This window comes from Corallococcus aberystwythensis (genome assembly GCF_003612165.1).
GTDB classification, from domain to species: Bacteria; Myxococcota; Myxococcia; order Myxococcales; family Myxococcaceae; genus Corallococcus; species Corallococcus aberystwythensis.
In genome coordinates this window covers 1-56,772 of sequence record NZ_RAWK01000010.1, presented here as the reverse complement: position 1 = coordinate 56,772, position 56,772 = coordinate 1, and the positions used below count along the sequence as shown (strand labels likewise).

At 71.3% G+C, this 56,772-nt stretch carries 48 protein-coding genes; 17 read left to right on the top strand and 31 right to left on the bottom strand.

The window, feature by feature from the left end; all coding sequences use genetic code 11:
- Nucleotides 1-19 precede the first annotated feature (19 nt).
- The gene (locus D7W81_RS02855) at nt 20-202 is read left to right on the top strand and encodes a hypothetical protein (protein ID WP_120553756.1); all 183 of its coding nucleotides are present in this window, start codon (nt 20-22) and stop codon (nt 200-202) included.
- A 28-nt stretch (nt 203-230) separates the two neighbouring features.
- On the opposite strand, the gene D7W81_RS02850 is transcribed toward D7W81_RS02855, so the two are convergent.
- The 3 genes from D7W81_RS02850 to D7W81_RS02840 form a co-directional block, all read right to left on the bottom strand.
- On the bottom strand, nt 231-761 hold the full coding sequence (locus tag D7W81_RS02850; RefSeq protein ID WP_120553755.1) for a TspO/MBR family protein: 531 nt from the start codon (nt 759-761) through the stop codon (nt 231-233).
- A gap of 95 nt (nt 762-856) precedes the next feature.
- The gene (locus D7W81_RS02845; RefSeq protein WP_120553754.1) at nt 857-1,627 is read right to left on the bottom strand and encodes a ferritin-like domain-containing protein; all 771 of its coding nucleotides are present in this window, start codon (nt 1,625-1,627) and stop codon (nt 857-859) included.
- A complete protein-coding gene (locus D7W81_RS02840; protein WP_120553753.1) occupies nt 1,624-2,829 on the bottom strand; it encodes a hypothetical protein in 1,206 nt (401 codons plus the stop codon). Before D7W81_RS02840 ends, D7W81_RS02845 begins: the two co-directional genes overlap by 4 nt.
- A gap of 282 nt (nt 2,830-3,111) precedes the next feature.
- Here D7W81_RS02840 and D7W81_RS02835 point away from each other — a divergent pair, with 282 nt between their 5' ends.
- Genes D7W81_RS02835 through D7W81_RS02825 form a run of 3 tightly spaced genes read left to right on the top strand, consistent with a single transcriptional unit; the run spans nt 3,112 to nt 7,035 of the window.
- Nucleotides 3,112-5,454, top strand: a complete 2,343-nt coding sequence (locus tag D7W81_RS02835; protein WP_120553752.1) for a CHASE2 domain-containing protein — start codon at nt 3,112-3,114, stop codon at nt 5,452-5,454.
- Between the two features lie 28 nt (nt 5,455-5,482).
- Complete coding sequence (locus tag D7W81_RS02830; RefSeq protein ID WP_120553751.1) at nt 5,483-6,046, top strand: SH3 domain-containing protein; 564 nt, start codon at nt 5,483-5,485, stop codon at nt 6,044-6,046.
- Entirely contained in the window at nt 6,046-7,035 is a 990-nt protein-coding gene (locus D7W81_RS02825; protein WP_279637797.1) for a M48 family metallopeptidase, read from the top strand. Before D7W81_RS02830 ends, D7W81_RS02825 begins: the two co-directional genes overlap by 1 nt.
- Before the next feature lie 12 nt (nt 7,036-7,047).
- Here D7W81_RS02825 and D7W81_RS43230 read toward each other — a convergent pair whose 3' ends face one another.
- From D7W81_RS43230 to D7W81_RS02805, 3 genes are read right to left on the bottom strand one after another with little or no spacing between them, the layout of a single operon-like run.
- The gene (locus D7W81_RS43230; protein ID WP_244226929.1) at nt 7,048-8,790 is read right to left on the bottom strand and encodes a hypothetical protein; all 1,743 of its coding nucleotides are present in this window, start codon (nt 8,788-8,790) and stop codon (nt 7,048-7,050) included.
- A gap of 9 nt (nt 8,791-8,799) precedes the next feature.
- Nucleotides 8,800-9,762: a ParA family protein gene (locus D7W81_RS02810; protein WP_120553750.1), complete on the bottom strand. Its 963-nt coding sequence runs from the start codon at nt 9,760-9,762 to the stop codon at nt 8,800-8,802.
- A gap of 49 nt (nt 9,763-9,811) precedes the next feature.
- Nucleotides 9,812-11,800 (bottom strand): HEAT repeat domain-containing protein, encoded by a 1,989-nt coding sequence (locus D7W81_RS02805; RefSeq protein WP_120553749.1) that lies wholly within the window; start codon nt 11,798-11,800, stop codon nt 9,812-9,814.
- Nucleotides 11,801-12,039: 239 nt separating this feature from the next.
- Here D7W81_RS02805 and D7W81_RS02800 point away from each other — a divergent pair, with 239 nt between their 5' ends.
- Together D7W81_RS02800 and D7W81_RS02795 are read left to right on the top strand one after the other, a co-directional pair.
- A complete protein-coding gene (locus D7W81_RS02800; protein WP_244226928.1) occupies nt 12,040-12,921 on the top strand; it encodes an NAD(P)H-dependent flavin oxidoreductase in 882 nt (293 codons plus the stop codon).
- Nucleotides 12,922-13,348: 427 nt separating this feature from the next.
- On the top strand, nt 13,349-13,723 hold the full coding sequence (locus D7W81_RS02795) for a helix-turn-helix transcriptional regulator (RefSeq protein ID WP_120553747.1): 375 nt from the start codon (nt 13,349-13,351) through the stop codon (nt 13,721-13,723).
- Nucleotides 13,724-13,759: 36 nt separating this feature from the next.
- On the opposite strand, the gene D7W81_RS02790 is transcribed toward D7W81_RS02795, so the two are convergent.
- Both D7W81_RS02790 and D7W81_RS02785 read right to left on the bottom strand, forming a co-directional pair.
- Nucleotides 13,760-15,151 (bottom strand): sensor histidine kinase, encoded by a 1,392-nt coding sequence (locus D7W81_RS02790; protein ID WP_120553746.1) that lies wholly within the window; start codon nt 15,149-15,151, stop codon nt 13,760-13,762.
- A gap of 46 nt (nt 15,152-15,197) precedes the next feature.
- Complete coding sequence (locus D7W81_RS02785) at nt 15,198-15,824, bottom strand: phospholipase D-like domain-containing protein (protein WP_120553766.1); 627 nt, start codon at nt 15,822-15,824, stop codon at nt 15,198-15,200.
- A 126-nt stretch (nt 15,825-15,950) separates the two neighbouring features.
- Between D7W81_RS02785 and D7W81_RS02780 the strand changes: the two genes are divergently transcribed.
- From D7W81_RS02780 to D7W81_RS02760, 5 genes are read left to right on the top strand one after another with little or no spacing between them, the layout of a single operon-like run.
- Nucleotides 15,951-16,622, top strand: a complete 672-nt coding sequence (locus D7W81_RS02780; protein ID WP_120553745.1) for a TetR/AcrR family transcriptional regulator — start codon at nt 15,951-15,953, stop codon at nt 16,620-16,622.
- A 40-nt stretch (nt 16,623-16,662) separates the two neighbouring features.
- Nucleotides 16,663-18,114 carry an aldehyde dehydrogenase family protein gene (locus D7W81_RS02775; RefSeq protein ID WP_120553744.1) on the top strand — a complete coding sequence of 484 codons (1,452 nt, stop codon included), beginning with the start codon at nt 16,663-16,665 and terminating at the stop codon, nt 18,112-18,114.
- Nucleotides 18,115-18,142: 28 nt separating this feature from the next.
- The gene (locus D7W81_RS02770) at nt 18,143-19,582 is read left to right on the top strand and encodes an aldehyde dehydrogenase family protein (RefSeq protein WP_120553743.1); all 1,440 of its coding nucleotides are present in this window, start codon (nt 18,143-18,145) and stop codon (nt 19,580-19,582) included.
- A gap of 13 nt (nt 19,583-19,595) precedes the next feature.
- Nucleotides 19,596-19,802 (top strand): hypothetical protein, encoded by a 207-nt coding sequence (locus tag D7W81_RS02765; protein WP_120553742.1) that lies wholly within the window; start codon nt 19,596-19,598, stop codon nt 19,800-19,802.
- On the top strand, nt 19,799-20,404 hold the full coding sequence (locus D7W81_RS02760; protein ID WP_147445330.1) for a hypothetical protein: 606 nt from the start codon (nt 19,799-19,801) through the stop codon (nt 20,402-20,404). Before D7W81_RS02765 ends, D7W81_RS02760 begins: the two co-directional genes overlap by 4 nt.
- On the opposite strand, the gene D7W81_RS02755 is transcribed toward D7W81_RS02760, so the two are convergent.
- Both D7W81_RS02755 and D7W81_RS02750 read right to left on the bottom strand, forming a co-directional pair.
- The gene (locus D7W81_RS02755; RefSeq protein ID WP_120553740.1) at nt 20,401-22,023 is read right to left on the bottom strand and encodes an ABC-F family ATP-binding cassette domain-containing protein; all 1,623 of its coding nucleotides are present in this window, start codon (nt 22,021-22,023) and stop codon (nt 20,401-20,403) included. The two genes, D7W81_RS02760 and D7W81_RS02755, sit on opposite strands and share 4 nt — an antisense overlap.
- A gap of 166 nt (nt 22,024-22,189) precedes the next feature.
- Nucleotides 22,190-22,552, bottom strand: coding sequence for a cupin domain-containing protein (locus D7W81_RS02750; protein ID WP_120547286.1), 363 nt, complete (start codon nt 22,550-22,552; stop codon nt 22,190-22,192).
- A 76-nt stretch (nt 22,553-22,628) separates the two neighbouring features.
- Between D7W81_RS02750 and D7W81_RS02745 the strand changes: the two genes are divergently transcribed.
- Entirely contained in the window at nt 22,629-23,255 is a 627-nt protein-coding gene (locus D7W81_RS02745) for a phenylalanine--tRNA ligase beta subunit-related protein (RefSeq protein ID WP_120553739.1), read from the top strand.
- Between the two features lie 29 nt (nt 23,256-23,284).
- Here the strand turns inward: D7W81_RS02745 and D7W81_RS02740 are convergent, their stop codons facing one another.
- Nucleotides 23,285-23,779: a gluconokinase gene (locus D7W81_RS02740; protein WP_120553765.1), complete on the bottom strand. Its 495-nt coding sequence runs from the start codon at nt 23,777-23,779 to the stop codon at nt 23,285-23,287.
- A gap of 209 nt (nt 23,780-23,988) precedes the next feature.
- Between D7W81_RS02740 and D7W81_RS02735 the strand changes: the two genes are divergently transcribed.
- Nucleotides 23,989-24,846 carry a hypothetical protein gene (locus tag D7W81_RS02735; protein WP_244226927.1) on the top strand — a complete coding sequence of 286 codons (858 nt, stop codon included), beginning with the start codon at nt 23,989-23,991 and terminating at the stop codon, nt 24,844-24,846.
- A 13-nt stretch (nt 24,847-24,859) separates the two neighbouring features.
- On the opposite strand, the gene D7W81_RS02730 is transcribed toward D7W81_RS02735, so the two are convergent.
- Nucleotides 24,860-25,765 (bottom strand): LysR family transcriptional regulator, encoded by a 906-nt coding sequence (locus D7W81_RS02730; protein WP_120553737.1) that lies wholly within the window; start codon nt 25,763-25,765, stop codon nt 24,860-24,862.
- A 182-nt stretch (nt 25,766-25,947) separates the two neighbouring features.
- On the opposite strand from D7W81_RS02730, the gene D7W81_RS02725 reads away from it, so the two are divergent.
- Both D7W81_RS02725 and D7W81_RS02720 read left to right on the top strand, forming a co-directional pair.
- Nucleotides 25,948-26,784, top strand: coding sequence for an SDR family NAD(P)-dependent oxidoreductase (locus D7W81_RS02725; RefSeq protein ID WP_120553736.1), 837 nt, complete (start codon nt 25,948-25,950; stop codon nt 26,782-26,784).
- Nucleotides 26,785-26,987: 203 nt separating this feature from the next.
- Nucleotides 26,988-27,974 (top strand): aldo/keto reductase, encoded by a 987-nt coding sequence (locus D7W81_RS02720; protein WP_120553735.1) that lies wholly within the window; start codon nt 26,988-26,990, stop codon nt 27,972-27,974.
- A 14-nt stretch (nt 27,975-27,988) separates the two neighbouring features.
- Here D7W81_RS02720 and D7W81_RS02715 read toward each other — a convergent pair whose 3' ends face one another.
- From D7W81_RS02715 to D7W81_RS02680, 8 genes are all read right to left on the bottom strand, one after another.
- The gene (locus D7W81_RS02715) at nt 27,989-30,064 is read right to left on the bottom strand and encodes a neutral/alkaline ceramidase (RefSeq protein ID WP_120553734.1); all 2,076 of its coding nucleotides are present in this window, start codon (nt 30,062-30,064) and stop codon (nt 27,989-27,991) included.
- 207 nt (nt 30,065-30,271) lie between these two features.
- A complete protein-coding gene (locus D7W81_RS02710; protein ID WP_244226926.1) occupies nt 30,272-32,407 on the bottom strand; it encodes an ATP-binding protein in 2,136 nt (711 codons plus the stop codon).
- A 111-nt stretch (nt 32,408-32,518) separates the two neighbouring features.
- Nucleotides 32,519-33,187: an acyltransferase gene (locus D7W81_RS02705; protein ID WP_120553733.1), complete on the bottom strand. Its 669-nt coding sequence runs from the start codon at nt 33,185-33,187 to the stop codon at nt 32,519-32,521.
- 27 nt (nt 33,188-33,214) lie between these two features.
- Nucleotides 33,215-34,993, bottom strand: a complete 1,779-nt coding sequence (locus D7W81_RS02700; protein ID WP_120553732.1) for a histone deacetylase family protein — start codon at nt 34,991-34,993, stop codon at nt 33,215-33,217.
- A 102-nt stretch (nt 34,994-35,095) separates the two neighbouring features.
- Nucleotides 35,096-35,824 (bottom strand): phosphatase PAP2 family protein, encoded by a 729-nt coding sequence (locus tag D7W81_RS02695; protein WP_167508025.1) that lies wholly within the window; start codon nt 35,822-35,824, stop codon nt 35,096-35,098.
- Nucleotides 35,825-35,897: 73 nt separating this feature from the next.
- Nucleotides 35,898-36,326: an ExbD/TolR family protein gene (locus tag D7W81_RS02690; protein ID WP_120553731.1), complete on the bottom strand. Its 429-nt coding sequence runs from the start codon at nt 36,324-36,326 to the stop codon at nt 35,898-35,900.
- An 11-nt stretch (nt 36,327-36,337) separates the two neighbouring features.
- Nucleotides 36,338-36,751 (bottom strand): ExbD/TolR family protein, encoded by a 414-nt coding sequence (locus D7W81_RS02685; protein WP_120553730.1) that lies wholly within the window; start codon nt 36,749-36,751, stop codon nt 36,338-36,340.
- A gap of 106 nt (nt 36,752-36,857) precedes the next feature.
- Complete coding sequence (locus D7W81_RS02680) at nt 36,858-37,262, bottom strand: hypothetical protein (RefSeq protein WP_244226930.1); 405 nt, start codon at nt 37,260-37,262, stop codon at nt 36,858-36,860.
- 248 nt (nt 37,263-37,510) lie between these two features.
- Between D7W81_RS02680 and D7W81_RS02675 the strand changes: the two genes are divergently transcribed.
- Nucleotides 37,511-38,917: an NAD-dependent succinate-semialdehyde dehydrogenase gene (locus D7W81_RS02675; protein WP_120553728.1), complete on the top strand. Its 1,407-nt coding sequence runs from the start codon at nt 37,511-37,513 to the stop codon at nt 38,915-38,917.
- 10 nt (nt 38,918-38,927) lie between these two features.
- Here the strand turns inward: D7W81_RS02675 and D7W81_RS02670 are convergent, their stop codons facing one another.
- Complete coding sequence (locus D7W81_RS02670) at nt 38,928-40,055, bottom strand: AAA family ATPase (RefSeq protein WP_120553727.1); 1,128 nt, start codon at nt 40,053-40,055, stop codon at nt 38,928-38,930.
- Nucleotides 40,056-40,202: 147 nt separating this feature from the next.
- On the opposite strand from D7W81_RS02670, the gene D7W81_RS02665 reads away from it, so the two are divergent.
- Entirely contained in the window at nt 40,203-41,177 is a 975-nt protein-coding gene (locus D7W81_RS02665) for a COX15/CtaA family protein (protein WP_120553762.1), read from the top strand.
- A gap of 3 nt (nt 41,178-41,180) precedes the next feature.
- On the opposite strand, the gene D7W81_RS02660 is transcribed toward D7W81_RS02665, so the two are convergent.
- From D7W81_RS02660 to D7W81_RS02615, 10 genes are all read right to left on the bottom strand, one after another.
- Nucleotides 41,181-42,668: an ABC transporter permease/substrate-binding protein gene (locus D7W81_RS02660; protein WP_120553726.1), complete on the bottom strand. Its 1,488-nt coding sequence runs from the start codon at nt 42,666-42,668 to the stop codon at nt 41,181-41,183.
- A complete protein-coding gene (locus tag D7W81_RS02655; RefSeq protein ID WP_120553761.1) occupies nt 42,668-43,417 on the bottom strand; it encodes an ATP-binding cassette domain-containing protein in 750 nt (249 codons plus the stop codon). Before D7W81_RS02655 ends, D7W81_RS02660 begins: the two co-directional genes overlap by 1 nt.
- Nucleotides 43,418-43,432: 15 nt before the next feature.
- Nucleotides 43,433-44,407, bottom strand: coding sequence for a hypothetical protein (locus D7W81_RS02650; protein WP_120553725.1), 975 nt, complete (start codon nt 44,405-44,407; stop codon nt 43,433-43,435).
- 79 nt (nt 44,408-44,486) lie between these two features.
- Nucleotides 44,487-45,170: a DUF4142 domain-containing protein gene (locus D7W81_RS02645; RefSeq protein ID WP_120553724.1), complete on the bottom strand. Its 684-nt coding sequence runs from the start codon at nt 45,168-45,170 to the stop codon at nt 44,487-44,489.
- A gap of 133 nt (nt 45,171-45,303) precedes the next feature.
- Entirely contained in the window at nt 45,304-46,326 is a 1,023-nt protein-coding gene (locus D7W81_RS02640) for a hypothetical protein (RefSeq protein ID WP_120553723.1), read from the bottom strand.
- Between the two features lie 197 nt (nt 46,327-46,523).
- Complete coding sequence (locus D7W81_RS02635) at nt 46,524-48,773, bottom strand: hypothetical protein (RefSeq protein ID WP_120553722.1); 2,250 nt, start codon at nt 48,771-48,773, stop codon at nt 46,524-46,526.
- Nucleotides 48,774-48,776: 3 nt separating this feature from the next.
- The gene (locus D7W81_RS02630) at nt 48,777-53,492 is read right to left on the bottom strand and encodes an alpha-2-macroglobulin family protein (RefSeq protein WP_120553721.1); all 4,716 of its coding nucleotides are present in this window, start codon (nt 53,490-53,492) and stop codon (nt 48,777-48,779) included.
- Nucleotides 53,489-55,090: a hypothetical protein gene (locus D7W81_RS02625; protein ID WP_167508024.1), complete on the bottom strand. Its 1,602-nt coding sequence runs from the start codon at nt 55,088-55,090 to the stop codon at nt 53,489-53,491. Before D7W81_RS02625 ends, D7W81_RS02630 begins: the two co-directional genes overlap by 4 nt.
- Nucleotides 55,087-55,728, bottom strand: coding sequence for a DUF1175 family protein (locus tag D7W81_RS02620; RefSeq protein WP_120553719.1), 642 nt, complete (start codon nt 55,726-55,728; stop codon nt 55,087-55,089). The genes D7W81_RS02625 and D7W81_RS02620 overlap by 4 nt, the downstream gene beginning before the upstream one ends.
- A 30-nt stretch (nt 55,729-55,758) precedes the next feature.
- Complete coding sequence (locus D7W81_RS02615) at nt 55,759-56,679, bottom strand: DUF2135 domain-containing protein (RefSeq protein ID WP_120553760.1); 921 nt, start codon at nt 56,677-56,679, stop codon at nt 55,759-55,761.
- Between the last annotated feature and the right edge of the window lie 93 nt (nt 56,680-56,772).

Genomic DNA, 56,772 nt, shown 5'->3' with positions numbered 1-56,772 from the left:
ACGGGAGGGAGAGGCACCCATGGAAAACATGACGATGAAGAGCGAGTCCCCTGTCAGCCGCGACAACGAGGGGTGGATTGTTCGGGTGAAGGTCGGTGGACGCGTCCAGGAGGTGCGCTGCACCTCGGAGAACCAGGCGCGTTACTTCGCGGCCGTGCTGTCCTTCAACAACGCGGTTCCGCCCTCGCGCATCCGCAACTAGGCAGCGCGAGGAGGAGACGCCCGGCGTGTCAGGCATTGCGCCGGGCGATGTCAGTCGACAACACGTTGGCGAAGGACACCCAGCCCAGGTACGGGGCCATGAACCAGGGCGTCTTGCGGTCCACGCGGCTGGCGGCGGCGGTATACGCCGCGATGCTGCCCAAGAGCACCCAGTTCTCCACCGCCGCGGCCTTCAGCCGGCGCTTGCGGAAGAACAGGTGGGACCACGCGGCGTTGAGCCCCAATTGCACGAACCACAGGCCCAGCGCGCGTGACCGCTGCGCGCCGGCCGGTGAGCCCCAGATGCGCCAGCCAGAGACGGCGATGAGCCCGTAGAGCGTCGTCCACACCGGCGCGAACGCCTGCCGTGGCGGCTGGTAGGACGGCTTCTTCAGGTGCTTGTACCAGCGCCCCTCCACGGCCTCGCGGGTGCTGCTCGCGTTGAGGAGGACCGCGCCCGCGGTGAGCGCGCTGAAGGCGCCCAGCGCCACCATCGACTCCCGGTTGAGCGTGGGGTTGTGTTCCAAACCCTCGGAGCCTCCCAGCTGGCTGAGCTGCATGTCGTTCCTCCCTGACGTGAGAAAGCCGTGTGCGAAGCCACAAGCTGTGGCTTCGCACAACGGCCCGCCACATGCGCCTGCCTGCCCGGTTGTCCTCAGGGCTGCGCGGGGACGGACGCGGAGTCCATGGGGGCCCGCGCCTCCGTGGCCAGCCCTGCCGCGAGCCACCCCTTCACCAGCGCCAGGTGCTCGGCCTCCGCGTCCAGCGCCAGCTGGAAGCGGTCCGCCAGCGAGTCATGGCCCAGGCCGCGCGCCAGGTCGATGAGCAGCTCCCAGCTCGCGTTGTCCGTCAGCTCCGCCACCAGCAGCGCCTGCACGGCCTGACGCAGGTTGGTGCGCGCGTCGGAGATGGCCGCGGGCACGCCCATGGAGATGACCGAGGTCAGGTCCGCGGACGGCGTCATCGCCGTGGGGTCCGCGCCCATCTTCTCCATGGCCTCCACCAGCAGGGCGAAGTGGCCCAGCTCGTCTTCCATGATCTTCGTCAGCAGCTCCCGCGACGGCCCCCCCTCCCAGCTGCCGAAGACCTCCAGCTTGGAGAGCGCGCCCTCGTAGAGCCGGACGCCGGAGCGCTCGAAGGCGAGCCGTTCCCCCAGCTTGTCGATGAACACGGTGGGCTTGCTGCCCTTCATCATGTCCACCGCGGTCTTGGCCATGCCCTTGAGGCTGGAGGGCGGCGGCACGCGGCCCAGGCCGTCCCCGGCTTCGCGCATGTACTGCTTGCGCACCTCCGCGATGGCCCGCGCGTCGCCCGGGCTGCTGGGCTCGGAGCGTTCCGCCTGCGCGATGATGTCCTTGCTGTCCACGGGGGACGTCTTGATGCCGGTGCGGTTCATGCCCACGTCGGCGATGGTGTCCTTGCTCATTGCAGCCTCCTCCCCTCGAGCACCGAGCCCATGCGCTCCGCCTTCGCGGCCAGCTCCGTGCCCGGCCTCCATTTGTACCCAGCCGCCGCCGTCTCCGAGGGCGACCCTTCCGAGTTCATCTGCGCCTGGTACATCAGCGTGCGGTGGTCCGGCGGCAGCTGCGACTTGTCCACGTACTCGGTGCCGTCGGAGCGCATGTCCACCTCCTGCGACAGGACCTTGCGCACGAATTCACGGTGCTCCTTGAACGCGATGGGCTCCGGCAGCTCGCGGGGCAGCACCTCCGCGGGGTCGCGCCGCTCCAGGTTCTTGAACAGCTCCATCACGTAGTGGAGGTGCCCCAGCTCGTAGTCCACGAACCGCTGCCACACCTCCTTGATGCGCGGGTTCGACTCGTACGCGAGGCACGAGTAGTAGTTGTAGACCTCCATGGCCTCGTGGAGCATCCACTGCTCCAGCATGGATTCGTCGGGGTCGATGAGCGAACCGTACTGGGTGACGTGCTGCTCCTCGATGGAGGCGATCTCCGCGTAGAGCTGCCGCGCGACGGGGTCCGTGAACGTGGGGCCCACGGTCATGTAGTAGTCGTGCGTCTGGAACTCGGACGCGGTGATGGTCAGCGCGTGCAGCTTGGACAGCGGCGCCGCCGTCTTGGCGTCATATGGGCGGCGCAGGTCATCCAGCGGATGGCGGTGCTCCACGGAGGTGGGGCGGCCCGGAATGATGTCCGTATAGGACTGGGTGATGTTGTTGGGGTCCTGCCCCTCCAGCCGGTCGTAGAGCGCGGAGTAGCGGTACAGGTGGTCGAAGTCCTCCAGCATCCCGAACCGGTACGTCTGGGCCAGATAGGGGTCGGGCTCGTGGATGGCCACGCTGGCGGTCACCTCGATGGCCAGCTGCTCGAAGCCGAGCGTGGTCTCGATGACCTTCTGATCCGGCGGGGTGAGCCAGTTGACCAGTGTCTGCTGGTGGTGCTCGGCGCGGCGCACCAGCGCCAGGTGCGGGCGCAGTTCCAGGCTGCGGCGCGCGAAGATGTGCTTCATGCGCAGCGCGTCCGCTTCAATGCCGTTCATCAGGATGACGCGCGTCCGGGTGAACGCGTCGTCATCCATCTTGCTGTAGGGCCGCCGCACCATGTCCTTCCAGGTGAAGGACTGGCGCTCGACGGGAGTGCCTTTTTCTTTGAACAGGTCCAAAGCCACGAGGGGACTCCTTCTGGGCAGGGACGGGCGTTGAAGCGCGGGCGATGGACACCACCGCCTCGGGTCCCGATGTCCACAAGGTCCGGTGGCACTCCATGAACGGCAACAGACGTGCAGGCGTCGCCCGGCGGACGCGAGGGGCTGCGATGGCTCGCCGGGCCCCCTGCTTCCCGGGCCTTTCGCGGAGTCATCTGGATGAAGGTCCAATTCCGCGGGCGCAAGGGCGTGCCCGGGGCGGTGTCCCGGGGTAGCGTGCCGTCACCGACCAGACGGGGAGGGGCCGTGGCGGGCGAGACGTGGAAGACCATCCAGGAGCGCTGGCGCCTTCACGGGCTCCAGATGATCAGCATCGCGCTGGTGGCCACACTCATCGCGTGGGCATGCGAGCAGGCCAGGGGCCTCGAGAGCACGGAGCACATCGCCTACGACGACGCGCTGGTCCGGTTCACCGGTGGCCGGGGGAAGTCCCAGCAGGTGGTCGTGGTGGCCATCGACCAGACCACCATCGATAGAATCAGCCAGGACACGCAGCTCCAGATCAACTTCGGCAACTGGCCGTACACGCGCACGCTGTGGGCGCGCATCGCGCAGGAGCTGAAGGCCGCGGGAGCCCGGGCCGTGCTGTTCGACGCGGTCATGGACGAGCGGACGGCCGACGAGTCCGCCGACCTGGGCTTCGCGCAGGTGCTGCGTGAGACAGGCCTCCCCTTCTACGTGGGCATGGCGAGCAGCGGAACCGCGAAGCCGCTCGCTCGCGCGAACCTCCAGGCCCCGGTGCCGCTGACCGCTCCGGAAGCCGCTCCCGCCGCCAGCCCTCCAGGGGACGACTCCTTCCCCGAGGAGTTCGAGGACGCGCCAGCCCCGGCCACACCCGTGCTGACAGCGGAAGCCCTGGCACGGGCGCTCGCCTTCCCCGCGAGCCGGACGGATGGGAAGCCGCTGCTCATGCTCGGGGGCACGCCCTCGAAGCCGCCCCCGTTTCCCCACCACCCGGTGCCTCCAACCCCCGCGCTGCTGGGCGCGGTGAACGGGGTCGGGCTGGTGGATACGGAGGCGGACGCGGACGGCTCCATCCGCCGCACGTCCTTCGCGTACACGGACGGCACCAACACCTATGTGACGCTGCCGGTGCGCATGATGGCGGACCTGCTGGGCGCGAAGGAGGTCTCGTTCTCCGGCCGCACCCTCCGCATGGGAGCGCGCACGTGGCACGTCAACGCGGAAGGCGACGCCGAGCTGGACTACGGCGGACCGCTGGGCGAGCGCTTCGAACAGGTGCCCCTCTTCGCCGTGCTGAACGACTGGATCCACCGCAACCAGGGCCAGCCCCCGGACCTGGCCCCGGCCACGTTCCAGGACAAGGTCGTCGTCATCGGCGGCACGGCCGTGGGTCTCAACGACATCAAGGCCACGCCCTTCTCCCCCACGCAGCCCGGACTGGTGAAGCAGGCCACGGTGGTGGACACGCTCCTGTCGGGAACGTTCATCACCCGTGCGCCCCCGGGCGTGGACCTGGGCCTGACGTTCCTCGTGGCGCTGGTGTCCGCGGTGCTGCTGATGACGGCGCGCTGGACGCCGCTGGAGGTGGCCTGGCCGGTGGCGCTGGTGCTGGGGCTGCACGTGCTCACGGGCCTGCTGCTCAAGACGGCGCACACGCACGTGCTGATGGCGATGCCGGCGCTGGCGGGCGTGGGCGCGAGCGTCGCGGCGCTGGCGTTCAACCACCTGGTGGCCAACCGCGAGACGCAGTTCATCCGGCAGGCATTCCACCGCTTCATGGAGCCGAAGCTGGTGGAGCAGATGATCCGCTCGCGGCAGCTTCCGCGCCTGGATGGAGAGAACAAGGAGATCACCGCGTTCTTCAGCGACATCCGCGGCTTCTCCACCTTCAGCGAGCGCTTCAAGGAGGACCCGCGCCAGCTGGTGCGCATCCTCAACACGTACCTCACGACGGTGAGCGGGGCCCTGCTGCGCGAGGGCGGATGCCTGGACAAGTACATCGGAGACGCGGTGGTGTGCCTCTTCGGCGCGCCCATGGCCCAGGAGGACCACGCCGTGCGCGCGTGCCGGGGAGCGCTGGCGGCCAAGACGGCCGTGGAGGCGCTGCGCGTGGACTTCCGCCAGAAGGGGTTCCCGGACGTGTACACGCGCATCGGCGTGAACAGCGCGGTGAACTTCGTGGGCAACTTCGGCAGCGACCAGCTCTTCAGCTACACGGCCATTGGCGACGGCATGAACCTGGCCGCGCGCCTGGAGGGCGCGAACAAGGCCTACGGGTCGGTCATCATGATTGGCCCGCGCACGTACGAACTGGCGAAGGAGCACATCGAGGTGCGCGAGCTGGACCGGGTCCGGGTGGCGGGCAAGACGGAGGCCGTCACGGTGTATGAGCTGCTCGCGCTCAAGGGCCAGCTGGACGCATCCACGCGGCACACGGTGGCGCGCTACCACGAGGCCCTGGGGCTGTACCGCGAGGCGCGCTTCGCGGAGGCCGCGGCGGTGCTGGAGACGGAGGCCGCGCGGTCGCCGGAGGACGGGCCCACGGGGAAGCTGTTGGAGCGCTGCCGCGAATACCTGGCGGCGCCTCCGGAGAATTTCGATGGCGTCGCGAATCTGGAGAAGTGACGGCGTATCAGGGTTGGGGAGCACGACGATGAGACGATGGACCTGGGGCATCCTGATGCTGGCGGTGGGCGTGCCGGTGACGGCGGCGTGGGCGGTGAAGAAGGACGAGAAGCTCTACGTGAAGGCGCGCAACACGCGCGTCCTCAAGAGCGCGGTGCCCACGGCGGACGTGGTGGCGGTGCTCCAGCCCGGACAGCAGGTGACGTGGAAGGGCGCGGACCCGAAGAACGCGCAGTGGCACCAGGTGACGGAGCCCGGAGGCAAGCCCGGCTACGTGTTCCAGACGAACCTGTCCACCCGGCCGCCCGACATGGAGCTGGTCGCCAAGGACGGCAAGACGCGCTCCATCGACCCGGCGGCCTTCGTGTCCAGCGGCGCGGCGGTGAAGGCGCTGAGCCCGGGCGCGGAGAAGTACGGCAAGGAGAAGGGCGGCGGCTACGCGGACGCGGTGGCGCAAATCAAGAAGCTGGAGGGCCTGGCCCTCAAGGTCACGCCCGTGGAGATCGACGCGCACGTGAAGCAGGCCGGGCTGTTCCCGGTGGTGGCGCCCGACACGAAGCTGGGGCCCCAGGCGAAGAAGGCGGTGAAGTGATGCGCTCGCGCATGGGGATGCTGGTGGCGGCGGGCCTGGGGCTGAGCCTCACGTCCTGTACCCAGGTGGCCAAGGGCCTGAGGGCCGCGAACCTGGGCGAGGACGCGAACCGGGTGGCGGCCGCGGCGGAGAAGGTGCAGTCCTGCGACAAGTTGAAGGTGGAGCCGGCCATCCAGGAGGAGTACGCGCTGGGCAGCGCGCTGGCCATCCACTGGGCGCAGCAGGGCGGCGGGCTGATGCTGTCGGGCGCGCCGGAGGAGAAGCTGAACACCTACGTCAACACGGTGGGCCGCAACCTGGCGATGCAGTCCCCCCGGCCGGAGCTGCGCTGGACGTTCGGTGTGCTCAAGGACGCGAAGCGCTTCAACGCCCTGTCCGCGCCCGCGGGCTATGTGTTCGTCACGCACGGGCTGCTCCAGGGCGTGGAGAACGAGGCGCAGCTCGCGGGCGTGCTGGCGCATGAGATTGCCCACGTCGTGCTCAAGCACGCGCTGCACCAGTACGTCTCCGTGAAGGTGAGCACGTGCAAGGGCGCCGCGGTGACGGGCGCCGTGGTGTCGACGGTGGCCTCGAAGGTGGTGGGCGCCAGCCGGGCGGACGGCCGGCTGGACCTGGACTCGGACACGGGCCTGATGGGGAAGATGGTCGAAGGGACCGTGGACGCCTTCGGCAAGGGCCACCGCAAGGACGAGGAGCTCGCGGCGGACGCGCTCGCGGTGGAACTGCTGCTGTCCGCGGGCTACGACCCGAGGGAGTTCTCGCGGCTGCTCGAGCGGACGTCCGGGGGCGGCGGCTTCTGGGAGAACCACCCGAAGAAGGAGGAGCGCCAGGAGCGGATCGCCGGCCTGCTCCAGGCGCGGCGGGAGAACGCGGATCCGCTGGCGCGGGTGGACGTCGCTTCGCTCCAGCGGCCGGCCCTGCCCGCGTCCTTCACCGCCACCGTGGGGCCCGGGAAGAAGCCCACGGGCGTGGCGAAGGACGCGAAGTAGGCGGCGCGGTTTTTAGCGCACCGTAGCCTGGCTCAGGGCGCGGTGCACGGACTCCAGGGCCTTGCGCGCCTCCAGCAATTCGGCGCGCTCGGCGGTGAGGGACGCGACCTGCTGGGCCAGCACGTCGCGCTCACCCTGGAGCGTCTCCACGGCGCGGCGCAGGGAGGCGGACTCGTCCTTGGCGCCTTCCAGCTCCACGGCGAGGCGCTCCTCCTCCGCGAGGCTGTCGGCCAGGGCCAGCTTGCCCTTGGTCACGACCTGCTCCAGGGACTCGTGCTCCTTCGCGGCGGCCTGGAGGGCCTGGCGGGACTCCTGGAGGGACAGGAGCGCTTCGTCGCGCTCGCCTTCCAGTGCGGCCAGTTCACGCTCCAGGTCGGCGAGCAGCTTCACGCGGCCCTCCATCTCCGCGGACAGGCGGCGGGCCTCGTCCATGCGCAGACGGGCCTCCTCGGTGGCCTTCTCCGCCTGACGGCGGGCGACCTCCAGGTCCTGGGTGAGCGTGAGGTTGAGCGCCTTGACCTTGGTGAGCTCCGCCTGGAGGTGGGTGATGCGCTCCACGGCGCGCTGGCCGGCCTCCGCGACGGTGGCGGGCAGCGGCTCCGGGCGCGGGTTCTCGCGCACGGCCTTGAGGCGGGCCTTGAGGCGCTCGCGGCGGGATTCGGAGTCCAGCTCCTCGCGGGGAGGCGCGGGCGTCTGCACCTCGACGGGGGCGGGCGCGGCTTCCTGTCGGGCCACCGTCTCGGTGGTGGTGACGGTGGAGGCCTGGACGGCAGCGTACGTCGTCATGGGCTCGGCCTCGGAAGGCATGCGGAGGGCCTGAACGCCCATCCGTCCATCGAACTGTACTCCGGGCGGCGGGCCCGCGAAGGTGACCGGAGCCGCCCGGGGCGCTTCCGCCTGCGCCATCGCCGGAGGCGGCGAGGCGAAGGTGACGGGCGCGCTCCGAGGGGCTTCCACCGGCGCGGCCGGAGCCGAGGCATCCATGCGAGCGACTCCGGCGCGCATGGCTTCGGTGTGCGTCACGGAATGGGCAAGAGGCGCCACGCGCGTGGGATCCACATGCGTGGCGGCTTCCGGACGCGCCGTCAGCGCATCCCAGCGCGCGGCGGGCGCGGGCGGCTCCACGTGCGTGGGCGTCGGCTCGGCGCCCAGGGGCTCCTGACCGAAGGCCTCCACCACGGCCTCCCGCTGCTGCGCGACGTGCGCGGCGGACAGGTTCCACGCGGACGCGGCCACCGCCTCCGCCACCTCACGGTGCGAGACGGGCGGCACGGCCTCCGCGTCCCAGACGGACTCCTCGGGCGCGGTCTCCTGCGCCACGTTCCAACCGGGCGCGGTCTCCTGCGAGTCCGGCTCCTGCCACGGCGAGGGCGGCGCGGCTTCCTCTTCGCCGCGAGCCTCCGGGGACACCAGCGCGGACAGCGCGTGGGACACCGGAGAGAAACTCGGCGCCGTCACCGCCGGCAACCCCTGCGCGGCCGGGGGCGGCGCGGCGGTGCGGGCGGGCGGTGCGTTCAGCGCGGCCTCCATCGCCTCGGCGGCGGTGGGACGCGGGCCGGCGCGGCGCTCGATGCGCGAGCGCACCTCGGAGGACAGGTCCGGCGATTCCGCGACGGGCGCGGGCGCTTCCGGCGCGGCGGGCTCCTGGCTGGCGGCGGTCCCCGTGGGGTCTGCCGGGTCGAGGGCACCCGTCAGCGCCCCCAGGCGGAGGCGCGGCTTCGCGCGGGACACGTTCTGTTCGAAGGCTTTCTTCATGGGGGAATCTCAGCCGGCTTTCGTCGCGGTGCCGGCCTTCACCGCCGCGGCGTGCGCGGCCACCAGGCGCGGCAGCACGTTGTCCAGCATGGCCTGGATGTCGCTGGCGCCCTTGGACGTGGGGTCCGCCACGAACACCGGGCGGCCCTCGCTGGAGGCCTGCGCGAACTTGGTGCACTGCCGGATGATGGTGGGCAGCAGGTACTCGGGGTAGTGCGTCTGGAGCGCCTCCAGCGCCTCCTTCGCCAGCTTGAAGGTGGCGTTGAAGGAGTTCACCACGATGAACACGTGGTCCAGCACGTGGTTGAGGTCCTCCTCCAGGCTCTGCACCGTTTCGAACAGCAGCTTGAGGCCGTGGAAGGACAGGAAGTCCGCGAGCACGGGCACGAACAGGTCGTTCGCGGCCATCAGCGCGTTCAGGTTGAGCAGGCCGAAGGACGGAGGCGCGTCGAAGACGATGAAGTCGTACTGCGCCTCCACGTCCTTGAGCGCGTTGCGCAGCTTGAACTCACGGCCGGACATGGGCATCAGCGCCAGGTCCACCGTGGACATGCTCAGGTTGGACGGGATGAAGTCCAGGTTGGGCAGGGTGGACTTCTGCACCACCTGCACGAGCGGCGTCTTGCGCACCAGCACGTCCAGGAGCGTCTTCTCGAAGTCCTCGCCCTCGTAGCCCAGGCACTTGGTGGCGTGGCCCTGGCTGTCCAGGTCGATGAGGAGCACCGCGTAGCCCAGCTCCGCCAGGCGCCAGGCGTAGGACGTGGAGAGGGACGTCTTGCCGGTGCCGCCCTTGAAGTTGAGGAAGAGCTGTCTGCGCAGGCCCGCGGTGGGCGGGAACTTGTTGAGCGTCGTGCGCAGCTCCCACACGTCTTCCGGGCCGTAGGCGTCCTTGCGCAGCGCCGCGGGAATGGACTTCGCGGTCACGCCGAGCATCTCGGCTACCTGCTTCGAGCTGTACGTCGGCGCTTCCATGAACGACCCTTCGGATGACGTGTGAGGCTGGGACCCGCTGCACCTTGCCTCAAGCGGCGAAGTATTTGTGCCCCCTTCGCACGATGGCCCCTCGGGCCACCAGCAGGGCAACAGCCTCCTGGGCCAGCTCCGCCGGAGCGGACAGCCCGGACGTCAGCTCGGCGAGCGAGCGTCCCCGGACGGCGACCCGCACCTCCTGCAACATCGCCCCACACAGCGCTTCCACGGGAGACGGGCCGCGCTTGGGAGGAACCGGCGGCGGGGTGGAAGGCGCGGGTGCCCGGGCCGGAGGCGGCGCGCCCATGGCGACCAGCGCGGCCTGCACGGGCGTCTTCCGCGCGGCGGGCGGAGCGGGCGCGGGAGGAACGGGGGCCATCGGGCGCGACGGCGGCAAGGAAGGACCCGAAGCGAAGGACACCGGCCCACCATTCGCGACCCGCGCGGGCACGGGAGCGGCGGCGTGCATCGCGACCGGTGCGGCGCGGGCCACGCCCACGGTGGCGACCGCGAGCGCGGGGGCGGCCATGGGGGCGGCGGTCCACTGGGAGGTGTTCGCGGCGACGTCCGCGAGCGATACCGGCACCGCGTGCGCGGGAATCGACGGAAGAGGCTGCGCGCTCTGCGCCACCGGCTGCGCGGCATTCACCGCCACGGGCTGCGCCAGCTCCGGGGCCACAGCGACCACGCGCACGGGCTCCACGGGCTTCGGCTCCAGCGTCGCGCGCACGGGCTTCACGGGCAGCGTCGCCAGCCGGCGGATCTCCCGGCGCCGGTGCGCATCATCCAGCGCGACCACCGCGGACACGTCGTGTCCCAGGATGCGCGACAGGCTCTGCGCCGCCGCCTTGCGCACGCGCGCCTCAGCGTCATCCAGCGCGCTCAAGAGCAGCGTCCGCGCGTTCTCGCCCCGGCCCGCGCCCAGCGCCAGCGCCGCCAGCGCGCGGACCTCCGGGTCCGTGTCGTGGATCGCGTCCTCGCCCAGCCGCCGCGCCGTCTCCCCCTCCAACCCCAGGGCCAGCAGCGACGCGCGCCGGCGCACCGACCGGTCCGAGTCCTTCATCGCCTGCGCCAGATGCGGCGCCGCGTCCTTCGGCGCCAGCACCAGCAGCGCCTTCAACGCCGCGATGCGCACCTCCGGCACCGGCGAGGACAAGAGCGGCGACACCACCGACGCGCCCTCCTCCCGGCACAGCCCCGCGAACGCCTGCACCAGCGCCACCTGCGCCGTCGCGTCCGTCTCCGCGTGCAGCGCCGCCGCCAGCGCGGGCGCCGCCGCCGGATGCGCCAGCGCCTTCAGCCGCTCCGCCGCCCGCACCCGCGCCGCCGCGTCCGCCGCCGACAGCTCCCGCACGGAGAACCCGAACAGCGTCTCGTCCGTGGTGCTGCCCGTGTGCCCGGACAGCTCCGCCATCTGCTCCGCGCTCACCCGCAGGCGGCCCTCGCTGTGCAGCCGCTGCGCCTCGCGCGCCACCGGAGACAGCCCCGAGGAATCCGCCGCGCCCGAAGTCCCCGCGTGCGACCGGGTCGGAATGGGCGGCGCGGGACGCTCCGCCCACGGAACGATCGGCTCGGGGGACTTCTTCAGCGGCACCGCGGGCCCGCTGTACGGCGCGCGCACCGCGGGCACGTCCCCACGGAGGATCACCTCGCTGCGCAGCTGCGAGATGAACGACGCCAGGTCGAACCCCAGCTCGTCGGCATCGTCGTCCGCCAGCGCGCGCGCCTGCCCGGAGGAGTGGATCCGGCTGGCGTCCAGCAGCTTCGCCATCAGCTGGTCGCGCTCCAGCCGCAGCGCCTGGTTGACCCGCGACAGCTCCTCGCGCTCCGTCTGCGCACGGCCGCTCTTCACCTCCAGCTCGGCCAGCTCCCGGCGCAGGTCCAGCTCGCGCTGGTGCGCCTCCGTCAGGTCCTCCCGGAGGTGCGAAAGCTCGTCACGCGCGGACGCCAGCTCGCCATGCAACTGCTGCGCACGGGCCTCGAAGTAGACGATCTTTTCGAGTGCGCTCTTGAGCAGCGCGTCCGGACGCTCGTCACTCACGACTGGCTCTGGCCTCCCCGCGAAGGCGCTCGGCGGCGCCCCCCGGTTCGCGTCACCGAAGGGACTCCCCGGCATCCCGGCTCGTCGCCGGGGGGGGCACCTTATGTCAGCCCTACGTGCTACGTAAACCACGGAAACACCAGGGGTTTTCCCCCGCCAGGACACGCTGTGATTGACAACGCCGCCCAGGCCGATTTTTCGGCCTCGCGCCCGCGTGCACGCGTGCTCCAATGCGCCGCATGGCCCCTTCGCGCATCGACACGGAAGTCACCCGGATGTTGGGCATCCGCTATCCCATCATCGCCGCTCCCATGTTCCTGGTGTCCAACGCGGCGCTGCTGGAGGCCGCGGGACGCGCGGGCGCCATCGGCGCGGTGCCGTCACTCAACTACCGCACCGCGCAGGCGTACCGGGACTTCCTCCACACGTTCCCCAAGGACGTGCCCTTCGGCGTGAACCTCATCCTCAAGTGGGCCGAGCGCCTGGAGGAGGATGTGGCCGCGACGGTGGAGCGCAAGGTGCCGCTGGTCATCACCAGCCTGGGCGACCCCACGCCCATCGTGGAGCGCGTGCACGCGTACGGCGGCAAGGTGTGGAGCGACGTGATTTCGCTGCGCCACGCACAGAAGGCCGTGAAGGCGGGCGTGGACGCGCTCATTGCCGTAGGCAGCGGCGCGGGCGGCCACGCGGGCAACCTGAGCCCCCTGGTGCTGGGGCCGTGGCTCAAGGCGGAGCTGGGCGTGCCGGTGGTGCTCGCGGGCGCGCTCTCCACGGGGCGCCACCTGGCCGCGACGCTCGCGCTGGGCATGGACGGCGCGTACGTGGGCACGCGCTTCCTCGCCACGGAAGAGGCCGGCGCCGCGCCCGACTACAAGCAGGCGCTGGTGGACTCCAGCCCGGAGGACCTCGAGTACACGAAGGAGGTGACGGGCGTGCACGGCAACTTCATCAAGAGCGCGCTGGAGCGCTTCCGCGCGGGCCAGGGCAAGGCCTGGAAGGACACCTGGAGCGCGGGCCAGGGCGTGGCCTTCGTGAAGGACGTGCTGCCCGCCACCACCGTCGTTGAACGCATGGTGCGCGAGTACTCCGAAGCGCGCGCCGCGCTGCCGTCCGAATCCTGAAGCAGCACTGAAGCCCCCCGGGTTTGAAGCCCCGCTTCCGGCAGCGTCCCGCCGGAAGCGCGCGGTCTCCCCGGACCCTCGCGAAACCGTCACCCAGCTCACGAAGCAACCTGGCACGTCGTGCGACCTCGCACGGCCTTCCCGTGACGTCATGGGAGGGGCGCGGGCGTGCCCGCCTACCACCCCGGTTCGACGCGCGTGGCGCGCGCGGAAAAAGCACCCGGGAAGCCTTGCGAAACGCGCGCGTGAGAACGGCGGAAACGGCGGATTGTCGCGGGTTTGCGGGCCCTGTCCGAACGCCCGGAGATGTCAGACCCCACTCGTAATCTGTGTCTCACGAGGTCAGGCGTAGCAGCGACTTCTCCCCGGTACCTCTCCGTCTGAAAAGCGGGGGGAGAAGCTCCTCTTTCGACAGGTTTTCCACGCCATGGAACAACGACTGGCAACCCTCATTGGAAACGCCGTGCGAGTGGCCCGGCAGCGGCTGGAGCTCACGCAGGCCGATGTCGCCGAGCGCGTTGGCATCGCCACCGAGGTGTACGGGCGGCTGGAGCGCGGGCACATGCTGCCCAGCGTGCGGACGTTGCGGAAGCTGTGCCTGGTGCTCAATGCCTCGTCGGACGTGCTGCTCGGGTTGAGCGCGACGGCGGCGGTGACGGAGGACGGCGCGCCGCAGCTGGCGGAGGACCCGCCGGAGTACCGTGAGCGTCCGGAAGTGCGGCGCCTGATGCGCACCGTGCGCAAGCTGGACTCCCCGCGCCTGCGGCTGCTGGGGCAGGTGGCGCACGCGCTGGAGCGATGAAGCGCGAAGGCTCGAGGCTCGAGGCTCGGAGCCGCGCTAGTCGGCCGCGGGCTCCGCGTCCACGGACGCCGGAGATTCGCGGTGGACAGGGGGGGATGAAGTCCCGGCGACGGGCAGCCGGAGGATGAAGCGCGCACCGCCTTCCGCGCGGTTCTCCGCCTCCAGCGTGCCGCCCGCGCGCGCCACGTAGTCGCGGCAGAGCGCCAGGCCCAGGCCGGTGCCCTTGCCGGGCGGCTTCGTGGTGAAGAAGGGCTCGAAGAGACGTGGCAGCGCGGACTCGGGGATGCCCGGCCCGTTGTCCTCCACCTCCACCCGCACGCGGCCGTTCTCCATGCACGCGCGCAGCATCACGTGCGCGGGCTTGTTGGAGCTGGCGGACTCCAGCGCGTCCGCGGCGTTGAGCAGCAGGTTCACCAGCACCTGCACCAGGTGGCGGGCCGTGACGCGCGCGGGGGCCAGCTCCGGCGCCACGTCGCGCTCCACCACGCACAGGCTGCGCAGCCGCACCGAGGCCAGCCGCTGCGCCTCGGCCAGCGTCTCCGCGACGTCGCAGGACTCCGCGCCGTCGGGGGCCTCGCGGGAGAACAGGCGCAGGTCGGTGACGATCTGCTGGATGCGCAGCACGCCCTGCTGCGTTTCATCCAGCACGCGCCGCACGTCCTCCAGGTCGTCGGGCGCGCCGTGCGCCCATTCCTCCTGGAGGTAGTGCAGGTTCGACTTCACGTACGCCAGCGGGTTGTTCACCTCGTGGGCCACGCCCGCCGCCAGCTGCCCCACCACCACCAGCCGCTCCACCTCCGCGCGCTGGCGCTCCACGCGCGCGCGGCGCGACTCGCTGTCCGCCAGCTGCCGCAGGGCCTCCACGCGCTCCAGGTGCGCGATGCGCTCGGCCGCGCGCAGCTTGCGGAAGGTCTCCGCGCCGTGCGCGGACACCGCGAACACGAAGACGAGGCTGATGCACTGGCTGACGAACGCCGTCCAGGGCACGTGCGACATCCACGTCATCCACATCACCGCCACCAGCGTGCCGCCGATGGCGCACCACACCGGCAGCCGCTGACCGGGGACGAAGACGGTGACGAAGAGGGGCACCGTGTAGAAGCCGGGGAACAGCGGGCTCTCCAGGCCTCCGGTGAGGTGGATGCACACGGTGAGCGCCGCCAGGCTGACGACACCCGACGCGATGCCGCTGAACGGAGGGCGCAGCCACCCCGCGCCGACCACGGCCCCCAGCACGAGGAACGCCGCGGCCCAGGCCCAGTGCACCGCGAGGAAGTCCGCGCGGAAGCCGCCCAGCACCAGCGGGTGCGCCAGCGAGCCCAACAGGATGAGCAGCGCGCACCACCAATACGTCCGCCGCCGGACCCGCCGGCGGGCCCGGACATCGGCGTCCGCGTCGTCCCACGCGCTGGAGGCTGGAGGCTTCACCCCGCGCCAGTCCGCCCGTGCGCGCTGAGAGGCGCGAAGTACAGCTTCATGTCGAGTCCTTCCGTGGACGGTACAGGCGGCGAGCCTTCCCCAAACGCACCGGCTCGCGACCCCGTTTCTTCGCCTGTCCCACGCCGGAGGGCAAGATGGGGTCAGGACACACCGCGCGCAGACGACATCCCCGGCACTCGGCACCGCTCCATACCGCCTCGAAGAGGGCGGTGGTCCGGTCGATGGTGTCGAAGTCCTCCGTCACGAAGCCCATCTCGAAGTTGCGGACGTCATCGCCCTTGGCGCCCAGTCCCGCGCCGGTGAGGTTGGCACTTCCCAGGTAGACCCAGGCGCCATCCACCACCACCGCCTTGAAGTGCACGCGCGGGCACACCTTCAGTTCAAGACCGCCCTTCACCAGCCGCGAGCGGGCGTCGAACGCGGCCCGGAACGGCCGGCTGGGCAGCTCCGCGTGCAACAGCCGCAGCGCCACGCCCCGCGCGGCCAGCCCGTCCAGCACCTCCAAGAGCGGCACGAACTTCCCCGCCCTCTGCTCCACGTACATGGCCTTCACGTTGGCGGTGGCCATCCACACCGACTCGCGCGCGTGGGCCAGCTTGCGCAGCACCACCTCCTGGTACAGCGCGCTCCCCGACAGCAGCTCCGCGTCGATGGGCCTCATCATGTCGCCCAGCGTCGCACACGAGATTACACCGCGCCATCCCCCCGCCTCTCAGGACCGTCCTGCGGTGGATGCGGACCCATGCGTGGACTTGACCGGTGACCAGGGGTCATTTAACTCCGGGTCATGGCGGGAGCACTGGCCGCGAAGCGGGTCGCTCTACCGCGAGCGCGGCGGGACGAGGACAAGGAAGCGCGGCGGCGGGAGCTGCTGGACGCGGCGCGCGCGCTGTTCGAGGCCACGTCGTTCGCCCAGGTGAAGATGGCGGACGTCGCGGCGCGCACGGGGCTGGCGAAGGGGACGGTGTTCCTCTACTTCCCGACGAAGGAGGCGCTGTTCCTGGCGCTCCTGGACGACCTGCTCACCGCGTGGTTCGCGAAGCTGAACGGGCGCCTGGCGGAGGGCGGCACGTGGACGGGCCACCAGCTGGCGTGCACGGTGGCCCAATCGCTTGAGGGCGAGGAGACCTTCACGCGGCTGCTGGCGCTGATGCAGACGGTGCTGGAGCAGAACGTGACCGTGGAACAGACGCAGGCGTTCAAGGAGCGCGTGCTCGGGGCCATGGGGACGACGGCGGCGCTGCTCCAGGAGCGGCTGCCCTTCCTCACGGCCCGGACGGCGGGACAGCTCATCACCCATGTGCACGCGCTGGTGACGGGGCTGCGGCAGATGGCGGACATCGCGCCCGTGGCGCGCGAGGTGCTGACGCTGCCGCACATGGCGCCCCTGCGCGTGGACTTCACCGCCGAATTGACGGCGGCCATCACCACCCTTCTTCGCGGGCTCCAGGCCCGCTGATTCATCCCTCTTTGCGCATCTGAAGAAACGGAGCTTTGTCATGCTGGAAGCCGTCGCGTCCCTCCTTCCCCAGGCCTCGGTTGAAGTGGACCGCATCCGCGCGGTGTTCGAGTCGCAGCGCGCGAACCGCTGGAACCTGTCGCGCAGCACGCCCGCGGAGCGCATCGCCCGGCTGCGCAAGCTGCGCGAGGCCATCATCGCGCGGCGCGAGCCCCTGGCGGAGGCCATCCACCAGGACTTCCGCAAGCCGGCGGTGGAGGTGGAACTGACGGAGGTGCACCCGACGCTGGAGGAGCTGAACCACACGGTGAAGCACCTGAAGTCGTGGATGAAGCCCAAGCGGGTGGCGACGCCGCTGACGCTCAAGGGCGCGTCCAGCCACGTGCGCTTCGAGGCGAAGGGCGTGGTGCTCATCCTGTCGCCGTGGAACTACCCGTTCCAGCTGCTGATGGCGCCGCTCATCGCGGCCATCGCCGCGGGCAACGCGGTGATGCTCAAGCCCAGTGAGAAGACGCCGCACACGTCGCGCTTCCTGGCGAAGCTGGTGCGGGACGTGTTCCCGGAGAACGAGGCGGCGGTGTTCGAGGGCGGCGCGGAGGTGGCGGAGGCGCTGCTCCAGCACCCGTTCGACCACTTCTTCTTCACGGGCAACCCGAACATCGGCCGCAAGGTGATGGCGGCGGCGACGAAGTTCCTCTCCAGCGTGACGCTGGAATTGGGCGGCAAGTCGCCGGTCATCATCGACGAGTCGGCGAACCTGAAGGCGGCGGCGGAGGCGCTGGCGTGGGGCAAGTTCGTCAACGCGGGCCAGACGTGCGTGGCGCCGGACTACATCTACGTGCCGGCGTCGAAGCAGCAGGCGTTCCTGGACGCGTTCAAGGCGGTGCTGACGCGCTTCTACGGCGAGACGGAGGCGGAGCGTCAGGCCAGCCCGGACTTCGCGCGCGTGGTGGACCCCGGGGCGTGGCGGCGGCTCAAGGAGGTGCTCGACCGCACGGTCGCCGCGGGGGCGAAGGTGGAGGCAGGCGGCACGGCGGACGGGCCGTCGCGATACGTGGCGCCCACGGTGTTGTCCGGGGTGACGACGAAGATGCCCATCATGGAGGGTGAAATCTTCGGGCCGGTGTTGCCGGTGCTGACGTACGAGCGGCGTGAGGAGGTCTACGCGCACATCAACGAAGGCGGGAAGCCGCTGGCGCTGTACGTGTTCTCGCAGGACTCGGGGATGGTGGAGGAGGTGCTCCAGCACACGACGTCGGGCGGGGTGGTGGTGAACAACGTGCTCATCCACGTGGCGAACCCGAACCTGCCGTTCGGCGGGGTGGGGATGAGCGGGTTGGGGAACTACCACGGGCACTACGGCTTCAAGACGTTCAGCCACGAGCGGGCGGTGATGGTCCAGTGGATGAAGTCGCTGGCTGCCGTGTTCTTCCCGCCGTATCGGGGAAAAGCCCAGGAATGGGCCTCCCGCGCGACCCGGATGCTGGAGTAGGCACGGGCGACGCAAAAGAGGAGCCAGCATGCGCGTGGTGTCAGTGGAGGAGGCCCTGGTCCCGGGAGACCTGCAGGCGGTGTTCGACCGCCTCCAGGCGCGCCGCTGGGAGCTGGCGAAGACGGGGCCGAAGGAGCGCCTCGCGCGGCTGGAGAAGCTCAAGGCACTGCTCCTGGAGCGGCGTGAGGAGCTGGCGGACGCGCTGCACGAGGACTTCCACAAGCCGGCGGCGGAGGTGGAGGCGACGGAAATCCTCCCCGTGCTGCTGGAGCTGGCGCACGTGCAGAAGCACCTGAAGGCGTGGATGAAGCCGCGCAGGGTGGGCGCGCCGCTGCTGCTCGCGGGCACGAAGAGCGAGGTGCACCCGGAGCCCAAGGGCGTGGTGCTCATCCTGGCGCCATGGAACTACCCGTTCCACCTGCTGGTGTCGCCGCTGGTGGCGGCGGTGGCCGCGGGCAATGCCGTCCTGTGCAAGCCGAGCGAGAAGACCCCGGGCACGGCGCGCTTCCTGGCGCAGCTGCTGCGGGACGTCTTTCCCCAGGACGAGGTGGCGCTGGTGGAGGGCGGACCGGAGGTGGGCGAGTCGTTGCTCCGGCTGCCGTTCGACCACTTCTTCTTCACGGGTGGGCCGCGCGTGGGGCGCAGGGTGATGGAGGCGGCGGCGCGGCACCTGGCGGGCGTGACGCTGGAGCTGGGCGGCAAGTCGCCGGTCATCGTGGATGCGTCAGCGGACGTGGACACGGCGGCGGAGCGGATTGTGTGGGGGAAGTTCCTCAACGCGGGGCAGACGTGCATCGCGCCGGATCACGTCTGGGTGCACGCGTCGAAGGAGGAGGCGCTGCTCGCGGGGATGAAGGCCGCGCTGGAGCGCTTCTACGGAAAGACGGAGGAGGCGCGGCGCGCGACGCCGGACTTCTGCCGGATGGTGGATGACGGCGCGTTCAAGCGTGTGAGCCGGTTGCTGGATGAGTCCGTGGCGGGAGGGGCGCGGGTGGTGGCGGGGGGCGGCGTGCACGCGGAGACGCGCTACATCGCGCCCACGGTGCTGGCGGACGTGACGCCGGAGTCGGCGGTGATGGACGAGGAGATCTTCGGGCCGCTCTTGCCGGTGCTGCGCTTCGAGTCACTGGATGAAGTGGTGACGCAGGTGCGCGCGGGTGGAAAGCCGCTGGCCATGTATGTCTTCAGCCAGGACGAGTCCCCGGTGGAGCGCCTGCTGAAGGAGACGAGCGCGGGCGGCACGGTGGTGAACAACGTCGTGTTGCACAACGTGAACCCGCACCTGCCCTTCGGAGGCGTAGGGCAGAGCGGCCTGGGCGCGTATCACGGCGAGGCGGGCTTCAAGGCCTTCAGCCACGAGCGAGCCGTGGTGCGGCAGGGCCGCACGGCCTTCACGAACCTGTTCTTCCCGCCGTATCGAGGCAAGGCCCAGCGCCTGGCACGGCTCGCGAGCAAGCTGTTCGAATAGGATGGAAGGAACGATGAGCTCTGACAACGCACCGCCGCCTCGTGGTCTGTACGGGCAGCGCCCCAGCAAGAGCGCGGATACGGCGCGGAGGAGTCAGTTCGAGCGACTGGCCGCGATGACGCCCCGGGAGCGCGTGCTGCTCGCGCTCAGCCTCAAGGAGCGGATGCGCTACATCACGCCCGCGCGCGCTAGTGAGCGCGACCCCGGTAAGTCCAAGTGAGCGATACACCGGGTGCCAACCGACAGGAACGAACGCTCCATGTCGCCGAGCGCGTGGTCGGGCTCCTGGAGCAGCACGGCGTTGCCGCTGCGGTCATTGGCGCCATCGCCCTGGCGGTTCACTACTACCCTCGCCAGACGGAAGACTTCGACCTGGCGATCAACATCAATCCCTTCCCCCGGTTCCGGCAGCTCGACGAGGTCCTGCGGGAGGAAGGTTTCGAGACCGAACTCAGCTACCCGGATGCGGAAGATCCCCTGGGCGGAGTCCTTCGCGTCTCAGGAGAGGATTTCGAGACCATCGAGATCGTGAACTTCCAGAATCCATGGCCCGGCGCGAAGGACAACACCTCGCTTGCGCAAGAGGCCATCCAGTCCGCCTCGTTGGCCTTGAACCCGGGCAGTCGGCTCCGCGTGGTCGACCTTCCCCACCTCATCGCCTTGAAGCTCTTCGCGGGAGGATGGAAGTCGAAAGCCGACGTCTTGGAGCTTCTGGAGCGCAATCGGCAACACCTGAATGTTGCCGAACTGCGTGACGTCTGCGAGCGCCATGGGATGGGGCCAGCCCTTCGGCCCCTCCTCGATGAGCTCGGGATTTCCTAGCTGCGCAGGCCCGGGGCTTCCTGGCCCGTGCGCGCGACGTATTCCGTGTAGCCGCCGCCGTACTTGTGGATGCCGTCCGGCGTCAACTCCAGCACGCGGTTGGACAGCGCTCCCAGGAAGTGCCGGTCGTGGGACACGAACAACATCGTGCCCTCGTAGCGCGACAGCGCCGTGATCAGCATCTCCTTCGTGCCCATGTCCAGGTGGTTCGTGGGCTCGTCCAGCACCAGGAAGTTCGGCGGGTCGTAGAGCATCTGCGCCATCACCAAGCGCGCCTTCTCTCCACCCGACAGCACCCGGCACTTCTTCTCCACCTCGTCGCCGCTGAACCCGAAGCAGCCCGCCAGCGCCCTCAACGAACCCTGGCCCGCCCGGGGGAACGCGTCCGACAGCTGCTCGAAGACCGTCTTCTCTCCGTCCAAGAGGTCCATGGCGTGCTGCGCGAAGTAGCCCATCTTCACGCTGCCACCCAACGCCACCGTGCCTTCATCCGGCTGCGTCGTGCCCGTCACCAGCTTGAGCAACGTGGACTTGCCCGCGCCGTTCACGCCCATCACGCACCAGCGCTCCGCGCGGCGCACCAGGAAGTCCAGGCCGTCGTAGATGGTCCGCTTGCCGTAACCCTTGCTCACGTTCTTCAGGTTCACCACGTCGTCACCTGAACGCGGCGGCGGCTGGAACTCGAAGAGCACCGTGGAGCGGCGCTTCGGCGGCTCCACCTTCTCAATCTTCTCCAGCTTCTTCACCCGGCTCTGCACCTGCGCGGCGTGCGACGCGCGGGCCTTGAACCGCTCGATGAACTTGATCTCCTTCGCGAGCATCGCCTGCTGACGCTCGTACTGCGCCTGCTGCTGCGCCTCGTTCTGCGCGCGCTGGCCCTCGTAGAAGTCGTAGTTGCCCGAGTAGGTCGTCAGCGAACCGCCGTCGATCTCCACCACCTTCGTCACGATGCGGTTCAAGAACTCGCGATCGTGCGACGTCATCAGCAGCGCGCCCTCGTACCCCTTGAGGAAGCCCTCCAGCCAGATGAGTGATTCCAGGTCCAGGTGGTTGGAAGGCTCGTCCAGGAACATCGCGTCCGGCCGCATCAGGAGGATGCGGGCCAGCGCCACGCGCATCTTCCAACCGCCCGACAGCTTGCCCACGTCGCCGTCCATCATCTCTTCGGTGAAGCCCAGGCCCGCGAGGATTTCGCGCGCGCGGCCCTCCAGCGCGTACCCGCCCAGCTCCTCGAACCGGCCCTGCACGACACCGTAGCGCTCGACGAGCTTCTCCATGTTGTCAGCCTGGTCCGGGTCCCCCATGTCGGCTTCCAGCTGCTTCATCTCCGCCGCGACGGTGCTCACCGGGCCCGCGCCGTCCATCACCTCGGACACCGCGCTGCGGCCGTGCATCTCACCGACGTCCTGGCTGAAGTAGCCAATGGTGACGCCGCGGTCGATGGAGACCTGTCCCTCGTCCGGGTACTCCTGGCCGGTCATCATCCGGAACAGCGTCGTCTTGCCCGCGCCGTTCGGGCCCACCAGGCCCACCTTTTCACCCTTGTGGAGCGCGGCCGATGCCTCCACGAAGAGGAGCTGCTGACCGTGTTGCTTGCCGATGTTGTCGAGACGGATCATGTGCGTACCGAAAGGGCCCGGGGAATCAGGCGGCGCGCCCTTATGCCACGAGCCGCTCGCCGGAGGGATGGTTCCGAACCCCCGACCGCCCCAACTCCATCCACGCATCCAGGCAGGCAGGCCCCCGCCCGGGATTCCGCCCGGCTTGGAACCTGGAACGCGGGGCTCAGGCGTCCCGGTGCACCGTGCCCGGGGAGAACGCCGGGGTGCAGATGGCCACGTACTCCGCGCCCTCCTCCTCGGGGGTGCTGTAGCGGACCCACTCGCCGGGTTCGCACACCACCGTCTGACCGGCGTGCACGTCCATCACCCCGCCCTTGTGCTCCACCCGCAGCGTGCCCGCGAGCACCAGGGTGATTTCACGGAACTCGGGCGTCTGGCCCGGCTCCTCCCACCCGCCCGGGCTGCGCATGTGGGCCACGCTGATGTTGGACGTCTTGGAAGTCACCCGGCCCACGTACTCGTCAATGAGCTTCGGCTTGTTGCCCACGGCCGTCACACGGGTGGGCTTCGGGATGAGCGTGGGCATGCGAGAGGCTCCAGGAGGGGAACAGGGCAGACAGTGGCCATCCCTACCCTACCAGCGCGTGGCGTAGAGTGCCGCCGTGCTGACCGTCGACAACCATCCCCTCCTCGACCTCATCGCCTTCACCTCCTCCTGGGCTGCTCCCCTGGGGGAGCTGCCCGCGCCCGACTGGCTGCAGGCCCTGCTGAAGCCCGGCGCCACCGCGCCCGTGCAGAGCGACGACGCCGTCCGGGGCGCCGTGCGCGACCTGCTCCGCCATGGTGGCTACAAGCCCACGGGCCGGGGCAAGCCCGCGTCCGAGTACCTGGTGCGAGCCTCCGGCGACGGCACGCTGGGCACCATCAACGCCGCGGTGGACGCGTGCAACGCCGTGTCGCTGCACAGCGGCCTGCCCATCAGCGTGGTGGACCTGGACCGCGCGCAGGCGCCCTTCCGCGTCTCCATCGCCATCCAGGGCGACCGCTACGTCTTCAACGCCTCCGGGCAGACCATCGACCTGGAGGGCCTGCTGTGCCTCTTCGACGCGGAGGGCCCCTGCGCCAACGCGGTGAAGGACGCCCAGCGCACCAAGACGGACGGCACCACGCGCCGCACCCTCACGCTCTTGTGGGGCACGAAGGAGCTGCGGGGCCACACCGAGCGCGCCTTCACCTGGTACCGCGAGCTGCTGGAGCGCCTGGGCGCCACCGTCGAGCCCGTGCGCTGACCCGGGCCTACCGGGGCGTCACCGGGGCGTCACCGGGGCTTCAGGCCCAGCCCATCCAGGATGCGCGCCACCACCACGTCCGGTGGCGGCGTCACGTCCACGGTGAAGGCGTCCCTGGGGACCTCCAGCGTCTCCAGCTGGCTGGCCAGCAGCGACGCCGGCATGAAGTGTCCCAGGCGCTTCTGGAGCCGCTCGCGGATGACGGACGCGGGCGCGTGCAGGTACACCCAGCGCTCGCGCCCGGCGTCCACGGTGAGCCGCGCGCGGTAGAGCTCCTTGAGGCCGGAGAACGCCAGCACCAGGTCCTCGTCCGCTTCCAGCGCCTTCTCCATCCGCGCGCGCAACAGCTCCAGCCAGGGCTGCCGGTCCACGTCCGTCAGCGCCGTGCCCGCGGCCATCTTCCGGCGGCTCTCCACCGAGTGCAGGTCGTCCGCGTCCACGAACGTCCACCCCAGCCGGTCCGCGAGCGCGCGGCCCACCGTGGACTTCCCGGTGCCTGACACACCCATGACGATGACCAACATGCCGTTGCCGCCTCCCACGCTCGCGCTTGCTCCCCCATGCTGCGGCCTTCCCTTCCCCGGCGCCACGCGAGAAGCACGGCCGGTGACACACCGGACATCCCGGGATACCGGAAGGTGAGCGTCCGCTGTCCAACGCCATCACCCCCCGGTCCCCCATGCCTTCCACTTCACGACGGAGGAACCGCTACCCTCCTTCCATCATGATTTCCGTGGGAGCCCCCTCCGGCCGGACGCTCGTCCGGCTCTTCCTGTGCAGTGGACTGCTGACCCTGGTGGCCCTGGCCGCCTGCCGGGACCCGGCCGCCGCGGCCGGCACCGCGCTCTTCGTCACCACCGAGTTCGAGCCCTCGCTGAACGTCACGCGGCTGCGTGTCTCCGGCACCGTGGCGGACGGCACGGAGGTGCCCACCACGCTCCTGCCCGAGGACTCCAGCCGCGCGCTCCAGAGCGGCGAGACCTTCCGCGTCCTCCTGGATGGCGCCGCCAACGGCACCCAGGCCACCGTGCGCGTGGAGGGCCTGCGCGACGGCACCACCGTGATCGCCTCGGGAGAGGCTACCGCCAGCGTGCGCGATGGCTACGAGGTGGAGGTCACCGTGCGGCTGACCTCCTCCCGCCCCACTTCCGACGGCGGCACGGGCGGCGGAACGGATGGCGGCACGAACACCTTCTGCCTCGACTGCCCGGACGGCTGCTGCCGCGAGGGCTTCTGCACTGCGCGCACGTTCCTCACCTGCGGCGTGGGCGGCGTCGCCTGCGAGGCCTGCGACGGGCAGCGCACCGACACCTGCACGGCCCGGGGCACCTGCGGCTGCGGCAACGGCCCGGCCTGTAGCGGCAACACGGACCGCTGCAACATGGGCAAGTGCTTCTGCGGCCCCGGCAACGCGTGCGGCCCGGGCCTCGCGTGCGTCAACGGCGCCTGCCGCTGTGACCCGTCCACCTGCAACGGCTGCTGCGAGGGCAACAGCTGCATCCCCTCGCCCAACAAGAACCAGTGCGGCAAGGGCGGCGCGGCCTGCAAGAAGTGCGACAAGAAGTGCAACCCGGACGGCACCTGCGACTGACGTCGCGCTGGGCTCATCCTGCCTTCGCTGCCAGTTCCCGGGCCGTCTCGACGAAGAGGCGCAGCGGCCCGGAGCGCCGCGCACGGCTGGGGTAGTAGAGGAAGAAGCCGGGGACGCTGGGCGCGTAGGCCTCCAGCACCCGCACGAGCGTCCCGCTGCGCAGCTGCTCCCGCACCTCCGGCTCGAAGGCGTACGTGAGCCCGGCGCCTGATTCGGCCAGGTACTTCATCACCGAGCCGTCGTTGGTGACGACGCCTCCGCGCACCGGAACGCGCCAGTTCCTGCGGCCCCGCTCCAACTCCCAGGCATAGAGCGTTCCGGTCGTGTGCGAGCGGAAGGTGATGCACTCGTGGCGCAGCAGGTCCTCGGGCTTCCGGGGCGTCCCGTGGCGTTCGAGGTAGCGGGGAGAACCCACCACCACGAAGCGGAAGGCGTCGGTGAGCCGCAACCGCACCATGTCACGCTCGATGGCCTCACTCAGCCGTACACCCGCGTCGTAGCCCTCCGCCACGAGGTCCACGAAGCGCTGCTCGATGAGCATCTCCACCTCCACCCGAGGGTGACGCTCGCGGAAGGTGGACAGCAACGGGCCCACGATGAAGGGCACCGCCATCGGCGGGGCTGACAGGCGCAGGCTGCCCACCGCCTCGCCGGGCTGGGCGGCCACATGGGCGAGCGCCTCCACGGCCTGCCCAAGTCCAGGGCCTGCCTCCTCCACGAGGCGCCGTCCGGCTTCGGTCAGCGCCACGCTGCGCGTCGTCCGATTGAGCAGCACCACGCGGAGCTGCTCCTCGAGCACCCGCACCGCCTTGCTGACCGCGGGCGTGGAGACCCCCAGCTCGCGCGCCGCCCCACTGAAGCTGCGCAGACGCGCCACCGTGAGCAGCACGTGCAACTGCGGAAGGAGAGCCGTCTTCATGGCGTGAGTCCTCTGCGAAGCCAGGCGGGAGTCCGGCGCCGCGTTCTTAACCCTTGGTTAAGAGCCCATTGGCTTTCTTGCGTCTAGTCCGGAGCAGGACCGGGGCGTACTTCTTTCCCATCGGTTCGAAGCATTCGCCTTCCGCGCGGCATCCAGCCGCCGAGGGCCACCGGAGGATCCTCATGAGCAAGGTCTGGTTTGTCACCGGCGCCAGCAGTGGCATCGGTGCGGGAGTCGTCAGGGCCGCACTGGAGGCAGGGGACCGCGTCGTCGCCACGGCGCGAAACGTGGAGAAGCTGCGGTCCGCCATCGGAGTGCAGGCGGGTGAGCGGCTCGCGTTCGTGCCGCTGGACGTCACGAAGGAAGAGCAGGCACAGCAGGCTGTCGCCGCCGCGGTCGGGCAGTTCGGGCGCATCGACGTGCTGGTCAACAACGCCGGATACAGCCTCATCGGCAACCTGGAGTCGCTGACCCCGGCGCAGATCGAGCAGCAGTTCGCGACCAACTTCTACGGCGTGCTGCACGTGCTGCGCGCGGTGCTGCCCGTCATGCGGCGGCAGCGCTCCGGGCGCATCTTCAACGTGTCCTCGATGGCCGGCGTCATCGGCTATGCGACGGTGGGCGCCTATGCGGCGACGAAGTTCGCTGTCGAGGGACTCTCGCTGTCGGTCGCCCAGGAGGTGGAGCGCTTCGGCATCAAGGTGACGGTCGTCGAGCCCGGCTTCTTCCGCACCGACCTGCTCGCCCCCCAGTCCGTCGTGTTCGGCGACCTCACCGTCGAGGGCTATGACGCGCCGGCGGCCGTCAAGGCGCAGTGGCAGGGCTACCACCACAACCAGTCCGGTGACCCCGCGAAGCTCGGTAGGGCGCTCGTGCGGCTGGCTGGGATGGAGACGCCGCCGAAGCAGTTCTTCGCGGGGAGCGACGCGGTCAGCGGCATCACCGCCGACCTCGAGGCGCGGCTCGCCGAGGTGCGGGCGCACAAGGACCTGTCGGTTTCGACGGACGGCAACTTCTAGCGACTGGCCACGACGAGCAGAGGGAATCCTCCATGAAGAAGAACGAGCAGACACCTGAAGCGGGCACGAAGGGCCGGCGGGGCCTCAGCCGCCGTGACCTCCTGATCAACACAGCCCTCCTCGGAGCAGGGGCGGCGGCCGGGACCTGGGCATGCGCCACGCCGTCCGGGCAGTCCAGGGCTCCAGTCATCGGAGGCGCCCCGATGAAGACGCGGAAGCTGGGAAGCCTGGTGGTCTCGGAGCTGGGGCACGGGTGCATGAGCATCAGCGCCAACTACGGTCCCCCCGCGGACCGGAACCAGGGCATCCAGGTCCTCCGGACGGCCCATGAGAAAGGAGTCACCTTCTTCGACACGGCCGAGGTCTACGGCCCCTACACGAACGAGGAGCTCGTCGGAGAAGCACTCGCGCCCATCCGCGACCAGGTCGTCATCGCGACCAAGTTCGGCTTCAACCTCGAGGGCCCTCCGGGGCTGAACAGCCGGCCCGAGCACATCCAGAAGGTGGTCGAGGGTTCGCTGAAGCGCCTCAAGACGGACCGCATCGACCTCTACTACCAGCACCGCGTCGACCCCCACGTGCCCATCGAGGATGTGGCGGGTGCGGTGAAGGACCTGATTGCCCAGGGCAAGGTCCTGCACTTCGGCCTCTCCGAGGCGAGTGCGCGGACCCTCCGTCGAGCGCATGCCGTTCAACCGGTCACGGCCGTCCAGACCGAGTACTCGTTCATGGAGCGGGACGTGGAGACGAATGGCGTCCTCGCGGCGTGCGAGGAGCTGGGAATCGGCTTCGTGCCGTGGGGACCGGTGGGGATGGGGTTCCTGACCGGAAAGCTCGGCGCCAGCACGAGGTTCGACCCGAAGGCCGACCTTCGCTCCGGCTTCACGCGCTTCACCCCGGAGAACCTGGCCGCGAATGCGCCCATCGTGGAGGCGCTGCGGAGCGTTGCCGCGAAGAAGGGCGCGACGCCCGCGCAGGTTGCGCTCGCGTGGCTGCTGTCGCGCAAGCCGTGGATCGTTCCAATCCCGGGGACGCGCAACCCCATGCACCTCGAGGAGAACCTGGGGGCTCGCCACGTCCAGCTGACGGCCGCGGAGCTTCGCGAGCTGGAGACGGCCTTCTCCAAGCTCACGGTGCACGGCGGCCGGATGAACCCGATGCAGATGGACCTGGTCGACTCGACGAGGTGAACAGGCGCCTGGAATCAACGCACGGTGAACGGGCGCGAGCTTCCTGAATACGGGTGCACGCGCCCGTCCCAGCCGGACTTCCAGTTGCCTTCGTGCACCAGCCGGTAGGTGCCCGGCGGCGTGTCCCGGGGGATGGGCCAGTCGATGCGCACATGCGAGCACGCGAGCGTGGGCACGCAGTACTCGCGCTGCCAGTGGTACAGCGCTCCGCCCTCCCCGTCGTGCGCCACGTCCCGCCACGCGCCGTCCGCCTGCCGCCGCTGCACGCGCAGGTAGGTGCCGCCGAGCTTCAAATCATTGCGCGGATGGCCGCCCCAGAAGGTGACGCTCGCCGTGTCGCCCCGCGCGTACGATGCCTTCGCCTCCTCCGCGACGGCGCCGAAGTCCACCCACAAGAGCTTGTCGTCGAACACCACGCCGGGCTGCAGCCCCACCACCGCCTTGCGCAGGTCGCGCGGCGTGGGCCCGGGTGCCACGGACACCCCTTCGCGCAAGCCGGCCGCGAGCCCCGCGAAGGACTGCTGCAGCGCCGCCAGCGTCCACGGGCCGAAGTGCGTGGACGCGCCCTCGTAGTCCTGGCGCGCGTACTCCTCGCGCGTGGCCACGTAGCCCGAGTAGGCGTTGGCCGGCCCCGCGATGACCACGTCCGTCACGCCCGAGGACTGGAGCTGCGCGCGCACCGTGTCGCGCAGCCGGCGGCCCGCCATGGTGGTCATCTCGAAGGGCACCGCCACCAGCGCCAGCGGCCCCACCGTCACCACCTGCAGGGGCAGCACCTCCGGAGTCCACGGATAGGGCTTCATGGTGCCCATCTCCAGGACGATGGGCTTCTCCCCCTGGCAGGGCGTGGTGACGGCGGCGCAGGTGAACTGGTTCCACACGTCGTGGACGGACTCGCACGAGGCTCCTTCCGAACCGAAGCCCGGCCCGTCCTCCGCGCCCGCCAGCATCGACACGCCGATGGCCGCCGGGCAGGTGCGGTGTGCGCTGCCGTCCGCGAACGCGGGCGCGACGTCCACCGCGTCCATCTTCACGTAGGCGTGCCGGTAGTCCACGCCGCCCAGCACAGGCATCGCGGCGGTGGCCCACAGGTGCGCGGCGAAGTCGTACTGCTTCTTCGCGGAGATGGCCGCGGCCTCGAACTCGTTCGGGCCCCGGCCGTCCGGACCGCCCAGGTTGTTGGGCGTGACGTCGCCCTCGTTCGAGTTCGCGAACGCGGCGACGAAGCTGTCCGGGCCTCCCGGCGTCAGCCCGCCCTCCCCCACCTCGAACGCGTGGGACGCGAGCCCCTTGTTGTCCCCGCTGATGTACGTGTTGGTGTTGCCAAGGGACGTGGCGTGCACCGCGAACCAGTTGACGAGCCCCAGCTCGCGCCCGTCCGCCCCCGTCATCCGCAGCAGCGTCATGCGGGTGTCCACGTTGTCGGGGTAGCGGGCGCGCTCGGCCTCCGGATTGCGCAGGTAGGCCTCTGGCGAGCGGTTGGCGCTGGCGCCGTGCAGGTCCCCCGAGGACAGCCGCAGCGAGCCCTCGGCCAGGCGGGCGTTGGCGCGCACGATGGAGTCCGTGATGCCGGAGACGATGGCCTCGAAGTTCTGGGGCACGAAGCCGAAGCTGGTCAGGTCGTAGAGCGTGTAGTGGCTGAAGCCGCCCGGCCCGGAGTGCGTATGCGTGGCGCTGAGCAGCACGTTGTCGTCGGAGAACGTGTCGCCCAGCTTCGCGCGCAGCCGCTCCACCACCTGCTGCTTCACCGCCTGGAACACCATGCCCAGGTCCGCGCTGACGAAGGCCACGCGGCGGCCATTGCACGGCGAGGCGATGACGAACGCGCGCGAGTACAGCCGCAGGTGGATGCCCTCCGTCTTCTGGGACACCTGCGCGTAGCCCATCATCCCCACCTCCGCCGCGGGGCCGGTGATGTCCGAGCGCGCCGCGCCCATGAGGAAGGTCGCGGAGCCCGCGCACGCGTTCGCCGGAGCGTCGACCCGGGCTTCGGCGGGAGCCTCGGCCGCGTCCGCGCCCGTCCCCAGCGCCAGCACGCAGCCCAGCAGCAACCCGAGCACGGGGGCAAGGCGAGCGGTCAGCGTGCGCATGGCGTCCTCCACGGCCTGCCGGAAGAAGAAGGGCCCCGGTGGCGGCGAAGTCCCAGCGTGTCGCAGCCGTTTCCGGGAGGGCACCGCACGCGAAGGCAGGCCGTCCGGCGCTCCACACTCGAACACGGGGGCGCGGCGGATTCAGTCCATTTCGCGGCAGCGGACGGGCGGCGCGCTTCCCCGCACGGACGCGAGATGCGGGGCGGCTCAGGCCGCGGATGCGGCCCGCGCGGCGTGCAGGGTGACGCGGAAGGTGGCGCCGTGGCCCGGCGCGGACTCCGCGGCGATGCTGCCGCCCAGCGCGCGCACGATGGTGTCGCAGATGGACAGGCCCAGGCCGGTGCCCTGGCCCGGCGCCTTGGTGGTGAAGAACGGGTCGAAGATGCGGCGCAAGAGCTCCGGCGCGATGCCCCGGCCCGTGTCGCGCACGTCCACCACCACCCGGCCGTCGTCGTCCACGCGGGTGATGAGCCGGATCTCGTGCGTGTCCGTGAAGCCCTCCGGAATCGCGTGCGCGGCGTTGATGACCAGGTTGAGGAACACCTGGAACAGCTTGCCCTCGTTGGCGCGCACCGTCGGCACGGTGCCGTACTGCTTCACCAGGCGGGCGCGCGGGCGGATTTCACTCGCCGCCATCTGCGCGACGGAGTCCAGCACGCGGTGCAGGTCCACCGCCTCCTCGTGCGCGTCGTCCACGCGGGAGAAGACCTTGAGCTGGCGGACGATCTGGCGCATCCGCTCGGAGCCCTCGCGCGCGTCGTCCAGCACCTGCTGGTACTCCATCAGCTCCTCGGCGCCCAGGGGCCGGGGCATGGGGCCCAGCGCGCGGTGCAGGAACTCCAGGTTGGAGAGCACGTAGGACAGCGGGTTGTTCAGTTCGTGCGCGATGCCCGCGGCCAGCATGCCCATGGAGGCCAGCCGGTCTCCCAGCATGAGCTGCGCCTGCATGTGCTTGCGCTCGGTGAAGTCGCGCGCCACCGTCACGCGCGCGGGCACGCCGTCGAAGAGCACCCCCAGCGTCACCAGGTCCGCGCTCACCACCTGCCCGTCGCGGCGCACCAGCGGCACCTCGTGCGAGCGGGCCGCCAGCGCCCCGTCCTGCGCCTCCTCCAGGTGGCGGCGCGCCACCTCCTGGTCCTCGCGCCGCACCAGGCCCAGCAGGTGCCGGCCCAGCAGCTCCGCCGGGTCCTGGTAGCCCAGGTAGTTGGCCATGGCCGGGTTCACCGTCAGGAGCATGCCGTCCGTCGTGTGCACCACCACGGGGTCCGGGAAGCCTTCGATGAGCAGGTGGAAGCCGGCCTCCGTGCGGCGCAGCGCCGTCTCCGTGCGCACGCGCAGCGCGTCCGTGGTGTGCTGCTCCAGCGCCAGCGACAGCGCGCCGGCCGCGCCGGAGAGCAGCTTCACCTCCACGTGAGACCAGGGCCGCGCGTCGTCGCAGTTGTCGAAGCCGATGAAGCCGAACGGCTCCCCGTGCACCACCAGGGGCAGCACCAGCAGCGAGCGGATGCCCTGGGACAGCAGCACCGGCGCGTTGTCCGCGCCGAAGTCCTCCGGCTTGCCCTGCACGGCCTCGCCCCGGTGGAGCTGCTCCAACTGGTGCAGCTCGAAGGCCTGGTCCACCGGCCACGCCTGCGTGTCCGGGTTGTCCAGCTCGCGCGAGACTCCGGGCGCGCACCACTCCGCGCGCTGGGACTGGAGCATCCGGCCGGACGCGTCGCGGTGGAACTCGAAGACGTAGGCGCGGCTGGCGCCCGCGACGCGGCCCAGCGGATCCAGGATGGAGTTGTACAAATCCCCGGAGGTCTCCGGCGCGAGCAGCCGCCGCTGCACCTCCACCATCGCGCCCAGGTAGCGCTCGCGCGTGGTGGCGGCGTCCTCCGCCAGACGGCGCGGGGTGACGTCCACCAGCGTGCCCAGCACACCGCCCAGGTGTTCCGGGTCTCCCGTCGCGGACAGCTCCACCCAGCGCGGCTGCGTGCCACCGGAGGCCAGCCGCAGCTCCAGCCGCGCGGGCACGTCCGTGCGGGCGGCCGCCGTGCGCAGGAGCGCGCGCGCCTGGTCGCGGTCCTCCTGATGGAACAACTCCACGAGCGCGCGGCCCGTCCACGCGTGCACGGGCGCTCCGACCAGGCGCTCCCAGGCGGGGCTCGCCAGGAGGAGCCGGCCCGCGGCGTCCAGTTCGAAGAGCACCTCGCGCAGGAGCGACCCGGCCCGCTGGAAGCGGCGCGTGTCCACGAGGTCGCGCACCACGGATGACTGCGTCAGAGCAGCGGCGCTCCCCGTCTCGCGTTGCTCCTGCGACACCGCGGCCTCCTTCATCACGAATGAAACGGGCTGTGTCATGAACGCGAGACCCCCCACCCGGTGCGTCCGGGTCCGAGCCCTCTCTCCGTCTCACCGCGCCTGAAGCATAAGGCGCTCGAATGTTTCAAAGTCAATGGACCCACCCGGGACTCAAGGGTTTCCCTCTGTATCAGGGGGCTCCCAGCCCCCGGGGATTCCGGAACGTGGGCGTTGACGGCGGTCCCCAAGCAGGCGTGCAGGCACACCGCCGACAATGGCCCACGGGGGCACGTCGCGGGTGACGACGGCGCCCATCCCAATCACCGCGTGGTCGCCCACGGTGACGCCGTCGGTGATGCCCGCGTTGGCGCCCACCCAGACGTCCTGGCCGATCACGATGCCCTTCGACGTGACGGGCTGGTCGCGCACGGCGCGGTCCGGCGCGAGGCCATGGTCGAAGGCGTAGAGCGTGGCGCCGGTGGCGATGCGGCTGCCCTCGCCGATGTGGATGCCGCTCGCGCCGCCATCCAGGCTGACGCGCGCGTTGAGGCTGACGCGCGGCCCCAGCACCACCGGCCCGTGCACGAAGGCGTCCGCGCCGATGCTGCACCCCGGCCCGATGCGCACCGTGCGGCCGGGCTCGGCGAAGATGCGCGCCTCCGGGGCGATGAAACATCCTTCCGCGATGTCGACGGTCTCGAGCACGCGCAGGCGGTCCTGCACCTCGCGCTGCCAGGCCTCCGCCCACTCGCGGTGGCGCGGCTTGAGGCTGAAATAGAGCCACGGCATCCACGACAGCCGCAGCTTGTGTTGTTCACGGCGTTGCGCTTCCAGGTCCACGCCGCCCTGACTACCACGGGCGCGGCGTCAGCCGGAGGCAGGCGCTGGCTCCCCTGCCGGCTCTACCGTGAAGTGGCAGCGCTCGCGCTCCTCCGCCACGGCCTCCGCGTCCAGGGGGAGGGGCGACAGGCGGCAGACCATGTCGTCGGGCTCCCACGGGTACGGCTGGCCGTCCAGGCGCACGCGCCCCTCGGCCACGGCGCGCGTGGCCTCCACGAGCGACAGCGAGGACAGGTCGCGCATCAGCGCCTCGAAGCGGCCCTGGCGCTCCGGGGTGGCGAAGTGGAAGCGTCCGCGCGCGACGACGGCCAGGTGGTACCACATGGGGCGGAAGGCCACGCCCGCCAGGCCCAGGCGTTGGGCCATGGTGAGCAGCAGCTCCGTCGTCTCGCGCGACAGGCCCAGGCCGGGCACCTGCTGGCCGGGCAGCTGCGGGCGCTTGTCGCTGAAGCGCGCGCGCGGGTGGCGCAGGGACAGCCAGTTGGCGAAGAGGAACGTCTCCCCCTGGAGGACCTTCTTCTCCAGCACGGAGTCCGACAGCAGGTGCTCACGGCCGCCCGCGTGGCCCAGCACCATGATGCGGTCGCCGGTGCCGCCGGTGGAGGCCACCTGCACGCGCAGGCGGCTGTAGCCCAGGCGCTCCACGTACGACAGCATGCCGTAGCGGAAGAGGGCGTACTCGATGCCCTGCGCCGTGTAGTGGCCCAGCACGCGCGGCTGCACCTCCGGGCCCAGCCGCAGCGGGCCCTCCAGGTCCTCCAGCGAGAAGGGCTCCCACTCCGGCGTCTTCCCGGCGGTGTCCGCCTTCTCCGGATCCAACAGGTGCGCGATGCGCTGGAAGCGCGCGCTCAACGGGTCGTAGCGCGCGGTGATGCGCTGGTGGCCCAGCCCCGCGAGCACCAGCACGGTGCCCGCGAACAGCTTCCAGGATTCCGGGTGGTAGCCGCCGCCGGGCAGCCACACGCTGGCCCGTCCCCGCAGGGCGCCGGCGATGGCCACGTCGCGTTTGCGCGCGCCTTGAAGCGTGATGCCCACGCGGCCGAAGCGGTCCCCGGACAGCACGTCCCCGCCCGCGATGACGAAGGTGATGTCCGACGGGGGCATGCGCGCGAGCAGGTCCTTCACCTTCTGCACGTAGGTGACGTCGTCGCAGCCGTCGGGCACGCGCGTCTCATCCACGCCGGGGGGCAGCACGCCCCAGTCGCTGCCGGACACGGAGCCGATCCACGCCTTGGGCTGCCCGGCGAGGCACGCGGCGGTGCCATCCGGCGGATGCGCGTCCAGGTCCAGCACGGCCACGGAGCCGTCGAAGCCGGAGGCGCGCAGGTCCGCCACGGCCACGGCGATGTCGTTGACGGTGCAGAAGCCGCCGCCCTTGTCCGGGCGCGCGTGGTGGAAGCCGCCGGCCATGTTGACCACGGGCCCCTGCCTCGCGAGCGCCAGCCGCGCCGCGCCTAACGTGCCTCCGCACACGAGCCGCACGCTGTCCAGGAGCGCGTCCACGGGGACCTCGGACGGGTCGGTGGCGTAGATGCGCGCGAGCGTCGCGGGGTCGGAGAGGGACTCCAGGTAGCGGGCGTCGTGCACGCGCGCCAGCTGGGCGTAGGAGACGGGCACGGGGTGGCGCACGTCCGCGGCGCGCACCACGCCGGCCTCCAGCAGGTACCAGGTGGTGAAGTCGGTGCCGCGCGGCTCGATGCCCACGGAGGACTCGATGCCGGAGAGGGGCAGCCGGTACGCCTCGTCGTAGAAGACGTGCACCCTGCCGCGGCCCAGGCCCAGCTTCCACAGCCACGCCTGGATCATCCGCGCCTCGCGGGTGGCAGGGGACGGCGGGTGTTCACGGGAGCGAGGGACATGGGAGGGTGGAGGCCCCTTCATCCTGCGCGAGGGGCCGCGGCGCAAGGCTCATTCCACGGGACGCTGGGCCTCTTCCCGCAGGGCGGGGCTGCGGCGGCGCAGGGTGCGGGCGGCGACGGTGACGAACAGGGCCCATGCGAGCCCGGCCACCCAGCCGCCGAGCACGTCCGAGGGGTAGTGCACGCCCAGGTACACGCGGGTGCAGCCCACCAGGACGGACAGGACCAGGGCGACGGCGAGGAGGTAGACCTTCACGCGGCGGTGTTCGGCGAACTGGGCCAGCAGCGCGCCCAGCGTGAGGTAGGTGATGGCGGACAGCATGGCGTGGCCGCTGGGGAAGCTGGTGGACATGGTCTCGGTGAGGTGGGGCACCACCGAGGGGCGCGGGCGGTGGAACAGGTTCTTGAGCAGCGCGTTGAGGATCCACCCACCGACGATGGACGACAGGACGAAGAGGCTGGTGCGGTAGCGGCGGGCCACCAGCAGGAAGCCGCACACGGCCGTCGTGATGAGCGACAGCACGGGGAAGCCGCCCAGGGACGTCACGTCGCGCGCGGTCTCCGCGAGCCACCAGGGGCCGCGAGGGAGCGCGGGGTCCTCCTCGCGGCGCAGGGAGCGGACGATGCGCTCGTCGATGTCCTGCGTGTCGCCTTCATGCACCTCGTCCGACAGGACGACGAACCCCAGGACGCACGCGACCACCAGCAACAGCAGGCCCAGAGGCCGCGTCACCATCACGTCCCAACCCGACAACACCCGCAACGGCCCACGTAACATGACCGTGACATAGGTCCTGCCGTGCGGGCGGGCACGGGCTTTCAGCAGGGAGTGTCGGACAGGCTCCAGGTGCTCAAGGAGGGTCCACGGACACGCCCACCGCCTCCGCGCCGGCCTCCTTCGCTCCGTCGAGGGCACGGATGAGGCGTGCGTAAGGGGCCCGCGCGTCCGGCTGGAAGAAGAGCTCACGCTGGCCCCTGGGGCGGGCCTCCAGGAAGGCCCGCAGGCGGGGCACGTAGTCCGCTTCGCTCACGGGCTCGCCGCCCAGCAGGAGCGTGCCCTCCGCCGTGAGGCGCACGAGGCCTGGGTGCAGCGCCTCCGACGGTGGGGAGTCGATTTCACCCTTCATGGGGAGCTGGAGTTGGAGCTCGGCTCGCATGAGCGGGGTGACGACCATGAAGATGATCAGCAGCACGAGGACCACGTCCACCAGGGGCGTGACGTTGATGTCCGACTGAAGTCCGGACTGGGGCTTCACCACGGCAGTGCGTCTGGAGTGCATGGAGGTCCGCCTCAGGGCTTCTTCATGGAGACAGCGAGAGACACCTTCCCCGCTCCGGCATCGCGCGACTGCCGCAAGACGCCCAGCACTTCGCCACAGGTCAGCGTTTCATCCGCCTTGAGGAGCAGCTTGCGTCCAGGCTGGCCGCGCAGCTCCTGCTGGATGCGCGCCTGGAAGGTCGCGGCATCCGGAAGGGCGTCACCGCCGACATACAGCGCCTTTTCGGCGGTGAGGGAGAAGACGAGCGGCTCGGGCTTGTCGCGTTGCTCACCCTGCGCGGCGGTGGGCAGGGTGACGTCCTTGCCGTCCTGGGCCAGCGGCGTCACGACCATGAAGATGATCAGCAGCACGAGCACCACGTCCACCAGCGGCGTGACGTTGATGTCCGCCTTCACTCCGCCCCTGCTGCCCACGGCCATTCCCATGAAACACCTCCGTGCGAGTCCGACACCATGGGACCACGGGCCCGGGTGGGCGTTGGCCTTGGGCATCCGGTGGTTCGGTCATGGTTGGGTCACGGTGCCGCGTTCTTCAAACGTCCTGAAAGGCGTAGGGCACGCTGGGGACGTGGGGTCTTGCGCGGCCCGCGAGGCACACGTCGGCGCCGGTCATGCGTCCCTCATCGACAGTGTTGAGGACGAAGCCAGGGCCTGAAGGGACGCCGTCGTCGAACCAGCGAAGCAGCAATTCGTGAGCGAAGTGGTCCAGGACAAGAGGGGCCGTCACCGCGTCCGCGAGCGCGTGGGCCGGCCTGGGCCAGTCGAGGGCACGCAGCGCCTGTTCCAATGGATCAGCCAGGTCGGGGAAGCGCTGAGCGTCCTCCATCCAATCGGCCCAGTCCTGTTCGAGCAGCGCCACGGCGTAGGCGCCGGGCAGGATGACTTCGTAGCGCACCTCGACGACGCCCGGTGTCCGCCAGTGCTGGCCGAAGTTCATGGTGCGCACGCTCAGGGCGCCCACCTCCACCGGGCGTCCCTCCACGATGTAGCTCGACCTGTGGGGTGGAGCGGCGAATTGGGGCCGCCACTCGTTCTGATAGGCCATGGTTCTTCTTTCGCATGAACAGTCGTCCTGGGTCATGGGCGCCAGCCGTACGCCCCTGGACGCTCCGGGCCGCGAGGCATTGTCAGGGGGATGTGGCCTGTTATCACCTGGGGACGTTCGCACCCGGGAGGCACCCGCACATGGCCATCGCCACCATCAGCCCCACCACGGGCAAGACGCTGCGCACCTTCGAGGTGCTTTCGTCCGAGGAACTGGAGCGCAAGCTGCAACGGGCCGCGGACACGTTCCGCTCCTACCGCGAGACGTCCTTCGCTGACCGCGCCCGCTGGATGCGCCGCGCCGCTGAAATCCTCGAGGTCGAGGCCGGGCGCTTCGGCCGAATGATGACGGAGGAGATGGGCAAGCCCCTGGAGGCCGCCAAGTCCGAGTCCATCAAGAGCGCCACCGCGTGCCGCTACTACGTCACCCGCGCGGAGAAGTTCCTGCGCGACTCGCCCATCGACGTGGACGGCGACACCGCCTTCGTGCGCTACCAGCCCCTGGGCCCCGTCCTGGCCATCATGCCGTGGAACTTCCCCTTCTGGCAGGTCGTGCGCTTCGCCGCACCCGCCCTCATGGCCGGCAACGTGGGCCTCCTCAAGCACGCCAGCAACGTGCCCCAGTGCGCCCTCGCACTCGAGGAAATCTTCCGCACCGCCGGCTTCCCTGAAGGCGCCTTCCAATCGCTGTTCATCGAGACGTCGGAAGTGAACCGCGTCATCGAGGATCCGCGCGTCAAGGCCGTCACCCTCACCGGCAGCGAGGGCGCGGGCCGCGCGGTCGGCGCCGCCGCGGGCCGTGCCATCAAGAAGGTCGTCCTGGAGCTGGGCGGCAGCGACCCGTTCATCGTCATGCCCAGCGCGGACCTGGACAAGGCCGTGCACACCGCCGTGTCCGCGCGCCTCATCAACAACGGCCAGTCCTGCATCGCCGCCAAGCGCTTCATCATCGCCGAACCCATTGCCCAGGAGTTCGAGCGCCGCTTCGTGGAGCGCATGAAGACCATGGTGGTCGGCGACCCCATGGACCCGAAGACGGACGTCGGCCCGCTCGCCACGCCCGGCATCCTCGAAGGGCTGCACGCCCAGGTGCAGGAGAGCGTGAAGGCCGGCACCCGGCTGTTGCTGGGCGGCAAGCCCCAGGGCGGCCCCGGCAACTTCTATCCGCCCACCGTCCTGGCGGATCCGCCGCCGAAGGCCCCCGCGTTCCACGACGAGCTCTTCGGCCCCGTGGCCACGCTGCTGCGCGCCCGCGACCTGGAGCACGCCATCGAGCTGGCCAACGCGACGCCCTTCGGCCTGGGCGCCAGCGTCTGGACCCAGGACGCGAACGAGCAGCGCCGGTTCATCGACGGCATCGACGCCGGCATGGTGTTCGTCAACGCGCTCGTCGCGTCCGACGCGCGTCTGCCCTTCGGCGGCGTGAAGCACTCCGGCCACGGCCGCGAGCTGGCCGACCTGGGCATCCGCGAGTTCGTCAACGCGAAGACCGTCCGCATCACCAGCGCGTCCGGCGCACCGCCGCCGTCGAAGCACGCGGGCGAATAGCCCCGCCCCGTCAGCGCGTCCGCACCCGGCCATCCACGGGTGCGCCGTGCACCTCTTCCAGCGCGGACGTCACGGCGTCCACCTCCGCGCCCAGCTGCTCCACGCTGTGGCGCAGCCCCGCGCCGGCCACGTCCGCGTCCGCCGCGTCCGCCGAGCGCACCCGCAGCACCTGGGCGTAGAGGTTCTCCAGCGTGTACGCCAGCCGCGTGTACTCGGCCTCCAGCCGGTCCGCGGCCCGGGTCAGCTCCGCGCGCTGGCGCACCTGCTCATCCAGCACCTGGAGTGCCGCGCGCAGCCGGTCGCGCACCACGACGTCCTCCTCCGCGGCCCAGCGCGTCTCCAGCTTCTTGCGCTCGTCCGCCAGCCGCTGCACGTCCTCAGGGGACGCCACCGTGCGCAGCTCGCGTTCGCGGCGGATGAGTTCGTGGCAGCTCTTGCGCAGGTCCTGCACGGTGCGCTCCGGAGAGCGCACCATCTCCTGCAACACGCCCTTCCCCGCGCGCAGCTCCGCGAGCAGCTTCTCGCAGACGGCATCCACTCGCGTCAGGCGCGGATCCGCCGGGACCTCCGGTGCCTTCGCCTGTTGCGTCAGCACCGGCGCGGACGGCTCCTCCACGCGCGTGAGCAGCGGGTTGTTGGCCGGGCGCAGGTGCTTCGCGGCGCCCTTGAAGAACCCTAGCGCCACGAACACGAGCCACCAGTATTGCTGCGGCAGCCGCACCACCGTGACGATGCACGCCAGCGCGACGATGAGCATCCCCACGCCCACCAGCGGGTTGCGCGAGGCCTCCTCCCGCGCCGCCTTCTCCGCGCGCTTCGCCTCGCGGTACGCCTGCTGCTGGGCGACGTACGCGTCGCGCTTGGCCTGCCGCTCCGCGCGACGCAAAGCCTCCTTCGACTCACGCTCCCACTGCTTCTCCCACCGCTGGCGCTCCCGCTCCGCGCCGCGCTCCCACTCCCGCTCCCAGCGGTCGCGCTCCTTCTCGGTGGGGAGGCGGCCCATCCGGCGCACCCACCCCTCCAGGGCCGCGTCCTTGCGCGCCCGTCCCTCCTCGATGGCCGCTTCCAGCCGGCGCAGGCGCTCGGCCGCGTCGTGGGGGGGCGAGGAGGCAGGCGACGCTTCGCGATCTCGGGGCACGAGGTGACGCTAACAACTTCTCCCCCCCTTGGGGACTGTCGCCAGTGGCCCCATAAGCGCAGGTGTTGAGCCATTGGCGCGCGGCGGGCAGGCGGACGCGGGCGCGCGGTGGTCCGCTGGGAAGGGATGCGGTACTGGGAGGGCACGATGACCCTTCCCACCGCCGCGACCCGCCGCTTCCAGTGGTTCAGCCAGGGCGTGCTCCTCTACACCCTGGGTGTCATCCTCTGGGGCGCGTTCGTGCGGGCCACCGGCTCCGGCGCGGGTTGCGGTGACCACTGGCCCGTCTGCAACGGCGAGGTGATTCCGCGCGCGCCCTCGCTCCAGACCCTCATTGAGTACACGCACCGGCTCACCAGCGGCCTGGCCACGGTGCTCGCCGTCGCGCTCTACGCGTGGAGCCGGCGCGAGTTCCCCAAGGGCCACCCCGGCCGCCGCGCGGCGTTCTGGGCGCTGGTGTTCATGCTCACCGAAGGCCTGGTGGGCGCGGGCATCGTGCTGCTCAAGTACGTGGCGCAGGACGCGCGCCTGGGCCGCGCGGTGTGGATGGGCGTGCACCTGACCAACACCTTCCTCCTGGTGGGCGCGCAGACGCTGGTCGTGTGGGCGTCCCGGGGCCGCGCGCGCATGGCGCTCCGGGGTCAGGGCACGGTGGGCGCGGTGCTGGGCCTGAGCGTGGCGGGCATGCTGGTGCTGGGCGTCAGCGGCGCGGTGGCCGCGCTGGGCGACACGCTCTTCCCCGCCACCAGCCTGGCGCACGGCTTCGAGCAGGACCTGTCGGAGGCGGCGCACGTGCTGCTGCGCCTGCGCGTGTTCCACCCCATCATCGCGGTGGCGATGGGCGCGCTGCTGGTGTTCGGCGGCCGCTGGGTGGCGCGGCTGCGGCCGTCACCGGACGTGCGGCGGGCGTCCGCGCTGCTCACCGGCGTGTACGTCGCGCAGCTGTGCGCGGGCGTCGTCAACCTGGTGCTGCTCGCACCCGTGACGATGCAGCTGGTGCACCTGCTGCTCGCGGACTGCGTGTGGATGTGCGTGGTGCGGCTGTGCGCGGCGGGGCTCGCGGAGGACGCGCCGCGCCTGGAGCCCGCGTCCGAGCCCGCGTCCGGCGTGGAGCCGGTGTAGCGCTCAGCCGCGCAGCCCCCGGGGCACCAGCACGCGCGCCACCGCCTCGAAGAGGCCGCTGACGAGCAGCGCGAGCACCGCCGCGGGCACCGCGCCCTCCAGGATGAGCCCCACGTCGTCCAGGCGGATGCCGGTGAGGATGGGCTGGCCGTAGCCGCCCGCGCCCACCAGCGCGCCCAGCGTGGCGGTGCCCACGTTGATGACCGCCGCCGTCTGGATGCCCGCGAGGATGGACGCCGCCGCCATGGGCAGCTCGATGCGCCACAGCCTCGCGCCGGAGGGCAGGCCCAGCGCCTCCGCGGACTCGCGCACCTCCCATGGGATGCCCTGGAGCCCCGCCGCAGTGTTCCGCACGATGGGCAGCAGGCTGTAGAGGAACAGCGCCGCGATGGCCGGCTTCGAGCCGATGCCCAGCAGCGGAATCATGAACACCAGCAGCGCCAGCGACGGCACCGTCTGGATGACGCTCGACAGGCCCAGCACGCCCTGCCCCAGGCGGGGGCGACGCGCGGCCACCACGCCCAGCGGGATGGCCAACGCGATGGCCGCCACCAGCGACAGTCCCACGAGGAACAGGTGTTCGCGCGTGCGCTGCCAGACACGGGAGGCCCGCCCGTCCGTGCGCACCTCCGTCGTCAGGCCCAGCGACGCTTGCAGGAAGTCCGACGCCACCTGCGCCTCCGGCACGTGCTCCAGCCGCGCGCGGGCGTTGAGCTTCACCATCTGCGCTTCCGTCAGCGAGCCCTCCAGCCGGCGCAGCGCGGAGACGGCCCGGGGTGCGCGCGTCTCCAGGTCCGCGCGGTAGAGGAGCACGGCGTCGTACGCGGGGAAGTGGTGCCGGTCGTCCTCCAGCACGCGCAGCCCGTAGGCGGCGATCTCCGCGTCCGTGGAGTACAGGTCCGTGAGCTGGATGGCCCCGCTCTCCAGGCCCCGGTAGGCCAGGTCGTGGTCCAGGCCGCGCACGTCGCGCTGGGGCAGGCCGTACGCGTCGCGCAGCGCGGGCCAGCCGTCGCCCCGCTGCATGAACTCGTTGCTGAAGCCCACGCGCAGCTCCGGGTGCGACTTCAAATCCGAGATGCGGCGGATGCCCAGCCGCTCCGCCTCCGCTTCCTTCATGCCCAGCGCGTAGGTGTTGTTGAAGCCCAGCGACGCGCTCATCCGCAGCCCCTCGTCCTCGAGCGCCTTCCGCAGCGCCGCGTCGTCCGGCAGCGCGCGGCCCACGAGCAGCTCCTGGCGCAGCGTGCCGGTGTACTCGGGATAGACGTCCAGCTCGCCCCGGCGCAGCGCTTCCCACAGCACCGTGGTGCCGCCCAGCTCGCGCCGGTGCGAGGCCCGCGCGCCCGCGTCCTTCGCCACCTGCGTCACCAGCTCCCCGAGGATGACGGACTCGGTGAACTTCTTGGAGCCCACGCGCACCTCGGGCCCCGCGCCGTCGGCGCTCTCGCACGCGGCGCCAAGCACCAGCAGCAACACCAGCGGCAGCGCGCGCATCACCCGGACCTCCGCAGCGGCAGCGGGCGCTGCGCCTGGATGAACCGGGTGACGAACGGCTCCGCGGGCCGCGCCTCCAGGTCATCCAGCGTGCCCTGCTGCACCACCTGACCATCGCGCATCAGCACGATGCCGTCCCCCAGGTAGGCCGCCTCCGCCAGGTCGTGGGTGACGAGCACCACCGTCTTGCCCAGCCGCTCGAAGATGCCGCGCAGGTCCGTCTGGAGGTCATGGCGCACCAGCGGATCCAACGCGCCCAGGGGTTCGTCCAGCAGCAGCACGTCCGGATCCAGCATCAGCGCGCGCATCAACGCCACGCGCTGCCGCTGGCCTCCGGAGAGTTCGCCCGGCAAGCGCTCCAGCGCCTCCGCCGGCAAGCGCGTCAGGTCCATCAACCGACCCAACCGCTCGCGGATCCGCGCCTCCGGCCAGCGCAGGTGCCGCGCCATCAGCGTGACGTTCCGCGCGCCGGTGAGGTGCGGGAACAGGCCGCCGCCCTGGAGCGCGTAGCCCACGCGGCGGCGCACGGCGAGCAGCGCGTCCTCATCCTCCGGCAGGGGCTTCCCGTCGAAGAGCACGCGCCCCGTGTCGGGCCGGAGCAGGCCGTTGAGCAGCCGCAGCAGCGTGGACTTCCCGCAGCCGCTGGGGCCGATGAGCACCGTGGTGGCGCCCTTCGGCAGACCCAGGTTCAGCGGGTGCAGGGCCTGCGCGGCACCGAAGCACTTGGACACCCCTTCCAGGAGGAACACGGACGCCACGTCCCTTCAGCGCGGAGCGAACACGCCATTGCAGGCGGTGGGAAAGGGGAAGGAAACACTCGCGGGGAGGCTGCACGCCGCGAACAGGCCCCAGCCCTTCCGGTCCACGCCGCCGGCCCAGACCTGGACGTCGCCGCCCGGCGCGGGCGCGGTGAAGCGGAGACAGCGCGTGGCCAGGCCTTCCACGTAGCAGTCGCGCATTTCCACCGGGCCCGCTCCGGGGAGCGCGTCGCGCAGCTCCTCCACGCTCCGGTCACGCCAGCGCTCCACCTGGGCCGCGCCCGGCTGCACCGGCTCGAAGACGCTCCAGGAGAAGGTGGACGCGGCACAGCGGATCCGCCCCGCGCGCGTCGTCGAGTCCGCGAGCTCGCACCCCTCCGGCATGAACAGCAGCCGCCAGGGCAGCCGGGGCGGCGTGATGAGGGATGACGGCGACAGCACGTCGCCTTCCGGGTTGCCACGCGTGGCCAGGTACGCGAACAGCTCCAGGCACCGGCCCAGCCCCGCGCGGACGTTGTCACGCACCACGCAGCCCAGCTGCCGCACGTGGCCCGCGGAGGGCGTCACCGCCGTGACGTAGCCGCCCACCTCGCAGGGTCCGCCGCCGTTCGCACCGGAGCACTGTTCGAAGCGCAGGGACGGGTGCGGCTGTCCCGCGAGCGGCAGCGCTCCCCGGGCCTCCGTGAGCACCGGGCCCAGCCGCGCATGGACGCGCGCACGCCCGGACTCCACGGCTTGCGCCTCGCTCAGGCCGGGCTGTTCATGCAGCCACACGGCGAGCCCGCCGCAGCGGTACGTGCGCGACGTGGCGCTGTCTGGAAGGGGGACGCAGCCGTCGAAGAGGGGGCGCGCGTCGTCGACGAAGGGGCCCGCGGGCGTCGCGCCCACGGCCGGCACCGCGGGGGCCACCGGCACGGTCGCCTGACACGCGCCCAGCAGTGCCCCGAGTGCCACCCCCACCGCCGCCAGTGCCATGCGCATCCGCGAGGGATTAGGCGCCGGACCCGGCCGAGTCAACCGGCCCGTCGGCCCGACGCCCACCGCGCTACACACGCGGGTGCTACTTCTTCAACTGCTTCTCGAGCTCCTTCGCCTGCGTCTCGTTGCTGGCGACGACGCTCTCGGTGTCGCTCAGGAGCGCCAGGAAGCCGGCGTCGTTCTTGTACTCCTTGCGGCCCTCCTTGAGGATGTCCTTGCCCTTCTTCTGGTCCTCCGCGATGCGCGTCAGGAAGGCCTTGTCGAACTCGGGCCCCTGCTTCGCCTGGAGCCTGGTCATCTCCTCGTTCGTCTTGTCGATGGCCTTGCCCAGCTTCTCGCCGGTGCCCTTCATCTTCTCCTGGTAGCCCTCCTGCACGCCGGAGCCACCCGTGCCCGTCTGCTCCTCGGAGGTGATGTCGCTGTCGCTGAGCGCGCTGACCTGCATCTTCTTCTGCTCGGCCCAGGTGCGCAGCGAATCCTGGCTCTTCTCGTGGTCCTCGCGCAGCTTGGTGGCGAACTCCTTCACCTGGGGATCCGTCGCCTGCTGCTCCGCGAGCCGCGCCATCTTGATTTGACGGTTGTTGAAGACCGCCAGCTTGCCCACGTACTGCACGCGCTTGGCGGCGGCCTCGCCCACGGCCTTGCCCTGCTTCATCTGCTCCTTGTCCTGCTTGGACTCGCCCTCGTCGGCGTGGGCCGCGAAGCCCATCAGCCCCGTCACGACCGCCGCCGTCACCGCACTCGCCTTCCAATTCATCTTGCCCATGGTCTTGCGCCCCCCCGCCTCCGCGGATGAAAGATTGACGGGAGCAAGGTGTGGACGCGGAAAGCCGTTGCCAGGGCCGTCTGGCCGAGCGCCCCACCCTCGCGGGCACGAGGCCCTTGGGGATGAGCGCGCGTCACTCCATGGACAACAGGCCGCGCACCACCGCGCCGCGCGCCGGCGCCGTGGCCTGCGCCCAACCGCGCAAGAGCGCCAGCACCTCCGAGGAGAAGGCCGGCGTGTCGAGCAGCGTGACGGTGGTGGCCGTGCCGCCCGTCTGCGCCTGCTCGAAGCGCGCGGTGAGCCAGCACGCCCCGGCGCTCGCGCCCTCGGGCACCGTGCGCGACACCTCCAGCTCCAGCAGCGCGGAGGGGCCCAGCCAGCCTTCCGCCCAGCGCAGCCGCCGCTCCAGCAACGCGCTCAGCGATGCGTGCGCGGCCGTGGCCTCCAGTGCCGGGGGCACGCCGTCGTGGGACGGCAGGTACACCTCGCGCAGGAAGGGCGGCTCGCGGGTCAACGCGTGCGCCGTCGCGCGCAGCCACAGGCGGCAGTCGCGCAGCACGTCCGCCGAGGGCGCTTCGAAAGGAGGCAGCGGGTGGCGCGTCGCGGACCGGCGGCTGCCCTTGCGGTCCGCCTCCACCTCCACGAAGGGGGACACGCGCGCGCGGCCCTCCACTTCGCCGTCCACCTCCAGGCCCAGCCGCTCCAGCCGCAAGCCCCGGCCCAGGCCGCGCCACAGGTCCACGAAGGCCGCCGCCAGCGGCGCCGCGTTCGCGACCGAGTACGGCCGCCACTCCACGCGCTGACACACCACGCGCGCGGACGGCACCCGCGCCCCGGGAGGCCCCAGCCCCAGCGTCAGGTCCCCGCCGCCCACCGCCACGCGCGCGGCCAGCACGTGCCGCACGGAGCCCTCCAGGAGCCACACCTGCAGGGCGCCCCGAGGCACCGCGCCCTCCACGTAGCGGGCGCCCAGCAGCCAGAGCTCGCCCTGGATGAGCACCTCCTCGCCCCGAGGCGCGTGCAGGTTCGGCTTCGAGTCCTGACAGCCCAGGACCCAGGCCCCGCGGCCCTCCTGGACCCAGCGCACCCGAAGGCCCTCCGGCAACGCCTCCAACGCGCGCCGCGTGGCCTCCGCCTCGCTCATCCCTTCCGCCATTGGGCCCCTCGAACCAAACAGCGCTACGGTATTCTTACGTAATAGCTGTGATTAGGGGCCGGTGTCAGCTCGTTTTTCGCGGTTTCCCGAGTGGGTACCGGGCAACCCTGTGGGTTTTGTAGGGCAGGAGCCCCCTTCCGGAGCCGCAGCGCCCCAACTGGTCCGACAGTCGGACCAGTTGAGCGCCGCCGCCGCCGTCAGGGGGTGGGGGGCCGGGGGCCGTAGGCGCGGTTCAGGAGGGCGTCGCTGGAGAGGCCGGGACTGGCCTTGGCGGCTTCGACGTCCAGGCCTTCGCCGTGGCCGCGGCCCTGGCCTTCGAAGCGGACCTGGGGTCCGTCGAAGGAGGCGCGCTGGGGGCAGGAGGGGAGCTGGAGGCCGGCGCGCAGCGTGTCGCACGGCAGGGAGCGCGCGTCCTCGTAGGGGGCGGCGGGGGTGCCTTCGGTGCGCAGGTAGCGGACGCGGCCGGACTCGAAGCGCAGGGAGACGAGGTTCGTGCCCAACAGGGACTCCACCTGGGCGCGGGAGCGGACTTCGCTCCACGGGGTGGAGCCGCCCTGCGAGAAGGTGAGCCACGCGTCCCACTTCAGCGGCGGGAGCTGGAGGGCGCGGGTCTCTTCCGGGCGGATGCGCACGGTGCCCCGGAAGGCCTGGCAGTGGGTGGTGTCGCAGAGGGCGCGGCCGGGGTGGCGGGTGGCGGCGTGGCGTTCGTTGTGCGCGGCCACCCGGGCCAGCGCGACGCGGGCTTCGCCCTGGAGCGTGACGTCCTCGGCGGCGACGACGCCGGCGGTGTACTGCACGCGGGTGGTGCGGAAGACGAAGTCGGACCCGCGCCGGGCCTTGAGCGCGCTGGGTGTGGTGGGCACGCCGGGCGGCGGGCGGTACGGCGGAGGCGTGGACCAGGTGAAGACGCCCGCGTAGTCGCGGCCTCCTTCAGGGCCGCCCGGGAAGCGCACGCGCCAGGGGCTGCCCAGGCAGACGGCGGGGCCCTTCGCGGTGAGCGCGTCCAGGCGTGAGAAGTCCGCTGGCGCGGCGCGCGGGAGGCCGTTCTCCAGTGAGAAGCCCGCGCCCGAACAGCGGGCCTCCACGGTGGTGGAGGGAAGCAGGCCAAGCACCTGCACACGCGCGGCGTCCAGTCCCACCTGCCGGCGCACGCGGGCGAGGAGCGCGGGGAGCTCATCCACGAAGTGACGGGGCATCTTGCCGGGCCGCACGATGACCGCGACGAGGTCCGCGTCCACGGCGGCGATCCATCCGAACTGGGGACGGCTCGCGGCGTCGCGCACGGTGCCTGTCTTGGTGGCCACGCCCTTGAGCGCCTTCGACGTGGACAGGCCGCTGAGGGTGCCTTCATCCACGTTGCCGGTGAGGAGCGCGAGCACGTCCGGCCGCGCCTCCGCGAGCAGCCGGTACGCCTGCGCCATGCCCCAGGGGGACAGCCCGTGCGCGGAGCGGAGCCCGATGGCCTCCGTCATGTCCGAAGGCAACCCGGTGAGGCCCACGGCGGAGAGCACGGGGCCCCAGACGCCAAAGGCCTTCGGCGCGTGGCCGGTGGCTTCCCAGTCCAGGAACCAGCCATTGCAGGAGCGCAGCAGCGCGAGCCGCGCATCCACCTTCGGAGGCAGGTTCGCGCCGCACGCCCACTCCTGCACGCCCCGGCGCGGCGGGAGCAGCGGAGGCGCGCTGGAGTCCGCGACGGGCCCGGTCCCCGCCGCGTACAGGAACGGCTTGAGCGTGGAGCCGTAGGGCACCGCGCGCCGCACGTCTCCCTCCGAGAACAGCACCTCTCCCGAGTGCCGGCTCACCACCACCGTGGCCGCCTCGGGTGCGAGCACCGCCACGTCCGCCAGCTCCTCCACCGTCAGGGGCGCCGCCCACCGTGTCCCGTCATGACACTGGCGCAGCCTGCGCGTCAGCGCGGCGGGAAACCCCGTGTGCTCTCCGAGGATGCGCGCCAGTCCCCGCCTCGCTCGCGGCGTGTCCACCGCCGGTGCGCTGGCCACCTCCTTCGCGGCGCTCGACAGCGATTGATAGGGCCCGTCACGCCACGCGGACAGCTCACCGCTCACCGTCAGCGCGAAGGCTTCATGGAAGAGCCGGTCCTCACTCGATGCGGGGCAGGCCCACCACAGCAACTGGTGCGCGAGCTCATGGCGCAGCGCCGTGCGCGTCCTCGCGTCCAGCGTGCCGGGCGTGTTCTGCCGGAGTTCCACCACGCCGGGCCGGCCCTGCGCGTTGCGCTCGGGCGCGAGCGACGTGCCCTTCTGGAGCGTCACGGTGGCGGGGGCCCTCGTGGGAAGGCCACCCGCTTGCGCCGCGTACTGCGATTCCAATGACGTCCAGGCGGCCTGGGCCTCGCGGCGCAGGCCGGCTTCAGGCGTCACATCCCCCCGCGTGACGAAGGTGGGCGAAGCCGACAACAGCACGGCGACGGCGACGGCCCACCCCATGGGCTACAGGTCACTCACGGACGTCTTCGAGGGCACCACCGTCAACACGTCCGACGCCGTGCGGCCCCGGATGCGCGCCGAGTACATGTCCTCGATGGTCGCGGGCGGCGCCGCGAACGTGCCCGCGAACTGCGCGCGCATCACGTAGCCCACCGTGCGCGGGCTGTCGCTCCACCACGCCGGCTCCTCGAAGAAGAACGTCGCGTGCGACGGGTCCAGCTGCCGGCGCTTGAGCGCCTCCGGAGCCAGCGGCAGCGAGTGCGGCGCCCCCCGGAAGGCCTTGTCCTCCTGGAGCGGAACGAAGCCCGCCGGCACCGCGTCCTCCACCACGTAGTACGCCGAGCGCGCCCGGTTCTCCCCGCGCGCGTCCAGCGTCAGCTCCACGTAGACCTCTTCGCCCTGCGTCACCTGCACGCCCGCGTCCAGCTTCACCTTCCCGCCCTCGCGCAGCACGTAGTACGCGCGCTCCACGGACATCCCGTTCACGCGCGGCTGTACGTCCTTGAGCGGCGTCATCGCGGCGGCGCGCAGCGTGGCCACGCCGTCGAAGCCGCCCACGTCCACGGTGCGCGTCCCCGCCGGCAGCGTGGCGACCAGACCCATGCCGCGCGGCGAGAACTTCACCGGCGCCGAAGCGCCCTTCACCTCCGGCGGCGCCATGCCCTTGAACGCCTTCGCGTCCCGCTCCACCAGCCAGAGCGAATGCAGGAGCGCCGTGCTCCGGTCGAAGGTGGACAGGCCCGGCTCGCTCAGCATCTCCAGGATGCGCTTGCGCGCGCGCGTGACGTCCAGCGACCCGAACGACGCCGCGTGCGCGGTGATGGCGGTGAGGCCCACGCGCCGCAGCGGGAAGCGGTAGAACGCCTCGGGCGTCTCCGCGTCGCCCTTGAGCCCCGCGAGCTTCGCGAAGCCCTCGCCGCTCTCCTTCACCAGCCCCTGGATGCGCGCCTGGAGGCCGGGCTCCTTCATCACGCCCGCCTTCTCCGCGGCCAGCACCGCGAGCGCCAGCGTGTACAGGTCCCCGGGCTTCGCGGCCTCCACCAGCGCGCGCACCCGCGCCGCCTGACGCGGGCCCTGGAGGCGCGCCAGCACGTAGGCGCGCGTCGCCTCGTACTCCGGCGGCAGGCCCTCCTGCGCCTCCAGCCACTTCGCGCTCTCCGAGATGCGCACGTCGTCGCGGTCCACCAGCCCCGCCTCGGACGCGTACGCCAGGCCGTCCAGCGCGATGAGCGTGAGCGGCAGGCTGGGCTCGCTGTAGCCGCCGAACCAGGTGAAGCCGCCGCCCTTCACCGCGAGCCCCAGGATGCGGGCCGTGCCCTGCACGGAGCGGCTGCGCGCCTCCGCCAGCAGCGCCTGCGATTCGGGGTCCAGCTTGTCCAGCGCACCCGCCTTCTGGAGCACCTGGTACACGGCCACGTTGGGCACCGTCGTGGAGACGAGCTGCTCCAGGCACCCGTACGGATACGTGAGCAGCTCGCGCACGTTGGTGAGCGCCGCGTCCACCGTGGAGGGCTGGAGCACCAGCTCCACCCGCGTCAGCGCGGACGCCGCGGGCGCCTCCAGCGACAGCGCCCCGCCGCCCCACGCGCTCACCTGCACCGCGTCCTCCACCGAGGCCGGCGCCACGTCGAAGCGCTTCAGGTCACGCAGCGGGTCCTTGCCGCCCGTCACGTCCACCGCGAGCTGCGCCGGGCCCGTCTTCGCCGCGCGCAGCGTCACCGGCACCACCTGTTCACCGCCCTGGCCCAGCTCCACCTTGCGCTGGAGCGCGTCCGCCTGGAGGGAACCGCCCGGCTGCAACCGCACGTCCAGCAACTGGCTGCCCTTGGACTTCTCACCGGCGGCGAGCCGCACCGACGCGAGCGCCTCGTCGCCCTCGCGCAGGAACTGCGGCAGCGCCGCGTAGAGGTTCAGGCCGCCGCGCGAGGCGAACTCCGCCGTGCCCTCGCCGAAGCGGCCGGACGTGTCCGCCGCCACCGCCGTCACCACCCACAGCGTCTGGTTGGAAGGCAGCGTGAAGCGCACCGTCGCGCGCCCGTCCCGGTCCGTCACCACCGCCGGGTCCCAGTGCGCCGTGTCCTTCTCCAGGTCCTTCACGTTGCGGCTGGGCGGCTTGATGGACGCGAACGCATGGTCGGGCAGCCCGGCCATCTTGCGCGCCAGCTGCTCGCCGTAGCCGTAGCCCTGGAACTCCGCCGAGTAGAAGCTCGTCACGTTGTCGCGCGCCGGCGGATAGAAGAAGTCCAGCACGCCAGGGCGGAACTCGGACTGGATGGCGTAGACGGCCTTGTCCACCACGCCCACGGACAGCTGCGCGGACACGCCGTTGCCGTCGCTGTCCGTGACGCGCACATCGATGGCCTGCTCCGTGAGCGGCAGCGCCTCCGCGCGGCGCGGCTGCAACGCCACCGTGAGCGTGCGCTCCTTGGGCACCACGCGGAAGGCCACCGTGCGCTCCTCCCAGCGGCCCGTCGCCGTGGGGTACGCCACGGACGCGTACACCGCGCTGCCGAAGCGCTTCTCCACCGGGAACGAATGCACCAGCGTGCGGCCCGTGAGCTTCACCACCGAGGTGCCATACAGCCCCGCGCCCGTCAGCGTCACCCACACGGGCCCCGCGTCCCGGCCGCCCTGGCCCCAGCCATCCGGCAGGAGCGCCACCAGCTTCGCGCTGTCCCCCGGCGCCAGCGTTCCGGACAGCGACGCGAGCGTGAGGTTGGGCACCTGCGCCACGGGCTCTTCCGCGCCGCCGATGACGAGCAGCGACTCCTCGCCCGTCCACGCCTCGCCCTTCTTGTCCTTCACCGTCACGCGCGCGACCACCGCGCCCACGTCGGACGTGGGCACCTTCTGGCGCGACGTGCCGTCCTGCTGCGTGGTGAAGGCCTGCTTGCCCAGCGGCTTCTCGCTGCCGTCCGCGCGGCGCAGCACGAACTCCACCTCGCCCGTGGTGACGCCATACGGCTTGCCGGACAGCGTGGTGGCGCGCACGGACAGCTGCGCGTCCGCACCCTTCTGCACCACCGCGTCCGAGTAGCGCGCCACGCCCATCACCTCCACCTTCGACAGGAAGAAGGCGGCGGTGGCGTTGGCGAACGTCTCCTGATCATCCCGCGCGCGCACGGTGAGGCTGTAGCGGTACGGCAGCCGCTCCTCGCCCGGCTTGAGCGCGGGCACGGCGACCTCCACCTCGGCCTCGCCGTCCTCGTCGAACTCGCTCGCGCTGGACCACGGGTCGTCCGTGGATCCGCGCTCCGCGACGGACGAATACAGGCGCTCCGGCACGCTCAGCTTGCCCTCGCTGCTGCCAGCGGTGCCGTACGTCACCGCGCTGCCCTGGCCGCCACGGCCGGAGTCGTCCACCCACGCGGGCGCGTCCAGCAGGCTGCGGTAGAGGAACACCTCGTACTTCGCGCCCTTGGGCACGCCGCCCGCGTAGCGCCGCGCGCGCACCGTCACGCTCACCGTCTGGCCCGGCACCACCGTCTCCGACGCCGGCTGCACCTCCAGGTAGAACGTGGGCTTCACGTAGTTCTGCACACGCGCTTCGCCCTGGTAGGGGTGCGTGTCCAGGTCCGCCTCGATGCGCAGCACGCCCGTGCCCAGGTCGTCCGGCACCTTGAGCGTGCCATTGAACGCGCCGAAGTCGTCCACCGCCGCGCGCGTGACGAGCTCCCGGCCCTCCTGCGACACCAGCTTCACGCGCACGTCGCGCTTCTTCGGCGTGAAGAGGCGCGCGAGGAACGTGTCCGGCTGACGGACGAGCCCGCGGAACTTCACCTCGTGGCCCGGCTTGTAGATGGGCCGGTCGCTGTAGATGAACACGTCCGGCGCCACCGCCAGCGCGGAGTAGAAGTCCGTGTCCACGATGGCCGTGTCCTTCCCGGCCGTCACCGTCGCGATGACGCGCGGCTCCGTCACCGCGAGCGTCACCTCGCCCTTGTCGTCCGTGGTGCCCGTGGGGCCCTTGCCCGTGGGCAGGTACACCTGCACCTGCGCCCCCGCGCGCGGCTGCTGGTCCCGCCCCGCCACGCGCACCAGCACCTGGCCGTCGGTCTGCTTGAGCTGCACGGTGACGTCGCTGACGACGAGCACCACCTGCCCCTCCACCCGGCCCTGCACCAGTTGGAGCACGTACATGCCCGCGGGCAGCGGCGCGAGCAGCACGCGGCGCTCCTGGAAGCCGCTGCCGCTGCCGCCGGTGTCGAAGCCCGGCACGTTGAAGTCGCGGTTCGCGCCGCCCAGGTCCAGGTTGAGCCACTGGCTGCGCACCACGGAGAAGCCCGGCGGCGTGCCCACCAGCTTCTCCGGCCCCTCCGCCACCTTCGCCAGCGGCTCGCCGGACGAAGACTCCGGCGGCGGCTTCGGCAGCGCTTCACCCACCTCCTGGCGGAAGTCCGGCGACAGCGCCTCCATCAGCACGATGCCCGGCGAGCGCACCGCGTTGAGGCCTCGGCTCAAACCCCGGCCCGGGTTGAGCAGCGTGGGCGGCGTCTCATACGCGCGCCGCAGGTCGCCCTGCGCGCGGATGAACGCGTCCAGGTTGGCGGGCTGGAGCACGCGCAGTTCGACAGGGCCCTTGTCCTCGAAGGCGACGTCCACGGCCACCGGCTCGCCGCTGCCATAGGAGCGCGGGACGGTGATGTAGAGCGGCTTGGCCAGCGCCACGCCGGACAACAGGAGCGCGGCCAGCGCCGCGAAACGCACGGAGGTCTTCATGTCCCGAACCCTTCCGACAGCATGACGTAGCCCTGCACGTTGCCCCGGAAGCCCAGGTACGGCAGGGCCTCCAGGTCGCGGCGGGCTGCTTCGATTTCAGGAGGTGCCGCCTTGGGCATGGGCGCCGAGCGGTCCACCCGCGCCTCGGACGTGAAGCCGTCCATCGCGAGCCCGCTGAGCAGCCGCCCCGTGTTGATGCCCAGCATCACCGTGGAGGGCGCGCGCAGCCCCGCAACCACCGGGCCCGCGGCGTTGAGCATATTGGGCGCGCGGCCTTCGCACGCCTTCTGGAGCCGCTCCACCTCCTGCGGGCCCGTGGCCAGCACCACGTGCTTGCACAGCGTGGCGCGCGTCAGCGTCCGAGCGCCGCCGGAGAACAGCGCGGAGAGGCCCTCCGCGTCCTTCTCATCGCCCCACAGGAGTGCCAGCTCCGGCTCCAGTGACGCGTTCCCGCGAGGCGTCCACACCAGGGCCACCTGGCGCGTGCGCGTCCGGGGCTGGCCCTCGTTCTTCCAGAAGGCGTTGAGCTGCGCGGGCTCCAGCGACTCCGGCAGCGTGAGCTGGAACGCGAACAGCACCGGCGTGTCCTCCGGCACCAGCTTGAGCAGGTTATCGGAGAGGGGCTTGCCATCATAGGCGCGCCCGTCCGGGCGGAGCTTCCCGGCGATGCCCTTGGCCACCAGCCGGTCGCCGTCCACGCGCAGTTGCAGGCGCGTGTCCTCGCCCAGCCCCAGCACGTGGGTGAAGAGCTGCGCCTCGCGGCCGTAGGCGTTCGGGTCGAAGCCCACCTCCACGTCCACGCCGTCATCCGCGTCCAGCTCCGGCAGCGGCGTGCACAGCGCCTGGAGCACCACCACCGGATGCCGCGACAGCACCAGCCGGTCCGCCGTGCGCGCGGCCCACACCGTCTGCTCCGCGACGAGCCAGCGCGACAGGTGGAAGCCGCCATCCGGCACCTTCTCTCCCATGCCGGAGGGGCAGCGCTCCGCGACCATCTCCCCGCGCTTCGCCACGGCGTCCAGCGCGTCCCACGCCGCCTGCGACGTCTTGTTCGCCTTGGGGACGAGGAGGGCTGGCGTGCCCACGCGCGCGTCGCCGGAGAACCACACCGTGCGGAACGGCGTGTCGAGCAGCTGCCCGGCGACGACGTCCAGCACCGCGCCCTTGAAGGACGCCTTGAGGTCGGTGCCGGTGGAGCCCAGGAACGCGGCCCAGCCGCTCGCGAAGCCCTGGCCCAGCGGCTTTTCCCACTGCGCCTTCAACCACGCGTTGCGCGCCAGCGCGTCGCGCACCTTCGCGGGCGAGTGCACGTCCACCCAGATGGCGGGGAGCGCCGTGGCGCCGGGCACCTCCATCTTCGTGGGCTCGGAGGACACCTCCGGCATGCCCTCCACGGTGGCGCCCGCGGACGGCGGGCCCTTGGGCTCACCCGAGGAGAAGGCGGGGCCGGAGCTGCCGCCACTGCTCTTGCGGCCGATGACGAAGGCCCCCACGCCCACGCCCACGACGATGGCGCCGATGAGCGCGATGCGCACGGCGGACGAGGGACCCTTGCCTCCGCCTCCAGCGGGGGGCGGCGGGCTCACGGGAGACGTCATGACATCCACTCCTTGAAGCGGAAGAAGCCGAGGAAGGAAGCGTTGGCCGGCACGGGGCGCCACTCCAGCGGCGCCTCGGTGGCGAGTGAATCCAGGATGCCGGTGCGCACGCGCGCGCCAGCCTCACCGGGGTGGTAGACGACGCGCGCGGGTGCATGGGCCCGGTCCTCCGGGCGCACCACGAGCATCAGGTGGAAGACGGGGCCCGCGTCGTGCTCCTGGCGGAAGGCCACCACGTCCCCGGTGCGAAGCTGCTCGCGCGCATCCACGCCCCGGCCCAGCGGAACGAAGCTGCGGCTGATCAGCGTCTCCGCGTCCGCGAAGTCGGAAGGGGTGCCGCGCGTGTCCTGCCACAGCGGGGACGAGAGCCGTTCCGCGGCCACGCGCCGGTACGCCGTGCGGTACGCGTAGCGGATGAGGCCCGCGCAGTCGCGCTGCGCGGGCTGCCACGCCGCGTCCGGGGCCTTCACCTGCGCGAGCGCCACCTGCGCGACCTCGCGGCGCAAGAGCCGTGCGCGCGTTTCAGGAGACACCGGCTCCGGTGCGATAGACGCGGCTTCGCGCGCAGGGGACACGGGAGGCGTCCCGGACGGAAGCGGGGCCGCGTGTAGCAACAACGTAAGCATCAGGACGCGCATGGCGGGGCCGTGCCGGGAGCGCCGGTCGCGTCAGTAGCCTTCTTCCCCTTCGCCTTCGCCGCCGCCGCTCTCGCCGTCGCCACTCTTCTGGAGCTCCTTGACCGCCTCCTCCAGGTTCGTGGGCCAGCCCTTGCCCTTGGGCTTTGGATCCGCGGACGGCACGTACACCTCCGCCTGGCCGTCTCCCAGGATGTTCACCCACGCGAGCACGCGCGTCGTGCCGGGCGTCGCCAGCGGGATGCGCACGCGGCGGCGGACCTCGCCCGGCGTGCCCTCGAAGAGCGCCAGGTTGAGCGTGGCCACCGTGTGCGCCTTGTCGCCGCTGGGCCAGTAGTTCGTCGCCACCAGGTACACGCCCTTCGGCGGCGCGCGGTGGATGTAGAGGTACGGACCGTAGGCCGGCTGGTCGAAGTCGCCGCCCTGCTCGTTGAGGAAGAACGTGCCGCCGGACGGGCTCTCCGTGTTCGCCCAGTACACGTGCGCCATGGACGACACGTTCAGCGTGTCGCCCGCGCTGCTCGCGTCCGTGGGCTCGTAGATGTGCAGGTCCGTGTAGACGCCGTCCGTGTCGCTCGTGAGGATGGCCTTGAGCGGCACCGGGGGCACCTGCGCGTAGCTCGTCGCCTGCGTGCGCGCCGTGCCGCCCTTGTTGGTGGCCATCACCGTCACGACGTTCTTCCCGCTGGCCGCGGGGAACTTGCGGCTGAAGCGCCCGCCCTCCGTGCGCATGAGGTAGCGGTCGCCGTTGATGGACACGACCACGGGATCCACCGTGACGTCGCTCACCGTGCCTTCGATGCGCAGCATCCGGTCCACCGTCCACCCACCGGACGGCGCGCTCAACACCACCGTGGGGACCTTGTCACCCCGGCCAATGGGCACACCCTGCTGACGAGCGTTGGCCGGCGGCGCCGTCTGCGTCAGCAGCCCGGCGAGAAGAACGGAGAGCATCATGGAGCCTGGGAGCCTGGGAACCCGGAGTGGGGTGCGCGAACCGCGTGTCCGCGAAAGGACACAGCGTGCGGCAAGCCCCCGCCCCTTTTC

Coding starts and splice junctions, on each gene's coding strand:
- D7W81_RS02720 (WP_120553735.1), top strand. CDS start 26,988: ATGAAGACGCGGAAGCTGGGAAGCCTGGTGGTCTCGGAGCTGGGGCAC.
- D7W81_RS02690 (WP_120553731.1), bottom strand. CDS start 36,326: ATGCACTCCAGACGCACTGCCGTGGTGAAGCCCCAGTCCGGACTTCAG.
- D7W81_RS02630 (WP_120553721.1), bottom strand. CDS start 53,492: ATGAAGACCTCCGTGCGTTTCGCGGCGCTGGCCGCGCTCCTGTTGTCC.
- D7W81_RS02755 (WP_120553740.1), bottom strand. CDS start 22,023: ATGATCCGTCTCGACAACATCGGCAAGCAACACGGTCAGCAGCTCCTC.
- D7W81_RS43230 (WP_244226929.1), bottom strand. CDS start 8,790: ATGAAGAAAGCCTTCGAACAGAACGTGTCCCGCGCGAAGCCGCGCCTC.
- D7W81_RS02845 (WP_120553754.1), bottom strand. CDS start 1,627: ATGAGCAAGGACACCATCGCCGACGTGGGCATGAACCGCACCGGCATC.
- D7W81_RS02780 (WP_120553745.1), top strand. CDS start 15,951: ATGGCGGGAGCACTGGCCGCGAAGCGGGTCGCTCTACCGCGAGCGCGG.
- D7W81_RS02850 (WP_120553755.1), bottom strand. CDS start 761: ATGCAGCTCAGCCAGCTGGGAGGCTCCGAGGGTTTGGAACACAACCCC.
- D7W81_RS02685 (WP_120553730.1), bottom strand. CDS start 36,751: ATGGGAATGGCCGTGGGCAGCAGGGGCGGAGTGAAGGCGGACATCAAC.
- D7W81_RS02730 (WP_120553737.1), bottom strand. CDS start 25,765: ATGAAGACGGCTCTCCTTCCGCAGTTGCACGTGCTGCTCACGGTGGCG.
- D7W81_RS02830 (WP_120553751.1), top strand. CDS start 5,483: ATGAGACGATGGACCTGGGGCATCCTGATGCTGGCGGTGGGCGTGCCG.
- D7W81_RS02620 (WP_120553719.1), bottom strand. CDS start 55,728: ATGCGCGTCCTGATGCTTACGTTGTTGCTACACGCGGCCCCGCTTCCG.
- D7W81_RS02765 (WP_120553742.1), top strand. CDS start 19,596: ATGAGCTCTGACAACGCACCGCCGCCTCGTGGTCTGTACGGGCAGCGC.
- D7W81_RS02810 (WP_120553750.1), bottom strand. CDS start 9,762: ATGGAAGCGCCGACGTACAGCTCGAAGCAGGTAGCCGAGATGCTCGGC.
- D7W81_RS02680 (WP_244226930.1), bottom strand. CDS start 37,262: ATGAACTTCGGCCAGCACTGGCGGACACCGGGCGTCGTCGAGGTGCGC.
- D7W81_RS02650 (WP_120553725.1), bottom strand. CDS start 44,407: ATGCGCATGGCACTGGCGGCGGTGGGGGTGGCACTCGGGGCACTGCTG.
- D7W81_RS02640 (WP_120553723.1), bottom strand. CDS start 46,326: ATGGCGGAAGGGATGAGCGAGGCGGAGGCCACGCGGCGCGCGTTGGAG.
- D7W81_RS02855 (WP_120553756.1), top strand. CDS start 20: ATGGAAAACATGACGATGAAGAGCGAGTCCCCTGTCAGCCGCGACAAC.
- D7W81_RS02795 (WP_120553747.1), top strand. CDS start 13,349: ATGGAACAACGACTGGCAACCCTCATTGGAAACGCCGTGCGAGTGGCC.
- D7W81_RS02825 (WP_279637797.1), top strand. CDS start 6,046: ATGCGCTCGCGCATGGGGATGCTGGTGGCGGCGGGCCTGGGGCTGAGC.
- D7W81_RS02710 (WP_244226926.1), bottom strand. CDS start 32,407: ATGACACAGCCCGTTTCATTCGTGATGAAGGAGGCCGCGGTGTCGCAG.
- D7W81_RS02750 (WP_120547286.1), bottom strand. CDS start 22,552: ATGCCCACGCTCATCCCGAAGCCCACCCGTGTGACGGCCGTGGGCAAC.
- D7W81_RS02635 (WP_120553722.1), bottom strand. CDS start 48,773: ATGGGGTGGGCCGTCGCCGTCGCCGTGCTGTTGTCGGCTTCGCCCACC.
- D7W81_RS02645 (WP_120553724.1), bottom strand. CDS start 45,170: ATGGGCAAGATGAATTGGAAGGCGAGTGCGGTGACGGCGGCGGTCGTG.
- D7W81_RS02770 (WP_120553743.1), top strand. CDS start 18,143: ATGCGCGTGGTGTCAGTGGAGGAGGCCCTGGTCCCGGGAGACCTGCAG.
- D7W81_RS02700 (WP_120553732.1), bottom strand. CDS start 34,993: ATGATCCAGGCGTGGCTGTGGAAGCTGGGCCTGGGCCGCGGCAGGGTG.
- D7W81_RS02800 (WP_244226928.1), top strand. CDS start 12,040: ATGGCCCCTTCGCGCATCGACACGGAAGTCACCCGGATGTTGGGCATC.
- D7W81_RS02775 (WP_120553744.1), top strand. CDS start 16,663: ATGCTGGAAGCCGTCGCGTCCCTCCTTCCCCAGGCCTCGGTTGAAGTG.
- D7W81_RS02725 (WP_120553736.1), top strand. CDS start 25,948: ATGAGCAAGGTCTGGTTTGTCACCGGCGCCAGCAGTGGCATCGGTGCG.
- D7W81_RS02625 (WP_167508024.1), bottom strand. CDS start 55,090: ATGACGTCTCCCGTGAGCCCGCCGCCCCCCGCTGGAGGCGGAGGCAAG.
- D7W81_RS02615 (WP_120553760.1), bottom strand. CDS start 56,679: ATGCTCTCCGTTCTTCTCGCCGGGCTGCTGACGCAGACGGCGCCGCCG.
- D7W81_RS02695 (WP_167508025.1), bottom strand. CDS start 35,824: ATGTTACGTGGGCCGTTGCGGGTGTTGTCGGGTTGGGACGTGATGGTG.
- D7W81_RS02740 (WP_120553765.1), bottom strand. CDS start 23,779: ATGTTGGTCATCGTCATGGGTGTGTCAGGCACCGGGAAGTCCACGGTG.
- D7W81_RS02785 (WP_120553766.1), bottom strand. CDS start 15,824: ATGAGGCCCATCGACGCGGAGCTGCTGTCGGGGAGCGCGCTGTACCAG.
- D7W81_RS02675 (WP_120553728.1), top strand. CDS start 37,511: ATGGCCATCGCCACCATCAGCCCCACCACGGGCAAGACGCTGCGCACC.
- D7W81_RS02665 (WP_120553762.1), top strand. CDS start 40,203: ATGACCCTTCCCACCGCCGCGACCCGCCGCTTCCAGTGGTTCAGCCAG.
- D7W81_RS02660 (WP_120553726.1), bottom strand. CDS start 42,668: ATGCGCGCGCTGCCGCTGGTGTTGCTGCTGGTGCTTGGCGCCGCGTGC.
- D7W81_RS02715 (WP_120553734.1), bottom strand. CDS start 30,064: ATGCGCACGCTGACCGCTCGCCTTGCCCCCGTGCTCGGGTTGCTGCTG.